Below are 48,193 nucleotides of genomic sequence, written 5' to 3'. Positions count from 1 at the left end.
GGTTGACCTAATAATACGAAACGCCGCATTGCTGGTCATTGACGTTCAAGAAGCCATGTTTGACGAAGCATACCCCGTCTATAACGGCGATGCCCTGCTGGAGCGAATCGGAACGCTGATTGCCAAAGCTCGCGCCGGAGGTGTCCCTGTAATCTACATTCAGCATAACGAAGGGCCGGGAGAGCCGCTGGAAACCGGAACGTTCGGTTGGCAAATCCATTCGGCCATCGCTCCGAGCGAAGGGGATATCGTCATTCGGAAGAGCACTCCGGACTCGTTTCATCGCACCCATCTTCAAGAAGAATTGAAGAAGCTGGAAATCGAAAAGCTTGTATTGGCCGGAATGCAGACCGACTTGTGCGTCGACACGACCTGCCGCCGGGCATTCAGTTTGGGCTATGATATTGTTCTCGCCACGGATGCGCACAGCACGTGGAATTGCGGTTCTCTGACGGCGGAGCAGATCATAGAGCATCACAACAATGTTCTGAGATGGTTTGCGCAAACGGCGGATTCTGCGGATATTGCTTTTTAAGGAGGAGACTCGGTGAATCCGATTTTGCTCGATTTTCCAAATCGGCTGACGACCGAACGATTGCGGATTCGATCGCCGAGGCCAGGAGATGGGAAGGCCGTCTATGAAGCGATGGCGGCTTCTCGCAACGAGCTCAAACAATGGCTGCCTTTCGCGCAGCAAGAACCGGTCGAACAAGAAGTAGAAGCCAATCTGAGAGAAGCTCATGCCCGTTTTTTAAGAAGAGAGGATCTCCGGCTTCTGATCTTCAACAAGGAAACAGGCGAATTCATCGGGTCTTCGGGCCTCCATCGTCCGGATTGGGACGTACGTAAATTCGAGATCGGATACTGGATCGACACCCGGCATAGCGGAAAGGGATATATGACGGAAGCCGTTCGCGGCATAACGGAGTTTGCGTTTCGCGAATTAGCGGCAAGAAGGGTCTTCATTCACTGCGACCGGTTGAACGTTCGGAGCCGGGCGGTGGCGGAGCGATCGGGCTTCAAGCTCGAAGGGACTTTGGTTCACGATGGTCTATCGGCGGATGGAAGCCGGATACGAGATACGTGCGTGTATGCGATGACGGAATGGAGCAACGGATGATCATAGTGAGAACGGAAGTGGAGATTGATGCTCCGATCAGGGTCTGCTTCGATTGTGCCCGGGATATCGGTCTTCATACCCGCACGGTCTGGAAGCACACGAAGGAGAGTGCGGTTGGCGGAGTAACGGACGGCCCGATCGGACTCGGGGAGACGGTGACGTTTGAGGCGACTCACTTCCTGGTGCGGCAACGATTGACTTCCCAAATCACGGAATACCGGGAACCCTGCTGGTTCGTCGACGAGATGCGGCGGGGCGCATTCAAAAGCTTGCGGCATGAGCACGAATTCCAGGAAGCGAAGGAGAGAACCCTCATGACGGACACGCTGCTATTCGAAGCTCCGTTCGGCGTGATCGGGACTGTGACGGAAAGATTGGTGCTGGGGCGATATATGCGAAAGTTTCTGGAGCACCGAAACCTGGAGTTGAAGCGGGTGATCGAGCATGGGGAGTACCGGGTGGTTTGAGGACCAATCCCTCTCCGGACGCGCGCCAACGGATGGCGTTAACGATAAAAATCATCGTACGAAGAGACGGATCGAAGACGGCGAGCCTGCGTTGCGATGCAAAACATCGTAAACGCAGGCTCCATTTATTTTACGAGGATATAAAGCGCCGCATGCGGTACAAAACATCGTATGGTGACGCATCCGAACCTGCGCAAGTGCCCGATACGATGAAAAAGATCTTATGACAAGGCGGTGCGCCTATCCAAAGCTATCGATCCGAAAGCGGAGGATCCTGTTCCAGCCTATTCCATTCGTTGTTCCCGACGAACAGGCTGACGGCTTGGTTATAGGTAATGCCGGGGGCGCGGAAGTCGAGCATCATCTGGGCAAACGACGTGCATTTCTCGTACGTCGGATTCTGCAGCAGATCAAGGGCGGTCTCCACGAACCGGTCCGGCTTCTCGGGCGCGTTTTCCACGGCGGACATCATCGACTTATGGCAGGGGAACGTATTCCGGCTGTTGTTCCCGAACTCGATCCGGCTTCGAAGCCTTTGGTCGACCCCTTCCATTTGCTCCCCCACCGTCTTTTCCATAATTGGTCCTATTATACTATCTTTCGTATATTTGTCGTTTGTTTCGATGGCGGTTCCGGCAGAAAAAAGATAGACGAGAGGTGCAAACCCTGCTATTCTTAACCTCGTTAAATAAAGAATATTTTGGAAGAGGTGGATCGTCTGAAACGAAATTTGATCGCCGCGCTTATTCTGAGCCTGGTACTGGCGGCGGGGTTGACGCCGGCAGCCGGAGCCCGGGCCGCTGCCGCATCGTCCGCTAACCAAGCTCCCCATATTCTCTCCGTATTGAGCGACGGTACGATGCTGGCCGACAACGGCACGCTCTGGCGGCCGAACGACGGCAACGGACTGATTCAATCGCGGCCGCTTGCGGTTCGCTCCGTTTCGGGGACGTCGGCTAAAGGCATCGGCGTTCTTCCCGACGGTTCGATAACCGGCTGGACATGGGACAAGGATTACGGCAAAATCGCAAGCGCCTCCGAGGTCAAGCAGGTGTTCGGAAGCTGCTGGCTCAAGCCGGACGGCACCGTATGGACGTACAGCCTGCAGACAGGGAAGCCGGAACAGGTGCCGGATTTAGCCGACGTCGCGGTGCTGGATATCCGCGGCAGTAATATGGGAATGGTGAAGTCGAACGGAGAAATCGTCTATCAATCCGCCGGAACACAGCCTGTTGTGTGGGGGAAGGTACCGAATGCGGAAGAGGTGTCCGCCGTTCAGGTAAGCGGCGAATCGATCGCGACGCTGCTGAGGGACGGCCGAGTCGTTATCTACAACATCAATGATTTCGGAACGAATGAGGGCGATTCGAATTACTTGAAGCCGATTCCGGTCACGGTCGCTTCCGACGCAGCGGATATCGCGCTCGTCGATGGCGAAACCTTGCTGATCAAGCACAAGGACGGTTCGGTATCGCTCAACCATCCGGAGCAAACGCGAAGCGACAATGTGTCGACAACCGAGCTTGAGGGAATCTCGGGCGTCGATCGGATCGTGCCTTCCTCCGGCAGTGTTCTCATGTACGCCAGAATGGATGACGGCAGCTGGGTCGCTTACGGGGAAGACGGCAAGATGAGCACGCTGTCGATCCCGTATTTGCAAGAGCTCGCGGTGATGTCGATGGAGAAGACGAAGCTCCAGGCGGGAGAGAGCATAAAACCGCTGTTCGCGCTGAAATACAGCAACGGCGGCAAGACGGTTCTGACCGCCAAGGATGCGCGAATCGCCATCGCCAAGCCGTATTTGCTGAAACAGTTGGAGGACGGTTCTTGGAAGGCGCTCGCGGTGGGCGAAACGACCGTAACGATATCCGCAGCCGGATTATCGAAGACGGTCACCCTTTCCATCTCCCGGAGCAAGTTCCTTCAAGGCGGCAAAACGGTTGGCGGCGTGACGATGCTTCCGATGAAGACCGTATTTCAGACGCTGGGCGGAACGGTCGCGGCGGATGCGGGCGCGAAGCGTTACACGATCACGGTCGGCAAAACCCAAATCAAGCTGACGGCGGGCAGCAAGGCGGCGACGATAAACGGCAAGAACGCGACCCTGAAAGCCGCAGTGCGAACCGAACAGGGCCAAACGTATGTTCCGGCCGACTTGCTGAGCGCAGCGCTTGGCGCCAAACTCTCCTGGCAAGCGGCGACACAAACGCTGAGCATTGCGCTCGGACAGGCGACGATGAGCGTAAGCACGTATCAGCCCGGTCAGACGACGAAGACGGTAAGCGGCCTTTACACCGTTCCCGGCAAAGGTCAATATGCCGGCTATCTGCTGCTGAAGGGGCATCCATACGAAAGTACGACGGCTATCTACTTCCAATACAACGGAGAGATGATCCACACCGTTCTCGTCGACTTGCGCAAAGTCGACCTGAATCGCAAGGTCACGTGGACCGACGATTATGGCTATAAACATACCAACACGGTTGGGCAACTGCGGAAACTCTTCGCGGCTTTCAGCAATCAATACACGGACGATTGGCTGCTGGCAACGTTCGGGGACGTCTACATGGATTACTTGACTCCCAGCATACCGTCCGACCGGCTGATCGACCAATACTTGCGGGAAACCGGACAAACCCAATAAACTGCACGAAAGCCACCCTGTCAAGGGTGGTTTTTTTTACGGCACGCCGATTTCCTCCAAAAAAAATAGCGCTTTCAGAGCCATGGCATTCTGCCTTACAATAATAGAATACATGAACAAGCGGCCGGACTCCTTCTTCCAAGGCCGCTTTCCTTTTCGATAAGGGAGGGTTCCGATGGCCGGCCGAATCCGATTCCGCAAGCTGATCAGCCGATTCCGTTTCCGCAAAGTGCGCAGCCGCTTTTTCGCCGCGATGATCCTGCTCTCCCTGCCGCCGCTGTTCCTGCTCGGGTACGTGTCGTTCAATATCGCCCGGGATACGCTCATGGACAACAACACGAAGACGAACAACGACCACCTGCAAACGTCCAGCGAAGTCGCGGATCTGCTGCTTCGAAGCATCGTCAACTTGAACCGGTTCATCGTCCTGAACGACGAGATCCGCAACGACCTGCGAGAGAGCGAGATCAAGACCAGCGAGGAACGAAGCGAGATGAACAGGCTCACGATCAACCGGCTGCAGCGGATCATCAACAGCAACTCGTTCGATACGCGCTACATGGATTCCTTGTGCGTCTTCGACCTGCACTATCAGACCTATTGCTGGGGGAGGTCGGACGACGCCGGAAAGTACGAGATCCCGAACAAGAAGGAAGCGGTCGAGCAGTCCGACTGGTACCGGCAAGCGGTCGAGGCGCAAGGCCGGGTCGTGTTTTTCCCGTATAACGTGCTGGGGGACAACGCCGACTCCTTCTCTGCCGTCAAGCTGTTTCGCGATTCGGAGAGCCCGGAGGGGAAGCCGATCGGACTGCTCGTGACGAACTTGTCCAAGTCGATGTTCGGAAGCGTCTTTAACGGAAGCGAGGACAACGGATCGTTCCTGGCCATCGATTCATCGTCCGACCCGGCGCGGATTGTTTACCCCGAACCCAACCGGACGAGCCCGCCCATCGCCGCCGGAAGCCTGCAGCAGATGATCGGGAACCTCGAGAAGCAAGGGTACCTGATCAGCGAATTCCGCAATCAAACCACGCAGTGGACGTTCGTCCACCTGATTCGGAAAAGCCGGCTGCTCCAGCAATCGAGCCGGATCGGAACGGCGACCGCTTGGATCGCCTCCGCGCTCGCCCTCGTCGCGCTCGCCATTTCCTTCGTCGTGTCCGGAAGCATCACGCGCCCCTTGCTGCAGCTGAAAAAAATGATGATCGAATGGAACAAAGGCTCGCGCGAGATCGGCGGCACCTTCCAGGAGGACGAGGTCGGCGCGATCGGCGAGACGTTCAAGCGGATGGCGCTGGAAAATCAGGAACTGGACGCCCGCCTGTTCCATTCGGAGCTGAAGGAGCGGGAGGCCGAGCTCCGCGCGCTGCAGGCGCAGATCAAGCCGCACTTTCTGTACAACACGCTGGACTCGATCTATTTGATGGCCAGGCTGCATAGAACGGAAGAAGCGGCGGCGATGGCGCTCGCCTTGTCCGAGAGCTTCAAGCTCAGCCTGAACAAAGGGCGGGAGACGATTCCGGTGTTCAAGGAATTAAAGCATATCGAGCATTACATGACGATTCAGAACATCCGCTATAACGGGCGTTTCCGTTACGAGGCCGATGTCGATCCCGGCGTTCTCGGATTCGAGATGCTCAAGCTCGTCCTTCAGCCGTTGGTCGAGAATGCCATCTATCATGGATTGGAGCCGAAAGTCGGGGAGGGGAGCGTCCGGATCGAGGGGCGCAGAGACGGCGACTTCCTGTTTTTCGCCGTGGAAGACGACGGCGTCGGCATGGATGACGTCCTTCAAACGGAGCAGGGATACGGTCTTCGCAACGTCCGCGAGCGGCTGACATTGTATTACGGGCCTTCGAGCTCGTTCCTCGTGAGCAGCCGGCCGGGACGGGGCACCCGCATCGAAATTCGCATCAAACCGTTCGCGGAAGAGGTGAGGAAGAATGCTTAAGGCGGTTCTGTTCGACGACGAGTACATCGTGCTGGAGGCTCTTGGCGCTTTGGTCGATTGGCGAGGACTAGGGATCGAGCTGGCCGGCACGGCCGGAGACGGCTTGTCGGCGCTGGCGACGTTCCGGGAGAAGCGGCCGGACATCGTGCTGACCGATATTCGCATGCCGGGAAAAGACGGTCTGCAGCTGATCGAGGAGATTCTGGAGGAAGCCCCGGACACGTGCTGCATCGTATTCAGCGGATTTAACGAATTCGAATACGTCAAGCGAGCCATTCAGCTCGGGGTCGCCGATTACGTGGAGAAGCCGATCACGGAGATCGGCATCGAGCGGGCGCTTCGCCAGGCGCTGGGACGGATCGGCAAGCGGGAGCACTTGCGGGAGCTGGAGCGCAAGTGGTCGGACAGCCGACAAGAGCTGCTCGAGAAGGCCGTCTGGGAGCTGGCGATGCACGGCGGGGAAGCGGAAGCCAAGTGGCGGGACTGCTTCGGACCGGAAGCGGACCTCGTAATCGGCGTCACGGCGATGGCCGCGGCGGAAGCGTTCGGCTTGCCGGAGCATCCCGCCTATCGCGTCGTTCCGGTCGCAGGCGACTTCGAGAAGCTGGCCGTCGTCTTTCACTTGATGGAATTGCCCCATGCGTATTGGGACGACGTCGCCGGCGATCTTGAGACCGCGGGTATAGCCGTAGGCGTCGGCGGTACGTACCGCGAGGCGGGGGATGCGCCGCGCAGCTTGAACGAAGCGCGCCGGGCGCTGAAGTCGGCCCTGTTCCTGCGGGTCAAGGGAGTCGTTCGATTCGGCGAGCTGGGCGAGCGGTTCGCGTCGCCGGACGCCTTGTCGGAGCGCGAGGAAGCGATCGTCCTGAGCATGCGGTCGGGCAACAAGACGCTGCTCCTGGACCAGGTCGACCTCTTCCTGGATTACATCCGTTCGGCGAAGATGAATCCCGAGCTGGCCGAGCGCGAGATGCTGAGGCTGATCTATCTGACGGCGGAAGCCGCCAAGGAGCATGGGGAGCCGTCCGTTCCGGCTTCGCGCGACCTCTCCATGCCTCACGTCGAGATCCGGGAGGCGGCGGCGCGAGGCGTCCTGCCGGACTGGTTCCGGGCGCAGATCGAAGCGATCGCGGAACAGGCGCTTAAGGAGCGCGAGCGGAACAAGCACGCGGCGGTGGAACAGGCTCGGCTTTACATTGAACGGAACGTAACGCGGGACGTTTCCCTGCAGGAGGCGGCCGACCATGTCGGCCTCAACGCGACGTATTTGAGCGTGCTGTTCAAGGAAGTGATGGGCGAGACGTATATCAAGTATTTGACACGGTATCGGATGGAGATGGCGAAGACGCTGCTTCGCAAAGGGCTCAAGGTATGCGAGGTCAGCGAGAAGGTGGGCTATTTGACGCACCGCCATTTTACGGAAGTGTTCAAGAAGCATACGGGACGGACGCCCGGCCAATTCAAAAACTCGGATTAGCCGCGGTCCGCGCATCCAAAAAAAACGGAACCGGCATCAAAAGAATGTGGCGCTTCCGGTGAATGCGCTTTCCGATAAAATGAAGGCGTAGGGTACCCGGGCCCTTTCCTCTCTCCAATCCGAAAATCAGGGGGACCAACCGAATGAGCCAACCGAACAAAGCTTTGGCCGTGCTGTCCGGCGTCGCGCTTCTCTCCGGCCTGCTCGCGGCCTGCGGAAGCGGGTCTTCGAACAACGCAGGGAACGCTTCGTCAACTTCATCCGCTTCATCCGCTCCATCGTCCGCTAGCGCGAGCCAGCCGGCTTCCGGCAGCGCATCTCCTTCTTCCGGCGCCTCCGCATCCGAGGAGCCGAAAGAGAAAGTGACCATTTCGCTTCTGTCAGACAACTCTCAAGATGGGGTGGCGACCGCCAAAGCGCTGATCGATGCGTTCGAAGCTAAATACCCGAACATCAAAGTCGAACAAGAGACTCGCCCGCAGGGCAGCGAAGGGGATAACTTCGTGAAAACGCGCCTGGCCACCGGGGACATGAACGACGTCTTCTTCTACAACTCCGGCTCGCTCATGCAGGCGTTGAACCCGGAGCAAAATTTGCTGGACATGACAAACGAACCGTTCCAGGCGAACGTTCTCGATTCGTTCAAATCGACCGTCACGCTCAACGGCAAAGTATATGGCGCCCCGGTCGGGTCCACGATGGGCGGCGGCTGGTTTTACAACAAGAAGATCTACGCCCAGCTCGGTCTGTCGGTGCCCAAAACGTGGGCGGAGCTGATGGACAACAACAAAAAAATCAAGGACGCGGGCATGACGGCGATGATCGGCACCTACAAGGACACGTGGACTTCCCAGCTGATCGTACTGGCCGATTACTTCAACGTGCAGGCTCAGGACCCGACTTTCGCCGCCGACTACACGGCGAACAAGGCGAAGTACGCCACGACGCCGGCCGCCCTCCGCAGCTTCCAGAAGCAGGAAGAGACCGTCGGCTATTATAACAAAGATTATCTGGCGGCGACTTACGACGCCGGCCTCAAGATGCTGGCCGAAGGTAAGGGAGCGCACTATCCGATGCTGTCGAACGCCGTATCGGCCCTCCTTCAGAACAATCCCGACCAGATCGGAGATATCGGCTTCTTCGCGCAGCCGGGCGACAGCCCGGACCAGAACGGACTGACGGTCTGGATGCCGGGCGCCGCCTACATTTACAAGAACAGCCCGCATCTCGAGGAGGCGAAGAAGTTCGTCGATTTCGTCGCTTCGACGGAAGGTACGGCCGTCATGGCCAAGGTGTCCCAACCGTCCGGTCCTTACGTGATCAAGGGAGCGACGCTGCCGGATGACACCCCTCAGGTCATCAAAGACATGCTTCCGTACTTCGAGACGTCCGGCATGACGGCGCCCGCGCTGGAATTCCTGTCTCCGGTCAAAGGCCCGAGCCTCGAGCAGATCACGGTCGAGGTCGGCTCCGGCAAGCGGAAGGCGGCGGACGCTGCCGCCCTGTACGACCAGGACGTCAAGAAGCAAGCGCAGCAGCTCGGACTTGCAGGCTGGTAAACGGAAGAACGGCCCTGCCGAACCCGCGCAGGGCCGTCCGCTTCGCCGCGAATCGGGAGGGATCGGAATGACCAAAGTGTTCAAACGGATTTACACCTACAAATTTCTGCTGCCCGCGGCCATCGTCTACATCGTCATTTTCATCGTGCCGACCGTCATGTCCTTCTTCTTCAGCCTGACCCGATGGACGCTGCAGGATTGGGATTTTATCGGGCTGCAGAACTTCCGCACCTTTTTCGAGGAGCCGTCCTTGACCATCGGCTTCAAAAACACGCTCATCTACGCGGCCGTCACCAGTTCCATGAAAGTGGTCTTCGGCCTGCTGCTCGGCGTGTTCCTGACGGGCAAGATCCGGACCAAGAGCTATCTTCGCTCCGTCGTTTTCTTCCCGACGCTCGTCAGCACGATCGCCGTCGGCATCGCCTTCAGCATGATGATGCATCCGACCATGGGGCTGCTCAACCAGGCTCTGGCGCAGCTCGGAATTGAAGGACCGGACTGGCTCGGGGACACGCGGATCGCGCTGCTGTCGGTGGCGTTCGTAGACATATGGAAAGGCGTCGGCCTGGCCACCGTCATTTTTATCGCCGGCATTATGGCCATTCCCGAGGAATATCACGAAGCGCTTCAGATCGACGGAGGGAACGCCTGGAACAAGTTCTGGAACATCATCGTCCCTCTGAGCCGCCCGGCCACGAACGCGGTCATCATCCTCTCGTTCATCGGCGGGCTGCGGTCGTTCGACCTCATCTGGTCGATGACCAAGGGCGGCCCGGGCTTCGCGACCGACGTGATCGCCTCGATCATTTATAAGCAGTATCAAGGCGGCTTTTACGGGCTCGCGACGGCGGGCAACGTCATTCTGTTCCTGTTCGTCACCGCCATCGTTTACCCGCTGTCCCGTTATTTGACGCGTACGGAGGTGGACCTATGAGCCGCCGTCTGCGTAAGGTCGGGATCGAAGCGGCCGCCGTGCTGGCGAGCGCCGTCCTCTTCTGGGTTCCGCTGTACTTCGTGCTGGTGACCGCGATGAAGAGCGCCAAGGAAGCGTCCGATATGAGCTTGAAATGGCCCGCGAAAATCCAGCTGTGGCAAAACATCAAGGACGTCGTCGCCTTCCGCGACCACATGCTGCTGCGAGCTTTCTGGAACAGCTCCGCGCTCACGGTGCTGTCGCTGGCGGCGATGGTCGTCGTCTGCTCGATGGCCGCCTTCGTCATGCAGCGCCGTAAGGACAAAGCGACTCCATGGATCAGCTTCTTCGTGCTCGCCGGCCTGATCATTCCTCCGGCGATCGTGCCGACGATCTGGGTGCTCGACGAGATCCATCTGTTCAAAACGATGACCGGTCTCGTGCTGGTCGAGGTCGCGCTCGGATTTCCGTTCTGCGTCATGCTCTACCGCGGCTTCATGGCCGCGATCCCTCGCGATATCGACGAAGCGGCGGTCGTGGACGGCTACGGCGGCTACCGGCTGTTCTTCACGATCATCTTCCCGCTGCTGAAGCCGGTGACCGCGACGATCATCGTCACGCAGGCGGTGGCCATCTTCAACGACTTTACCAACCCGCTGTACTTTTTTCCCGGCTCCAAGAACGTCACCGTGCAGTTGACGCTGTACAACTTCACAAGCCAATTCATCTCGCAGTGGAATCTGCTGTTCACCGACATTTTGCTGATTACGATTCCGCCGCTGGTATTGTTTATTTTTTTCAATAAAAAAATCGTGGCCGGCATGACGACCGGTTCGGTCAAAGGCTGAACCGGCTTGCGTCATCATGAGGAGGAGAATGGGATGAACGAATTCAGAGTGGCCGACGTCGCCTGCGAATACCGCACGAATCCCCTGGGGCTCGGGACCGCAGCGCCCCGTTTCGGCTGGCGGCTCGTTTCGGACCGGCGCGGTACGCTGCAGCAGGCCTATCGGATCGTCGTGGCCGGAGCGGACGGACGTTTCGAGTCGCCGGTGTGGGATTCCGGCGTGCGAGAGAGCGATACGTCCATTCAAGTCGAATATGCCGGACCCGCGCTTCAGTCGCGTACCCGTTATACGTTCCGGGTAAAAGCATGGGATACGGCGGGGCGCGAGTCCGATTGGAGCGATGCCGCCTCGTTCGAGACGGCGATGTTGGGCGCGGGAGAATGGCAGGCGTCCTGGATCACGCCGAACGCGGCGGGAATCGATCCGCAGGCGGAAGCCGCGTTCCTGCTGCGCAAACGGTTCGAGCTGAAGGATGGGATCGTGTCCGCCCGCGTATATGCAACTGCGGCGGGGGCATACGAGCTGTACGCGAACGGCAGGCGGGTATCGGAGGACGTGCTCGCTCCCGGTTGGACCAGTTATCAGTATCGCATTCAATATCAGACGTACGACGTGACGGATTTCTTGCAGGCCGGCGCCAATGCGCTCGGCGTTCATCTCGGGGACGGCTGGTACCGCGGCGGCATGGGATTCGAGGGCCGGAACTTCCGGTATGGGGAACGAAGAGCGGCGCTGATTCAGCTTCACGTGCGTTACGATGACGGGACGGAGGAGATCGTCGTCTCCGACCCCTCTTGGCGCTGCCGGACGAGTCCGGTCTTGTACGCGTCTATCTATCACGGGGAATCGTACGACGCCCGCCTGGAGTGCGGCGGCTGGAGCGAGGGCGGGTTCGAGGACGCAGATTGGACCGCCGCCGAAGCGCTGGATTTGCCGATGAACGTGCTCGTGCCGCAGGAAAACGTGCCGACGCGCGTGACGGAAACGATCCGCCCGGTGTCCGCCTTCGTGACGCCGGCCGGCGATCACGTGCTCGACATGGGGCAGAACATGGTGGGGCGCGTGCGGATGACCGTGCAGGCTGCGGCCGGCACGAGAATCGAGCTGCGTCACGCCGAGGTGCTGGACCGGGACGGCAATATTTACTTCGGCAACCTGCGTCCGGCGAAGCAGACCGCGGTTTATACGGCCAGAGGCGAAGGGACGGAGACGTATGCGCCCCGCTTTACGTTCATGGGCTTCCGTTACGTGAAAGTGGAAGGGTATCCCGGGGGCGCTCCGCCGCTGGACGCGTTCGTCGGGGAAGTGATTCATTCGGATATGGAACCGACCGGCTCGTTCGTAACGTCGGATGAACGCGTCAATCGGCTGCAGAGCAACATCCTGTGGGGGCAGCGGGGCAACTTCGTGGACGTGCCGACCGACTGCCCGCAGCGCGACGAGCGGCTCGGCTGGACCGGAGACGCGCAGGTGTTCATCAGCACGGCTTTGTTCAATTTTCACGGCGGGCCGTTCTTTACGAAGTGGCTTCGCGATCTGCGGGCGGAGCAGCATCCGGACGGCGGCGTGCCGTTCGTCGTTCCCGACGTGGCCGGAGGAGCGAGCTCGGCCGCATGGGGAGACGCCGCGGTCGTTTGCCCATGGACCGTGTACCAATATTACGGCGACCGGCGGTTGCTCGCGGAGCAGTACGGCAGCATGAAAGCGTGGGTGGACTATATCCGCGCCCAAGGGGACGACGAGTTTTTGTGGAACACCGGCTTTCATTTTGGGGATTGGCTCGGCCTCGACGCCAAGGAGGACAGCTACGTCGGCGCGACGCCGCGCGAGCTGATCGCAACGGCCTATTACGCTTACTCGTCCCGGCTCGTTCGGGATGCGGCAAAAGCGCTTGGTCATCGGGAGGACGAAGAAAAGTACGGAGAGCTGCACCGGCAGGTCGTTCGGGCGTTCCGCGAAGAGTTCCTTACGGCGACGGGAAGGGTCGCGGCCCCGACGCAGACCGCGCATGTGCTGACGCTCATGTTCGAGCTGGCAGACGAGAGCGTGCGTCCTCGCGTGGCGAAGGATCTGAACGACTTGATCGTGGAGAACGGCTACCACCTGACGACCGGCTTCGTCGGTACGCCGTACTTGTGCTTCGTGCTGTCGAACCACGGCTACCACGACACCGCAGTCCGGCTGCTCCTGCAGGATAGCTATCCGGGTTGGCTGTATTCGGTGTCCAAGGGAGCGACGACGATCTGGGAGCACTGGGACAGCATCAAGCCGGACGGCTCTTTCTGGAGCGACGACATGAACTCGTTCAACCATTACGCGTACGGGGCGATCGGCGACTGGTTGTATCGCAAGGTAGCGGGGCTCGACATGGACCCCGCGGTACCCGCGTTCAAACGCGTCCGGATCGCGCCGCAGTTCGGGACGAAGTCGCTCTCGTTCGCGTCGGCGGCGCACTTGTCTCCCTACGGAAGGATCGAATCCGGCTGGAAGGTAGACGGCCCCCGCATCGAGGTGATGGTGACGATTCCGCCGAACGCGGCCGCGGACATCGAGCTGAAGGGGGCGACGCTCTCCGAATTGTCGGAAGGCGGCCGGTCGTGGGACGCCGCAGAGGGAATCTATTCCGCGGCAGAGCATGCGGGGGGCGTCTCGCTGACCGTCGGTTCGGGAAGTTACTCGTTCCGTTACGAGAATGCAGATTTGTTCCGGGTCGTTTATTCGGAACAATCCGTGCTGTGCGACGTTCTGAACGACGAAGCGGCGGCGGAAGTGCTGCGAAAGCATCTGCCTCACCTGTTCGAAGGGCCGATGCTGAAGTTCATGGGCACGTCCACCTTGAAGCAGATCGCGGAAAATGGCTTGACACGCGTGTCATCCGGAGTCATGGATGCCGTACTGGCGGAGTTGGCGGCTCTTTAACGGCGCGGTGAACTATGGCTCATCTGGGTCTGGCGGCGTTACGCAGGCAGTCACCGAAGAGCGAGCGTGAGCGCTAACGAATTCCAGCGGCGCTATTTCGGCGAAAAACAGGAGGGGCCGAACGTAACGAAACGAGAAGACCTTATGAAGGCGGAGGATGGCCGTTTGCCGGATGAAACGGACAAATAAGCTTCCTCCGATTTGTTAGTACGCAAACCTCTCTCTTTTTCGCCGAATAAGATCGCTAAAATTCGTTAGCGAGAGAGCGACGACGGGAGCACGCTCGCATGCTTGAACGGCACGAATGTGCCGCAAAGCCGGCAGGGCAGCCATTTGCCGAGACAGCAAATGCCGCATCGACGATGGCCGCTCCCTTGCGCAGCTTTGACGGGGAGATAGCCGGAAAAATCGTCTGCCGTGGGCTTGTGGCGGGCCGAACAGGTGGAGATAGCCGAGAAAATCGGCTATCGCAGCCTCGCGATGGGCTGAACTGGTGGAGATAGCCGAGAAAATCGGTTATCGCAGCCGTACGATGAGCCGAAATGGTGGAGATAGCCGAGAAAATCGGTTATCGCAGCCGTGCGATGGGCCGAACTGGTGGAGATAGCCGAGAAAATCGGCTATTGCTGGCTCGCGGTGAGCAATATTGCGCGAATATGAGTTTCACGATAGAGCTGCGACTGGCAAGCGATCATGTCGACAAGACCGGCGAAGGCCGGTCTTTTTCCGTGCCGCCTTCCCTACAAAGGTAACGGGCGCCGGCTCTTGCATAAAAAAAGAGGGAGGCTCGTTCAAAAAAAGAGGGAGTCGAAATATGGAAAATTTGATCGAAAGAGGGATAGAATGTCGAATGAAATCATGGTAAGTTGATCGTGCATTTATACCAGGAGAAGGAGTGTTGAATGATGAGTCAAAATTTGTCGGTCAGAGCCGCGAATCCCGCGGAGCAAGCCAAGCTGTTGATGGGGCAAGCCGCACCGCAGCAGACGGCGGATCCGAGCATCTCCTACAACGTAAGTCTGGGGGTGAATGACGGAGATTTTGTGCTGAACTGGACCGTCACTCCGAAGGTATACGGAAGATGGGATTGGGTGGGCGTTTTCAAATCCCCCGAAGACGCTCAGTCGAATCCGGACGGCAATTATATGTTCGGCGGCTGGCAGTGGGCCGAAGACGGGAGCCCCTATCAAACAAGAATTTCCGTCAACAGCGGCTATGTCGTCGCGTACGTCGTATGGAATTATGGCGCCGACGAGTATCAGGCCGTAGCAATCTCCAATCCGTATTAAGCGCGAGGCGGCAGACGAGCATGCGTTAGAGGTTGCCAATCCGCAGCATCCTTCCCGCGCTTCCGTTATCATGTTCACAAGGGACCGGCTTTAGGACGATCGAGTCCATAGCCGGTCCTTCCTTGTGCAAATCAGAACCATTCAATGGGGTCCGCGTACTCGTTCAACGTTACTCCGGCATCCTGCATCGTTGCGACGCGCTTTCCGTTGACGCGTATGTTCTCGAAGCGGATGTCTTGCCGACGGCGCGAATAGAGGCGTGAACGACGGCGCCGGCTGCGAGATAGACGGCTTGATTGTCGTGCATATCGATGATTCCGGGTGAGTGAACGCCCGGCCCGAAGGATAACGTGTTTGGATCCGCGGGATCAACGCCGCCGCGCTCCGGCGGGTTCACGAACAGATGCAGCGCCTGGTGCAAGCCGTCCAATTCCCCGGGTTCGCGTAGATGACGCCGCCGCTCGAGAAGCCGGTCTGATAGTGATAGACGCCGCCGCCGAGATCGTCGAATTCGGCGTTCGTCACTTCATGCGCCGCTGCATGGATATCCGTGACAGTGGCGTCGAAAGTAAAGCCGCGTTTGAATTCCGGGAGTAGATAGGCCGTCGGAATCTCGATTTCCGCGTTGGTCAATCCGGACGGCGTATACAAGATCGTCTCGTAACGCGCGACTTGAATGTTCAGATAAGTAAAGCCTGCTCCGAGGTTCAACGAGGAATCGTCGAGAATGATGTTTTTGCCGAGCTGCCAGTCCTTGTAGACGACCGGAACGTCGCTGAGACCTCCGTTGAAGCTCGTAAAATTCCATTCCAGCGGAATGGCGCGCGTGCTTTGGATTTTTCGGACCGATGTGCCGGAGTTCGCGTAACTTGCGATCGGCTAGCCGTGCATCCAGTTCGGATCGCTGCTTGCCGTGAAATCTCCGCCCTCGGTCGGCAGCGCATCGGAGTCCGTGAACGCGAGCGAAGACTGCATCTCCCGTCCGTAATCGGTATGGTCGATGAGCTGCTTGCCGTTCCACCAATATTCCCATACCGTACCTCCGGCAGCCGGATTCGATTTGACCGTCAACCGGGATCCGGAAAGGGTCAGGAGGGAAGCGTTCCCGCCGAATCGCGGGGATAGGCGTACCGGTCGGACAAGCTCTCGTCGCCGTACCCGCCGAACGTCAAGGAATCGGACATGAGCGCATGATCGCCGGAGGAAGAGTCATATCCGCGGATCATCCGAGTCGATCCCGACGGTTTGGATGCCGCTTTCCACGGGTTGGCGAGAATTCCTTCCAGCGAATAACCTCCTTCGGACGAGGACGTCGAGTCCATGTGATCGCTTGACGTGGCCAAGCGGTAGAGGGGATTTCGCGTGCTGTCCGAATAACGCGGCGCATAGTATACCTGACCGTTCGTCGGGAATAAGGCAGCTTCGCTTCGGCTTGCCGTGCTCATCTTGTCGCTTGCGGACGGAGACACCTCCCAAATGATGTTCAAGCCGGTCTGCCGGGCCCTCAGATCGGCATGGGACGTCGCAAACGCGGCAGGGGAAAAGCCGGCGGTGCAGCAGATCGGCACAAGCAGCGAAGCGGTCGTTTTTCCGAAAGGCATTTTTCGGAGTCCCAAGAAAGCAAATAAACTTGTTTATATTTAAGTATACTATGACAAATTTATGATTGAAATAAGAATACCTAGGAGTTATATTATAGGCGAGTTCCACCTTAAAAACGTAGAGGAGGATATTTATGCTTCGAAAGCGAATGCGCAAGGTGTCGGCTGCAATAACGGCAGTTTTGCTTCTCCAGCTGCTGCTGGCGGCCGTTGCCGCGGCGGGGCCGTACGACCCCGATCTTCACCAGTCGGATAACGTGACGATCGGCCAGGATCTGTTCCCGGGCCAAATCATCGACGGCTTCAACACTGCGGACGATGTGGCGAGATGGAAAGCCGGGACGAACACGCAATCGGTCCAATTCGCCACCAGCATGCTGAACGGACCGAACGGGCCGTACGAAGGCGCCGGCATGCTCGAAGAAGTGCCGAGCGTCGTGAAAGTGTACGAATGGCGATCGATTTACCGCGAGTTCGACGAGCCGCTCGACCTTTCGAATTTCCGTTACCTGGCGTTCGCGGCGGACAGCTACGGCTGGCAGGCGGCCGATTATGCGATGAAGATCACGCTTTTCAGCGGCGACGATCAATTTGAAAACGTTGCCATGATCGCGCACGACAGCTGGAGCCGCGTATTCGTCGATCTGAGCGGCTGGGCGGGACGAAGCTCCATCTCCAAGATCGAAATTTCGTTTATGCAAAATTTCGATCTGGCCGGCATCGAGCCGGGAGCGCCCGGCTACGATTCCTGGAACGGCCGCTTCCAGATCGATTCGCTGGCGGCGACGAACGCGCTCGACCTCACGTTCACGGGGGAAGGCGCCACCGAAGGATTCACGGCTACCGGAGGCGGCTCGGTGGAGGCGACCGGCGGCCAGCTGGTTTACTCGATCGGCGGCGAAGGTGATGCGCTGGAATCGCCGGTGCTGGCCATTGACGCCGGCAAGCGCAACGGTCTGGCGGTCACGATGACGAACGAGATCGGCGCGAGCCAGCTTACCGTGCAATGGAAGACGGAAGGCGGCGACTGGAACGACGCCGACTCCAAGACGTTCGACATCCCGGCCGAAGGCACGTTCACCCAGGACCTCAACTTCTCCGACCAGGCGGCTTGGACCGGTACGATCGCGGCCTTCCGGTTTCTCGTTCCGGCATCGTCGGGAACGCTGAAGATCGACCAAATCCGGCCGAAGTGGGTGCCTCCGCTGCCAACGTCTTATCAAGGGACTGCGCAAGCGCGAATCGTCGCGGACGGGCAGATCGAAATGGAAGGCACGCTGCCGCAATCGTACGCGGATGCTCACCCGAACGAACGTCTCTATCTGTTCGAATTGGCCACGTACGAAGATCCGGAGACGGCGCTCGCCGCGGCCGCGCCATTGGCCGATACGGAACTGACGGCGTCGTTCCGGTTCGAGACCGGAGTGAACGACGGGCAGAGAAGCCGGCTTTATTCGAAATTCGTCGTGGCCTCCCGTTCCGGCGACGGAACTTACGCGCCGGTTGCCGCGCCTCAATACGTCGTCAATCCGGAAGCGGCAGCGGCGAACACGGAACCGTATCCGACGGCGAAGAGCATCAAGGGGCTGCAGGTGCAGATGACGGGCGACGCCCAGGAGCTGGGCATCAGCCATGCCGCCCTGAACGTCGCGTACAATCAGCTGACCTACAAAACGAACAACCATCCGGACAACACGATCCCTTACGAGGTCGAAGGCAAAACGTACTATTTTCGCAAGAACCAGATCGAGCAGTTGGACCGGCAGATCAAGAGCTTGTCCGACAACGGCATCATCGTCACCCTCATCCTGATCATGTACGACACGAAGGACCCCGACTCGGCGAACGAATATTTGCTTCATCCGGACGCGCAGCCGGGCGGCACGGTGTACGCCCTCAACACGTCCAATGCGATCGGCGTCGAGTACGTGAAGGCGGTGACCAAGTTCCTGGCCGACCGCTACTCCATGCCGAACGAACCCTACGGCCGCGCGGTTAACTACATCGTCGGCAACGAAGTCGGCCAGAACCAGGTGTGGAACAACATGGGGCCGAAGACCGTCGACGCTTACGTTCGGCAGTATGCGCAGACGCTGCGCCTCGTCGATACGATCGTCAAGTCGGCCTATGCGAACGCAAGAACGTACATTTCGCTGGACCACTTCTGGGACGAGAACCTCGGCGGCGACTCGATGTGGAAATACGACAACAAAGTCATCGTCGACCAGCTGACGCAGCTGACGAAGTCGGAAGGGGACTTCGGCTGGAACATCGCGTTCCACCCGTATCCGGAAGACCTGTTCAACCCGCGCTTCTGGAACGACGCGGACGCGGCGGAGTCGCCGGACACGAAGCTCATTACGTTCAAGAACCTGGACGTTCTCGTGAATTACATGAAGCAGCAAAACAACTTGTACGACGGGGCGATGCGGCGCATTATTTTGTCGGAGCAGGGCTTCCACAGCCTGGCCAACACGCCGGACGACCAGAAGCTGCAGGCGGCGGCTTACGCTTACGCCTACTATAAAGTCAAATTCCTGGACGGCATCGACGCCTTCATCCTGCACCGGCATGTCGACCACGGCCAGGAAGGCGGCCTGAACCTGGGGCTGTGGACGCACGAGCCGGGCTCGGTCGTCACCCCTTACCAGCACAAAACGATTTACGACGTGTTCAAGTATATCGATACGAGCCGTTCCGCGGAGGTGACCGACTTCGCCAAATCCGTCATCGGAATCGGCGATTGGAAGGACGTCATTCCGAACTTCGACCCGGGCAAGCTGGCCGACCGGCCGATTCCCGCGGCGAACGGTCTGGATTTTATTAAGAAAAACAACCAAGCGGACGCGGACGGCAGCTTCGAAAACGGAACCGACGGATTCGCGGCTTCGGACGAAGTCACGGCCGTCCGGCGCGATGCGGGAGACGCTTTCGAGGGCGACGGTTATTTGACGGCGCTCGTGAACAGCGCGTATTCGCTGAACTGGGCCGGGGTGCAGAAGAAGTTCGCGCAGCCGGTCGACGCGCGGAAGACGCCTTACTTCACGGCGGCGCTGGCCATTCCGAACGCAAAGCCGAACAAGAGCTACTATGCGAAAATCATCGCGTACAGCGGCAACGACAGCGTGGAGGGAACCGCGAAGCTGGATCCGGCCCAAGGCTGGCAGCAGCTCGCGCTGCCGCTCGGGAAATGGGAAGGCGCCAAGTCGATCGACCGCGTCAAAATCTGGGTCCGCTCCGAAGGCGGCGAGCCGTGGTCGGGCCAAATCCGCATCGACGATGCGACGTTCGCCAAATCCGTAACCGCCGATCCGAAATACGCGAACATGGAGGTCGAAGCCAGGCTTGTCTCCCCGAAGCTGGAAGCAGGTTCGCAAATGGAAGTAACGGTGACGAATCACGGATCGGCTGAGCTTAACGGCGTGCTGGACGTCCAGTCGTCCGGCGGACTGACCGTCCAGCCGGCAGGGGTCCCTTCGCCGGAGTCGTTGGCTCCCGGAATTAGCGTGCCGATCCCGCTGCACGGCATCGGCACGGATGAAAGCGCGACCTTCACCCTTCAAGCGGTGAATTACACGCCGCAGGACGGCGCCGAGCCTACGCTTACGCTGAGTTACAAAGGCCGTCCGTTCCCGTTCGTTCTGGCGGCGGACGATCCGGGAACTCCGGCCGACGGTTCTTCCTACGGCTTTGAAGGCAGCGTGCAAGGATGGACGGCGGGCGACAACGTGGCGTCCGTGGATGCGGTGCAATCGTTCGCGAACGGACCGGGCTCTCCGAGCGAAGGACAGTATGCGCTTGCCGCGCATTCCCAACCCGCGGCCGCGACAGCCTGGCGGACCGTGAAGGTTGCGCCGGGCACGCCCCTCGATCTAAGCGCGGCGAAGGCGTTCGCTTACGATATCGATTCCTACGGCGGAGTGCCGGGCGCGACCTACGAGACGCGCATCACGCTGCGCAGCGACAGCGGCGACCCGTTCACCTATACGACCGCCATGTCGCCGGATAAGTGGAACCGGATTACCGCCGATATTTCGGGCTGGGCGGGGCGATCCGCCGTAACGTCCGTTGAGATCTCGTTCCATGCCGTCGGCAACGACATGGCTTGGACCTCGGACTTCCAATTGGACAGTGTCGGCCCGGTTCAACCGTAACGCAGCAGTCATCGTGCTGCGAATCCGCCTGCCTGGCAACGGGCGGGCGGATTTTTTAGTTGTCATCAACGACAATAAAGTATATTATAATTTTATAAAGAATACTTTGTTCAATAAAAATGTGAAAAGGAGGGTGCGCTGATGCGGGACGAAGATACGACGGTACGAGTCGATCAATGGGGCGGCATCGACGGTCTCGGCAGACGGCTGCCTTCATGGGAGGAAGCCGGTCCGCTTCGGCCCGGCCGTTACGTCGGCCTGTTTTATTTTCTGTGGCTGGGCCAGCACGGGACGGACGGTCCCTACGACAATACGGAGATTCTGTCGAGATGGCCGGAAGCGGCCCGCGATGCGGACCATCCGGCTTGGGGGCCGCTCCGCAGCTTCCATTTCTGGGGGGAACCGCTGTACGGCTATTACTTGAACGACGACGAATGGGTGCTGCGCCGCCACGTGCAGCTGCTTACCGCGGCGGGCGTCGATTTTCTCGTTTTCGACACGACGAACAATTCCATTTATAAGAATGTATACGACAAGCTGTTCCGCATAATGGACGAGATAGCGGGACAGGGCTTCAAGGTGCCGCAGTTCGTCTTCTATACGAATACGGATACGGGACTCCGAGTGGCCGAAATCTATCGCGACATATACAAGCCCGCCCGCTATTCTCGCTTGTGGTTTCATTGGAAGGGCAAACCGCTCATCATCGGAGATCCGGACGAGTGCGGAGAAGAGGAGCGGGCGTTCTTCACGTTCCGGCTCAACCAGTGGCCGAACGAGCCGGCGAAGACGAACGGCTTCCCGTGGATCGAATTCCAGCGCCCGCAGCGGGTGTTCTACGACGACGAAGGCGCGAAGGAGACGATTAGCGTATCGGTCGCGCAGCATCCGAGCGTGGCGATGAGCGATACCCCTTTCTACGGGTATGGGGACAATTGGGGCCGAGGCTATCATGCCGGGGCGGCGGAAGGGGCCGCAGACGGCGAGGAAGCGATCAACCGGGGGGCCAACTTGGCGGAGCAATGGGAATTCGCGCTTGCGGAAGATCCGCAGATCGTCTTCGTCACGGGCTGGAACGAATGGATCGCGATGCGGTTCAAGGGGCCGAAGGAGCGCCCGGTCCTGTTCGTCGATCAGGCGACGCTGAACTTCAGCCGCGATATCGAGCCGATGAAGGGCGGTTACGGCGACAACTACTATATGCAGCTCATCGGCTATATTCGCCGCTTCAAGGGCGTGTCCGCGCCGGAGGCCGCCGGCTTCCGGCTGGAGAAGCCGGTCGCGATCGGTCCGGACTTCGGGATCTGGGAGCAAGCCGGCTGCGAGTACAGAGACTTCGCCGGCGATACGCAGCGGCGCCATCATCCGGGATACGGCGAGCTTCGCTATTTGAACGCAACGGGGCGGAACGAAATACTCACGCTCAAGGCGGCTCATACCGACGACGAGGTTCTCTTTTACGCCAGAACGCGAGAGCCGCTGTCGCCCCATACCGACAGGCACTGGATGATGCTGCTCCTTCGCGTCGAAGGGCGGTCCGAGGAAGGCTGGGAAGGCTATCCTTTTATCGTGAACCGTACGGTCCGAAGCGATTCGGTCAGCTTGCTGGAGCGAAGCGTCGGGGGCTGGAACTGGACGTCCGCGGGGGAAGTGCGCTATGCGGCGAAAGGGAATGAGCTGCAGCTATCCGTTCCCCGCGCGCTGCTGGGCATTCCGAAGTCGCGGCAGGAACTGCGTCTCGGCTTCAAGTGGGCGGACCACATGCAGAGCGAAGGCGATCCGATGGATTTCTACCAGTATGGCGATACCGCGCCCGAGGGACGGCTGTACTATACGTATACGATCAGCGCGGAGGCATGAACCGCGGCAATGGGGGACTTGGATATGAACGCAGCAAAATGGCAAGCGCAATGGATATGGGCCGCGGGCACGGCGGAGGACAACAACGTCTATGCGGAAGCGAGAACGACGTTCGAAGCGGAGGAGCCGGCCGGACGGGCCGTCCTCCGGATCTCGGCCAACCAATCGTATAAACTCTTCCTGAACGGAGAGGAAGTCGGCCGCGGGCCGGCCCCTGCCGATCTGGCGTGGATGTCGTACGATACGTACGAAGTGGCCGAACGCTTGCGCGCCGGAACGAACGTGCTGGCCGTCGTCGCCCATAATTTCGGCCGCGAGGACATCGTGACGCATCAGCTCCAGGGTCCCGGCGGCCTGATCTGCCAGCTGGACCTGTATGCGGAGGCGGGCGGCGCCGGCGGGGAGCCGCTGCGGACGATCGCAAGCGGACCGGATTGGAAATGCCGCCGGTCCCCGAGATGGAAGCCGAACGTCAGCCGGCTTCACCGCTGGGGCGGGTACCGCGAGATCGTGGATGCCGCGCGCGAGGACGGCTGGGAGGAGGCGGGCTACGACGATTCAGCCTGGCCTTCGGCCGTCGCGGTCGCGGCCGCAGAGGACGCCGGTTCGCCCTGGCCGCGCCTTCTGCCGCGGGAAATTCCTTTCCTTCGTCAGACGGCGGTAAAGCCGGCTGCCGTCGTCGCCGCCGAGTCTTATCTGGGCGCGGTGTCGTCGCCGGAGGCCATGCTGTCCGGCGACCGGCCGGGCGAAGCGGAGCTTGCGTTAACGCTGGACGCGTCCGTGCCGGGCTCGATTCCGCAAGTCGTCTACGATTTCGGAGCGGAGCGGGTCGGCTATCCCGAATTGGAAGTGTTCGCGGAGGAAGGCGGCGTTCTCCAGTTGTTCTACGGGGAATCGCTGGAGCTGTCGCTCATGGACACGTATCTGCTGCGCAAAGGGTTCAACCGGCTGTCGCCTTTCGGCAGACGGGCGTTCCGTTTCCTGAAGGTAGCGGCGATGGCGACGCCCGCGCCGATTGCCGTCCGCAGCCTGAGCGTCCGCTCCGTTCATTATCCTTACGCCGGAGACGGAACGTTCCGCTGCAGCGACGAGAAGCTGACCCGGATCTGGGAGACGGGAAGGTACACGACGATCGTCAACAGCCAGAACCATTTCGAGGATTGTCCGTACCGCGAAGCGGCGCTGTGGGTGGCCGATTCCGTCGTCATGGCCAAAGTCGTCTACCAGACGTTCGGCGATCCCGCCCTCGTGCGCAAATCTCTGCTCCAGGCGGCAAGGATTCAGAACGAGGACGGCTCGATTCCCGGCACCGGTCCGCAGCGCAACCCGTTTCTGCTGCCGGACTTTTGCGCCCACTGGCTGTTCGGCGTCTGGGAATATTACGCTTATTCCGGAGATCTGGCGTTTCTCGAGGAGATCTGGCCCTATGCGGTCCGGGTTGCGGAATGGTTCGAGAATCAGGAAGACGATGCGGGGCTGTTCGCCCGAGCGGATCGCGAAGGCTGGTGGTGCTTCATTGACTGGTCGGACGACATCGAGCGGAAAGACCGTGTCGCCGCCATCTCCTGCTTCTACTACAAATTCCTGACGACGGCTGCCCGCATCGCGGAAACGCTGCGGGAACCGGAGCGAGCGGCCGATCTGCGAGGCAAGGCGTCAAAGCTGCGGCACTCCGTTCGCTCGCTGCTTCGGGTGCCCGGCACCGTCGTCTACGCCGACTGCCTGACGGCAAGCGGATTGTCGGCCAGCGTCACCGCACAGACGAATTTCGCGGCAGCCTGGTCCGGCATCATGGACGACGCGGAGGTCGCGGCCTTCGTGCGGGAAGGCTATTTGTCCGGCAAGCTGCCGCCGATTCGCGGCGCGTTCTTCTACCATATCGTGCTGGAGACGCTGTTCCGGCATGGCTGGGCGGGAGAGGCGGTCAAGCTGATCCGGGATTACTGGGGCGCGATGCTCGACCGGGGCGCGACCACCTGGTGGGAGACGTTCGACCCGTCCCTCCCGTTCCCGACGACGCCGAGCCCATACCTGGGACACACGCCGACGTACCTGGAGGATGAGATTCCGGTCAGCCTCTCGCACGGTTGGGGAGCATCGCCCACCTGCTTGCTGACCCGCGAGGTTCTCGGGGTGAACGTATCCGACGCCGGAATCGGCGACGTATCGCTGCAGCCGTCTGCCGTCCCCGGCGTCGAATGGGCGGAAGGGACCGTTCCGACGAAGCTGGGCGACATTCGCGCCGAATGGAGAAGGGAGAAAGACGGAACGGCCCATTTCACGGCGGAACTGCCGGACGGACTGAGCTGGACGGCGCCCGGACTGGAAGGGGTGACCATATCCGAAGCGGCCGGTCTCCTTCGCATAACCGGCATCGTGCCGGCTCGGGCTCGGGAACACGCCGTTTGAACCCGTTGGTCCTTTCGGGCCGTGAAGCGCGCCGCCGCTTGCTTGCGAAATCATTCATCCTAAAGTATACTTAACCCATCTTGGGAGGAGTGGTTTCGCGTGGAAACGGAAAAATTGGATAAAACGCCGATGTACCAATATATCATGAACGACATCAAGCGCAGGATCGAGTCGGGAGAATTGAATCCGCACGATCCGCTTCCGACGCAGATCGAACTGGCCAAGGAGTACGGCACGAGCGAGATCACGTCCCGCCGCGCGCTCTCCGATCTCGTTCAGGAAGGTTACGTCTATCGAATCCGGGGCAAGGGAAGCTTCATTCAGGAGAAAGCGCCCGCCGGCGGCCCGAAGCCGATCCGCACCGTGTTTTTCGCGCATAAGAATCATGAGATCGGCGCGTTCAGCCATCCGTTCTTCAGCGATATGTTCGTCGGGATCAAGGAGGTGTGCGAGGAGAACGGAATCGGGTTCCATATGTGGGATATCGGCGAGGACTACCGGCTTCCCGACGATCCGCATGCGGGCATCGTCCTGCTGACCACGACGGCCCACAATTCGTTCGATCTCGCGCGGCTTACGGAATGGCAGCGCGAAGGACGCCGCATCGTCACCGTTCATTTCTACTATCCGCATCTGGGCATACCGTACGTGATCGTGGACAATCTGACGGGCGGGTATCTGGCGACGCAGCATCTTCTTTCGCTCGGCCACCGCCGCATCGGGGTCATTCTGACGGGGCGGTCGATCATGGAAGTGAACCAGGAGTTCTCGCTTCGGCTGCAAGGATACCGGCTGGCGCTCTCCCAGCATCAGCTTCCGTTCGATCCCGAGCTTGTCGCCTTCATGGATGCGGAGCACGAGAGCGTGGAGATGGGGTCGGCCGGATTCCGGCAGCTGATGGCGCTGGCGGATCCGCCGACGGCGATCTTCGCGACGAGCGATTACAAGGCGATCGGGGCGATGAACGCGGCCCGGGAAATGGGGCTTCGCGTGCCGGACGAGATCAGCATTCTGGGCTACGACGATGTGGAAGTCAGCGAATTGATGTACCCTTCCTTGTCGACCGTCAATCAGAATACCAAAAAGCTGGGCGAGCGCGCGGCCGAAATTCTGCTGTTCGAGCTCAAGGACGATGGCGGAGGCGGGTTGATCAAGGACGAGATCGTGCCGACGCTCGTGCCGCGGGACAGCACGGGACCGGCGCCCGATCGGCAGACGGAAGGATAAACGAAATAGGCGGGGAATGCGGGATGAGCTGTCGGAACGATTACGTTTGCGGCAGCTTTTCTTTTAGCCGAAAAAACGTCGGAACCCTTCGTTTCGTAAGCGTTTTCGAGCGCGCCGCGGCGGAGAAAAGGATTGCGCAATTCCGTTTTTTAGAGTATACTTTGATTATTAAAGTATACAAATTCATAAATCGTATACTTTTCCTCTATGAAAGGGTGTTTTTTTAACGGAACGTTCGTAAGCGCTTTTAAACCAAAAATTGCAGAACGAGGGGAGATCCACATGGTTCAAAGAAAAGGGCCTGCAGCGCTTCTCGGCGTGCTGATGGCGGCATCCTTGCTGGCGGCATGCAGCGGCAACGACGATTCCTCGAATTCCAGCCCGTCAAGTTCGGGCGCGAGTTCCGCGCCTCCGGAATCCAGCGCCGCGTCCCCGTCGCCCGGCGCATCGGACGCAAGCCCGTCCGCAGAGGCTTCGGATCTGAAGGGAACGATCAACATCTCCTTGTCGAACGCCTCGTCCTCCGTTTGGAACGCCGTCGCGCAGGCGTACATGCAGAAAAACCCGGGCGTGAAGGTGACGGTGGACAACAAGCCGGCGGACGGCTACAAGGAATGGCTGACGGCGCAGTTCGCGGCGGGAACGCCTCAGGCGGACCTCGTCGTCAACAACGAAGTCGGCGGACTCATGGCGGACAAAAAGTTCGTCGATTATTACCCGTATTTCGATCAGACGAATCCTTACACGGGCAAGCCGTGGCAAGACTCGTTCGACCTCTCCGCCATGGGAATCAACCTGGACGCCGTCAGCGCGGACGACCACCTGTACAACCTGAATTTCGAATCGGTACAAATTCTTTGGACGTACAACAAGGAAATTTTCCAGAAGGTCGGCATTTCCGGCGTCCCGAAGACGTTCGATGAATTGACCGCCGATTTCGACAAGATCAAGGCGGCCGGCTACGTGCCGCTGGCGCTCGGCGGAGACGCGAATTCGATGTGGAGCGGCCAGGCCGGCTGGCTGGTGCGGATCTATGCCGATCAATATTTGCGCGATTATATCAACGTCGACCGGTCCCAGCCGCAGGATTACACCTATCTCCCCGATATCGACGACAAGTGGAAATACGATTTGTCGGATCCTTACAACGATTCGAACAGCAACGTGACCAAGAACGAGCTTCGCTTCTGGAAAGCGGTCAAAGACAAGACCGGTCCGTATAAGATTGCGGGCAACCCTTCGTGGAAAGCGTATGCCGACAATCTCAAAAAATTGTTCTCCTACACGGAAGACGGCTTCTTCGGCGTGAAGGAAGATCAGGCTTATCAGCTGTTCCTGACGGGCAAAGCGGCTACGATGATGTCCACGCCCGCCTCTTACTGGCAGCTGCCGAAGGACTTCGCGGACGAGAAGAAGACGGGGGCCAAGGGCGGCGTCAAGGCGTTCGATTACGGATTTTTCAACATGCCGTCGATGGAAGGACCCGGGGTGCTGGCACCGGCGCGCACGATTCAAATTCCGATCGGCTTCTACGGCTTCGTCAGCAAGGACGCGGAGCAGAATGCGCTCGACATGAACTTCATGATGTATTTGACCAGCCCGGAAGGCTATAAAGTATACGCCGAAGCAATCCAGAAGAGCGACGACGCATCGCTGTCGGGAGCGCCGGCGTTGAAGGACATTACCCTGCCGGACGAGATGACGAAGGCGTTCGCCGATTTCACTCCGATCGGCAACACGGAAGGCATCCAGTCTCCGGGGAACGCGCTGGCCCGCGGCATCGACAACTATCAGCCCTCGGTTCAAGACTGGGTCGGCAGCGTGCAGCGGTTCTTCGCCGGCCAGATCACGACGGATCAATATTTGAACGAGCTGCAGGCCAACGTCGACAAATATCTCGAGCCGAATCTCAAGCAGGGCAAGAAGGAACTGTCCGACCTCGATACGCCGGAGAAGCGGCCTCCGGAACGCAACTGATCCGCGCCATGACCTTGACCTGCACAGGCCGCCGTCGGCCTGTGCAGGTCCGTATCGGCGAAGGTCGCGGAACCCGGCCGAACATTTCACAGACAGGAAGGTAAGGAGGGGCCTATGAGAAGAACCCCATGGATCGGTCTGGCGCTCTTGCTGCTGCTGGGTCTCGTTCCGAAGTATACATCGGCCGAGCAGATGTGGTCCGTCGAAGGAGCGGGCGATATCACGTCCATCTCGGCCATTGAAGACGGGCGGGTCGCGATCGGCAGTCACGGCTCCAAGGCGGTCGTCTTCGACCAGGACGGCCGCGAGCAGTTCGGGAAAGAAGCGAACAACGTCGTCAACGCCGTCGATCTGCTGGAGGACGGCTTGCTGCTCGTCGCGTCGGACGATCGTCATCTGTACGCTTACGACGGCAGCGGCAAGACGCTGTGGGACATCGACATGAAGCGGCAGGTCAAGAGCGTATCCGCATCGGACGACGGCTCCGTTATCGCGGTCACCGTCCAGCGAAACAACGATCTGCTGTTCATAAACAAGGAGAACGGCGAACAAAGCGGTTCGGTTCCGATCGGCACGTCGATGAAGACGGCGAAGGTGTCCGGCAACGGGCAATGGATCGTTGCGGCGACGGCCGACCAGTTCCTTCACCTGCTGGACAAGGACGGGAAGGAACTGCGCAAGTTCGGCGCCGGCGGGCAAATCCAGTCGGTCGCGCTCTCCGACGACGGGGATACGATCGTCGGCACCAGCGACGGCAAGATCGAATTGTACGATTCGGACGGCAAGCGCCTGCGGAGCTTCGGCGTTCGCACGACCGTCTCGGCCGTCGTCTTCTCTCGCGACGGAAAGAATATCGGCGCCGCGGACTTGGCCGGCAATTTTTATATCTTCGACCGCGGAGGCAAAGAGCTGTGGGAGACGAAGGACGGCCAGGCGGGCCGGGCGGTCGAATTTTCCCCGGACGGCAAGACGCTGTACGCGGGCACGGACGACGGGCGGATTCTCAAGCTGGACGTAAGCAGCGTCGTCGCCAAGGCGAAGAGCGAAGCCAGAACGAGAATTTTGCTGTGGGCGCTTGGAGTCGTTGTCGTCGCGGCAGTCGTGCTGCTCATCCTCCGATCGATGAAAAAGCGCGGCAAGCTGGGCGTCTTCCGGGACATTTGGCGGGCCAAATGGATCTATCTGGCGCTGGCCCCGAGCTTTGCCCTGATTTTCGCGTTTCTGTATTTCCCCGCTTTCTCGGGACTGTTCCACTCGCTGTACAAATGGCAGCCGGGCGGCAAGACGACGTTCATCGGCCTGGACAATTTCAAGCGCATGGTTCACGATCCTTACGTGACGAAGGGGCTCGGCAATCTGGTCATCCTGATCGTCACCGGACTTATCAAGTCGATCATTCCCCCGCTGATCGTCGCGGAACTGGTCTACCATCTCCGCAGCAAGAAGCTGCAGTACGGCTTCCGGACGGCGTTCACGGCCTCCATGGTCATTCCGGGCGTCGCGGGGTTGCTCATATGGCAGAACTTTTACGACCCGAACCTGGGGCTGTTCAACAACTTCCTTCAGCTGATCGGGCTGGGCTCATGGGCGCACGGCTGGCTCGGCGATCCGAAGACGGCGTTGTGGGCGCTGATCTTCATCGGCTTCCCGTTCGTCGGCATCCTGCAGCTGCTCGTTTTCTACGCGGGGCTGCTGTCGATTCCGGGCGAGCTGATCGAGTCGGCCCGCATGGACGGGGCGAGCCTGCCGCGGATTATCCGGTCGATCCATCTGCCGCTGCTCTCCGGGCAGTTCAAGTTCCTCATCATCCTCGGGCTCATCGGCATCATTCAGGATTTCAACGGCATTCTGATCGTGACCGCGGGCGGGCCGATGGATTCGACGTACGTGCCCGCGCTTCAGATGTACTACGCGGCGACGAAGTTCAACGATCTCGGCTACGCGTCGGCGCTCGGCGTCAGCATGTTCGCGGTCATTCTGGTCATCACCGTCATCAACCTGAAATTGATCAAATCGGCGGAAGAGTAGGAGGGAGCGGCCATGCATATTCTCAAATCGATCAACGTTCGCCAACTGGTGATCGTCCTGCTGCTGGCGCTGCTCGTCTTTCTGACGCTGGTGCCGATTCTGTTCATGGTCGTGAGCTCCCTGAAGAGCAACGCCCAGATCATAGGCAACTTCTGGGGGCTTCCGTCCCCGGCGAGATGGTCCAACTACGGGGAGGCGCTGCGTACGATTTGGCGCTACCTCGTCAACACGGTCGTATACGCGGTCGCCGGCAGCGTCTGCGTCATGGCGCTGTCATCGCTCACGGGCTATATTTTCGCGAAAAAGACGTTCCCGGGCAAAGACTTCCTGTTCCTCATGATGCTGGCCATCATGATGATCCCCGGGGTGCTGACGCTGATCCCGTCCTACGTGCTGTACAAGAACATCGGATTGACCGACACGCCGTGGGTCATCATCGTCTCCTGCGCGGCCGGGGGCCAAATCTTCGGCACGTTCCTGTGCCGGACGTTCATGTCGGGGCTGCCGAGCGAGCTGTTCGAAGCGGCCCGTATCGACGGCGCGACGGAGGCCCGGGTGTTCCTGCGCATCGTCGTGCCGCTGTCGCTGCCGATTCTGGCTACGCTGTTCATCATGCAGTCGGTCGGCGTGTACAATGATTATATCTGGCCGCTGCTCACGATCCAGGACAGCCATATGCAAGTCATCTCGGTCGGACTGACGATCTTCACGAAGCAGTTCGGCGTTACCGACAAAGGGACCCAATTCGCGGCATACGCGATTTCCTCCTTACCGCTGCTGCTGATCTTCTCCTTCGGCATGAAATATTACATTCAAGGCATGACGCAAGGCGCGTTGAAGCTGTAAAGGAGCGGCTGACCGATGGAAAAGGAAAGAGAGAGTCGCAAGATTCCCCAATGGATCTGGCATCGCGGCGGGGAGAAGGAGCCGGCGATCGTGCTGTCGCGAACGTTCCGGCTGGCAGAGCCTGCGGCGAACGCGGAATTTCGCTTGGCGCTGACGGGCGCCGCCGAAGTGGAGCTGGACGGGGCCGTCGTCGGCCGGTTGGACGAGAGCGCGGCGAACGTGTGCGCCTTCCGCCGAGTCGCCGCTTTTCCGAAGACGCTGGAAGCGGGCGAGCATACGCTGCGGCTGCGGATCGAATGCCGCGCCTTCATGCCGGTGGCGCCGATCAGCATTCATCTGCATAACCGGACGGCCGGCTGCATCGCATATTTGGAGGCAGAGGGCTTCTGGCTGGCCACGGACGCGGAATGGAGCGCGGGCGAAGAATTAGCGGCCGTCGTATGCCTGTTGGGCGAGGAGCCGTTCGGAGATCTGGAAAGCGGGCCGGACTGGTTTATCGTCGGCGGCTTCGGCGATATTCGGGCGACGCCGCTTTCCGGCGTCTCTGTCATCGCCGCCGGCGGGTCGTACGTACAATGGAGCGGGAGCACGTTGCGAATCGGCGGCACCGGCCGGGGAACGATCGAGCTGTCGGAGCCGGAGCGGCGCGGGCTGCATCTCTTCTATCATGTTCGCAAGCAGACGGAATGGCGGCAGATGAACGAGGCGCTGCGCGCGTCGGAGCTGTCCGATCTGCCGGTCTGTACAATGGACTTGGGGCGCGCATACAATGCGCGGTTCCGCTTGCGCAATCGGGCGGACGCGCCGGTGACCGTCGTCTGGAACGGGGCGGAATCGCTGCCGGAATTAGAGCATTACGCCGGTCTGATCACGGAGTTCGTACGGCTTGAAGCAGGGGAGGCGCACGTCACGCTGCCGCAGGGTCTTCGCTATTTCCGCTTGTACGCGCTGGCGGACGAAGGAAGTAGCTTCGATCTGGAATGGCAGGCCGACGAGGTCGGCGTTCCTCTGAAGCAGGCGGGGACGCTACGGACGGATTCCGAGCTGCTACGGGACATCTACGGCATCTCCGTCCATACGAACCGCATCTGCCACCAGATCGGGTTGTGGGACGGCATCAAGCGCGACCGGCTGAATTGGACGTACGATTTTTACATGGCGGCCAAGGCGGACTACGCGCTGTGGGACGACTTGGCCGTGCTGCGCCGGTCGATCGAGGAACTGGGTCGCGGCACGCCCGAAGGCTACTGGATGAACGACATTCCCGCTTATACGCTGTGGTGGCTGAACAACATTTGGGAGTATTTCTGGCACACGGGCGACAAGGCGTTCGTTCTGTCGCTGCAGTCCGAGATCGCCCGGCACTGCCGGCAAGTGGAGAGCCACTTCGATCCGTCCTCGGGCGAGCTTCGGAACGTGGAGCGGTCGCTGATCGAGTGGGTGCCAATGGATATGGAAGAGACAAGAGTGAACATGCAGGCGTTGTTCCGGCTGACGGGCGACAACCTGCGCAAGCTCGGCAGGCTCGTGCCTGAGCTGGCTTGCATACCCGGCTGGAGCTTTCCTTCGCTTGACGCATCGGCGTTCCTGCATGGGGAACAACTCATTACTCCGCTGCTCGGGATGATGGCGGGCTATGTCGGCGAGGAGGATGCGAAAGCGTTCCTGGCGTCTTATCGGGTCCAAGATCCGATTACGCCGTTGTCCGCCTACTGGCTGGCCGACTGCTGCTCTCGGTACGGCCTGCCGGACAAGGCATGGGAAGCGATATCCCTTGTATGGGGCAAAATGCTGCGCGAAGGCGCCACGACATGCTGGGAGAGCGTGACGCTTGCGCACGATCGGGACTTCCATGACTCGCTGACGACGTATACCGCTTACGATTCCTACCGGATCAGCCTCTGCCACAGCTGGGCGAGCACGCCGGTCCACTGGCTCGTCTCGCGCGTGCTCGGCGTGACGCCCGCGGAACCGGGCTACCGGTCGGTCGCGTTCCGCCCGCAGCCGATCGCCGGGATCGCGACTTGCGTCGGGACGATTCCGACACCGAACGGACCGATAACGGCAGGCTGGGACCGCGAACGTCCGGGCGAATTCATTCTCGAGCTTCCCGAGGGCGTTCGTCCGAAAGGATAAAAATCGGCCGTTGGAAGGATCAGGTCCGGGCAAGCTAGCTGCATGCGGCCGGAATCGCGCGAGACCTTTGGGACCGGCCGAGCCGGCCGTCAGAGATAACCGATAAAATCGGTTAACGGAGCCTCGCGATAGGCCGAACGGGCAGAGATAACCGATAAAATCGGTTAACGGGGTCTCGCGACAGGCCGTATGGGCAGAGATAACCGAAAAATTCGGTTAACGGGGACTCGCGACAGGCCGTATGGGCAGAGATAACCGATAAAATCGGTTAACGGGCTCCCATACAGCCAGGCCCTGGCCGAATCGCTCCTTATCACCCTTGGCGAATCCCTATCCTGCCGAATCCAATCGACAGCGCTGCTCTTCTAGCCGCGCCGTCTTTTTTTATGGCCATAATTCATATTAAGTTTGTTTATAAGAATGCCTTATATTTTATTGACGTCAGGCGGCGGTCGTGTTACGATGCAGGAAATTATAGTTATCAGGTAGGAATTATAGGGATGGAGGATGGAAAAATGGCCAAACAAGAGTTCGAGCTGGGCGAAGCGCTGAGCGAACAGACGCTGCAGTGGATTTTGCGCAATCTGGAAGGGCTGAAGTACGGAACGGTCCAGATTACCGTTCATCAAGGAAAAATCGTGCAGATCGACCGGACGGAGAAGATCCGCTTCGACAAGACGAATTCCTAGTCGCCGTTCCGACGATTTTCCCGGGAAAGAGGATTTCGCATGAATATCGAGAATATCGAGGCGTTCGTCTACGTCCTTCACTACGGCAGCTTCAACAAGGCCGCCGAAGCGCTGTTCCTGTCGCAGCCGTCGGTCACCGCGCGCATTCAATCGCTGGAGCGCGAATTGGATTGCGTCCTGTTCGACCGGGTCGGCAAGCAAGTTCATTTGACGGAGCAAGGCAAACGGTTCCGGCCTTACGCCCAGCAGCTGGTCGATACGTATCGCAAGGGCAAGCAGCAGCTGCGCCGGAATTCCCCGGACAAGGAGGAGCTGCGGATCGGCTGCACCGCCTCCGCCGCCCACTATATGCTGCCCGAGCTGATTCCGGCTTTGCGGGAGCGGTTCCCGGAGCTTCGGCTCAAACTGTTCACCGGCACTACGGACGAGGTGGCCGCCCGGGTGCTGGGGAAGGAGCTGGATCTCGGCTTCGTGCGCAAGACCAGCCATCCCGACCTCCAAACGGCCGCTCTCTATGAAGATCCGATACGCCTATACGTTCACGCCAATCATCCCTTCGCCACCGCGGAGCGGTTGCCGATCGAAGCTCTCGGCCGGGAACCGCTCTTTTTTTTCGAATGCGGCGCGCTTGACTGGATGCGAATTCACCGGGTATTCGAAAATATGGCGCCGCTGCCGAACCTGATTGTGCAGACGGACAACCTGGAGACGGCCAAGAAGCTGGTGCTTCGAAACGCCGGCATCTGCTTTCTGCCCGGCTTAAGCGTCAGGGAAGAGGAGGCGGGAGGGCTCGTGAAGGCGATCGACTTTCCGGAGACGTCGGGCATTGCGCTCAGCACCTCCTTGATCAGCCGGCACGGAGAGAACGCCGACATCTTCCGGGAGCTGCGGCGAATCTCGCTTGAGCGGCTGGGGCCATCGATCGGATAGATCGAAATCTTGCATCGATGGATAGAAAATGTTGATTATCCAACGTATTGACGCTCGGTCGTCTCAACGTGTACATTGTTGTCATTATAATTCTTACTATACAGGTATGAATTATTAGTATTAGGCCATCGACCCGACAACCGGAGATCGCCCGTACAGCTTTGGAATCGTGAAGATGGAGGGGTTCTCATGAAAAAAAGATCGTCGATCGCCGCGGCATTCGTCCTGCTCCTGGTCGTGTCGGGTTGCGGCAGCACCAACAATTCCAACGGAGGTGCGGCATCCTCGTCCGCGCCTGGCGGTTCGTCCCCGGCATCGCCGAACGCTTCGCCATCCGCGTCTACTCCGGCGCAAGTCAAGAAGATCGTCGTCGGCACGGGCACGCAGTTCCCGAAGGTATGCTTCATCGACGAGAACGGCCAACTGACCGGGTTCGACGTCGAGCTCGTCAAGGAGATCGACAAGCGCCTGCCGGAGTATGAATTCGAGCTGCAGACGATGGATTTTTCCAACCTGCTGCTGAGCCTGGACACGAAGAAGATCGATTTCGTCGCCCACGAGATGGAGAAAAATCCGGAGCGCGAAGCGAAGTATCTGTTCAACAAAGAAGCATATGCCCACTGGCGGAACAAGATCATCGTCGCCAAGGACAACACGACGATCCATTCGCTCGACGACCTGGCGGGCAAGAAGGTGCTGACGGGCGCGACCAGCGCGGAAGCTCAGATTCTGGAAAATTACAACAAATCCCACGACAAGAAGATCAACATCGTGTACCAGAGCGGAGCGGCGAACGACACGGTGTCGCAGGTAGCCAGCGGCCGCGTCGACGCGACGGTCGGAGCGGACTTTACGCTGTCGCTTATCGACCCCGAGGCGAAGCTGAAGACCGTCGGAGACGACCTGAGCGAAGCGGACATTCTGTTCGTGTTCCGCAAAGGCGATCCCGATTCCCGGCAGCTTGCGGACTCGGTCGACGGCGCGATCAAAGAAATCAAGGCGGACGGAACGCTCGGCGAACTGAGCAAGAAGTGGCTCGGGCAGGACTACACGTCCGATACCGCTCAATAGACCCATGAGGAAGGACGGTGAGTCAAGCGGATGAGCGCGCATTTCGACATCGCCTACGTCTTCGATTACTTCGTGAAGCTGCTGCCTTACCTTCGGATTACGGCAGTCATCGTCGCTTGTTCGCTCGCGATCGGACTGGGCGTCGGCCTGCTCGTCGCCCTTCCGCGGATGTACCGGGTCCCGGTCTTGCAGCGCTTTTCGCAAGTGTACGTGAGTTTTTTTCGGGGGACGCCGATCCTGATTCAGCTCTTCCTGTTCTATTACGGATTGCCGGAAGTTCTGAAGAGCGTCCATCTCGACGTCTCCAAGGTCCCGTCGCTCTACTTTGTCGTCTTCGTCTATTCGCTGCACACCGGGGCGTTCCTGTCCGAAGCGATTCGCGGCGCGGTGGGCGCGGTGGATCGGGGACAGGTCGAAGCCGCCTACGCGGTCGGCATGAAGGGCTATCAGGCGTTCGCCCGGATCGTGCTGCCGCAGGCGCTCGGGATCGCGATTCCCGTGTTCGCCAACCTGATCATAGCCGTGCTCAAAGACACGTCGCTCGCCTTCTCCCTCGGCACGATGGAGCTGACGGGGAAAGCGCAGACGCTGCCGACGATCTCGCAGCATTTTTTCGAAGCGTACCTGTCGCTGGCGCTCATCTACTTCCTCATCTGCTTCGCGCTGGAGAAGCTGCTGGCCGCCCTGGAGCGCCGAATGCTTCGCCATGAAGCCCGGCCTGCCGCGGAAACGAGAGCAGCCAGAGGGCGCAAGTGGCTGAACCGCCGGTTTCCGGCCGGACTTGATCTTCCGAAGGAAGGAGCGAGGTCATGAAGCTCGATCCGGCATTTATTTGGACCGCCTTCGTGCAGTTGCTGTCCGCTATTCCGACGACGCTGGAGATTACGGCCGTATCCGTCGCGTGCGGCTTCCTGATCGGGACGGCGGCCGCGCTGGTCCGCCTGTACCGCGTGCCTGTTCTTCAACCGCTGGCGTCGGCTTACGTTACGTTCATCCGGGGCACGCCGATGCTGACCCATCTGCTGCTCATCCTGTTCGGGCTGCCGATGCTGATCGATTCCGCCGCGGAAGGGCTCGGCCTTCCGTTCCGTTCCGTCTCGATTCCGATGATCGGCTTCGTCTACGTCTCCTTCTCGATTACGGCGGGGGCTTATATGTCGGAAGTCGTGCGGTCCGGCTTGATGGCCGTAAACCGCGGCCAGCTCGAAGCCGCCCTGTCCGTCGGGATGACGACGCCGCAGGCGCTGCGGCGGATCGTCTTTCCGCAGGCGTTCGCGGCCGCGCTTCCGAACTTGTCGAACTCGGCGATCGGCATGCTGCACGGCTCGACGCTCGCGTTCGCCGCGTCGGTCGTCGACATCAACGCCAAAGCGCAAATCGTCGCGTCTACGAACTGGAAGTTTTTCGAAGCCTACATTGCCGCGGCCTTGATCTTCTGGGGACTCACGATCGCGATCGAACGGCTGACCGCGCTGCTGGAGAAGCGCGTCAATTCTTACAACCGGGGAGGAGTGGCATGATCCGGCTCTCGCAAATCCGCAAATCGTTCGGACGCAACGAAGTGCTGAAAGGCATCGATCTCGCCGTAGAGAAAGGGGAGGTCGTCGCCATCCTCGGCCCGAGCGGTTCCGGCAAGACGACGCTGCTCCGCTGCATCAACTACTTGGAGCGGCCAAGCGACGGCGAGATCGCGATCGGCGATCTGCGCGTACCCTGCCGGCATCCGTCCAAGCAGGACATCCATCGGCTGCGGGGCAAAACGGCGATGGTGTTCCAGCAATACAATCTGTTCAAGCATAAGACCGCGCTCGAGAACGTGATGGAAGGGCTGGTCGTCGTCCAAAAGGTGCCGAAGGACGAGGCGCGCCGGCGCAGCGCCGAGCTGCTGGAGAAGGTCGGCCTCGGCCAGAAGCTGGACGCCTACCCGAGCCAGCTGTCGGGAGGCCAGCAGCAGCGGGTCGGGATCGCCAGGGCGCTGGCGCTGAACCCGGAGGTCATTCTGTTCGACGAACCGACGTCGGCGCTCGATCCGGAGCTCGTCGGCGAAGTGCTCGCCGTCATCCGCAAGATCGCGAAGGAAGGCATCACGATGATCATCGTGACTCATGAGATGGGGTTCGCCCAGGACGTGGCCAGCCGCGTCGTGTTCATGGACCAGGGAGCGATCGTGGAAGAGGGCAGCCCCAAGGAGCTGTTCCGGTCCCCCAAAGAAGAAAGAACCCGGCAATTCCTGCAGCGGATTACGCCGGAGAGCGTCTATTCGATCTGAAGCGAGAGGAGCGCTGCACCATGGCCTTAACATTCGGAATATTGGACCAGACGATCGTCTTCCCCGGCCAGACGCCGGCGGAAGCGTTCGGCAACACGATCAAGCTGGCGCAGCTCGCGGAGAAGCTCGGCTTCGAGCGGTTCTGGGTGTCGGAGCACCACGATTCCCCGCAGACGGCCGGCTCCTCCCCGGAGGTGCTGATCTCCCACCTGCTCGCGAAGACGGAGAAGATCCGCATCGGCTCGGGCGGCGTGATGCTGCAGCATTACAGCCCTTATAAAGTGGCGGAAAATTTCAACGTGCTGGCGACGCTGGCGCCGGGCCGGGTGGAGCTCGGCATCGGCCGGGCGCCTGGCGGTCTGCCGCGTTCGACCCAGGCGCTTCAGCGGGGCGTGACCGAATCGCCGGGGCTGACGGGGAAGCTGGACGAATTGGAGCGGTATCTTCATGGTCCTGCGGGAGAAGATCATCCGCTTGCCGGGTTGAAGGCCAATCCGCTGCCGGACGTCCCGGCCGACATCTATCTGCTCGGAACGAGCGAGTCCAGCGCCGAGCTGGCGGCGGAACGCGGATATCCGTATGCGTTCGCGCTGTTCATCAACAGCGATCCGGATACGGCCGCCCGCGCGTTCGAGACGTATCGCGATCGATTTAACTACGGATCGGGGCGTCGGCCGAAGCCGATGCTGGCGCTCTCGGTCATCGCGGCGGATACGGAGGAGGAAGCGGCCGAGCTGGCGGGCGCGTTCCAGAACGTCCGCGTGACGCTTGCGAGCGGCAAGACGGTGAACGTCGGCTCCCTCGAACAGGCGGCGGAGTTTGCCCGGCAGGCGGGAGAAGAGTATACCGCGGAAGTTCGGGACGCGGATATCACGAAGGGAACCAAGGACGCCGTGCGCAGGCGGCTGCTGGAGCTGGCCGGAACGTATGGCGTGGAGGATCTGATCTTTACGACCATTATCGGCGACTTCGCCAAGCGGGTCCGTTCGTTCGAGCTGCTTAAGGACGCGCTGGCGGAGGAGCCGGTCGGCTCCGAAGCGGGGAGGTAGACCATGAGCGCAACGGCCGCAGAACCGTTCGTCCGGCAATTGATCGACATTCGCCGGCAGCTTCACGCAAATCCCGAGCTGTCGGGAGAGGAATACGAGACGACGGCCGCGATTCGCGGCTGGCTGGCGGCGGAGAGCATCCGCATCGCGGCGTATCCGCTGCGGACCGGCGTCGTCGCCGAAGTCGGAACCGGCGGCGGTCCGGTCGTCGCCCTGCGGGCGGACATCGACGCGCTGCCGATCCAGGAGGAGACGGGGCTGCCGTTCGCATCCCAAAGGCCGGGGAAGATGCACGCTTGCGGGCACGACTTCCATACGGCGGCGGCGTTCGGGGCGGCGCTGCTCCTGAAGAAGCGGGAGCGCGAGCTCCAAGGGACCGTCCGGATCTTGTTCCAGCCGGCGGAGGAGAAGGCGAAGGGAGCGTCGCAGGTCATCGCCAGCGGCGCGCTGGAAGGCGTCGGCGCGATCTTCGGCCTGCACAACAAGCCGGACCTGCCGGTCGGAACGATCGGCATTCGCTCCGGCCCGATCATGGCCGCCGCCGACGGGTTCGCCGTCGAGGTCGCCGGCAAAGGCACGCATGCCGCCGTTCCCGAAGCCGGCTTGGATCCGATCCTGACCGCCGCGCACATGCTGACGGCGCTGCAATCGATCGTCAGCCGCAATGTCGGTCCGCTGGACAGCGCGGTCGTCAGCGTGACCCGGCTGCACAGCGGGACCGCCTGGAACGTCATTCCGGAGCAGGCCGTGTTCGACGGCACGCTCCGCACGTTCGACGAGCGGGTGCGGACGGACGTCCGCAGGCGCTTCGAGGAAGTCGTCGCCGGCGTGGCCGCCGCCTTCGGCACGACCGCGAAGACGAGCTGGATCGAAGGGCCGCCGGCCGTCGTGAACGACGCCGGATGGTCCGTCCTTGCCGCCCGCGCGGCCGAATCCGTCGGACTGACGGTGACGGAGCCGCCCCCTTCGCCGGCCGGCGAAGATTTCGCCTTCTATTTAAAGAAGACGCCGGGAGCATTCGTCTTTCTCGGGACGAACGGTCCGCAGGAATGGCATCATCCGTCATTCGACGTCGACGAGAGCGCGCTTCCCGGCGCCGCTTCGTATCTCGCCGCCGTCGCCGTTCAGGCGCTGGATGAATTGAACGCGAAGGCGAAAGGAGGCCGCGCGTGAGCGGCCGTACCGGCTACGACGTCATCGTGGTCGGAGCCGGCTCGATGGGGATGAGCGCAGGCTATTACTTGGCCAAACGAGGCGTCCGGACGCTGCTGATCGACGCGTTCGATCCCCCGCACTCGAATGGCAGCCACCATGGCGAGCCGCGGCTGATCCGTCACGCATACGAAGGCGGGCCGCAGTACGTTCGGCTGGCGTTGCGGGCGGACGTTTTATGGCAGGAGCTGGAGCAGGAGAGCGGCGTCAAGCTGCTGGAGCGGTCCGGCGTGATCAACATGGCGGATCCGTCCGTCCTCTCTCTCTCTCAACGCTTTCGCGATGCCGAGGAAGCGGGTATCCGCTGCGAGCGGCTGGACGGGGAAGAAGTCCGCCGCCGTTGGCAAGGACTTCGCATGCCGGACGGGTTCGAAGCGCTGTACGAACCGAATGCCGGGTACTTGTTCAGCGAGCGATGCGTGGCGGCTTACCGCAGGCTGGCGCTGGCGGCCGGAGCGGAGCTGCTTGTCAATACGACGGTCATCCGGGTCACGGCGACGAGGAGCCAGGTGACGGTCCGCACGACCAAAGGCGTCTATACGGCCGGCTGCGCGATCCTGAGCGCGGGGGCCTGGTTCCGTACGCTGGCCCCATTCGCCAACTTGCCGGTTCGCGCCGTCCGCAAGGTGGTCGGCTGGTTCGATGCCGAGTCCGAGACCGACGCGCCGCTGTTTCAAGCCGGGAACTTTCCCGGGTTTACGTTCGGAAGCACTCTCGGCGGGTATTACGGCTTCCCGAACATCGGCGGAGCCGGGATCAAGATCGGCCGCCACGACGGAGGCCAGCCTTGGAAGCCGGGGGATCCGTTCGAGCCGTTCGGAACGTATCTCGAGGACGAAGCGGATTTGCGCCGCGCGCTTGAAGCGTTCCTTCCCGCAGCCGCAGGGCGCCTGAGAAAAGGGCTGGCCTGCAAGTACGAGCTGTCGCCCGACGGTCATTTCATCGTCGATGCGCATGCCGATTACTCTAACGTGTTGATGGCCGGGGGATTCTCCGGACACGGCTTCAAATTCGCGAGCGCGGTGGGCGAAGCGCTATCCGACTGGCTGACGGCCGGAAAGCGGCCGGCGGACGTCGTTCCTTTCGCCCGTTCGCGCTTCGCCGAACCCGCACCGGTCCATACCCCCGAGGAGGCGATACGATGAGCTCATTCGCAAGAGAGATCGAGCCCTTTTTGCAGACTTACGATCTTTTGAAAAGCGCGGTACAAAATTTGACCGATGAGGAACTGCGCTGGAAGCCCGCGCCGGACAAGTGGAGCGCGACCGAGGTGCTGGCCCACGTCACCGACCATTTGATCGTCGTCTCTTTCCGCATCCGCGAGATTCTGTCCGGTTCCCAGGTGCGGCTTCCCGCTTTTAACCAGGACGCGTGGGTGGCGGGCCAGCAGGCGAATCGGGCGAAGGCGGAGGACGTGCTGGAGGCGTTCCGGTCGCTGTCCGTCTATAATGCGCTGCTGCTTCGTTTGCTGCCGGACGCCGACTGGGAGAAGAACGCGGTCAACTTCAAAGGGGAGACGGTATCCCTGCTGACCGTCGTGCGCGGCTTCGTCGCCCATGCGCAACGTCATGCGGAGCAGATCGACCGGATCAAACGGGCCGCCGCGGAAGCGGGCGTCTTCGGCATCCGGAGCGAACCGGCGACCCGCGAAGGGAGACCGTGACATGGGAGCCGAAGTAACGATCCGGGACGCAGAGGATACCGACCGCGAGAGGATCCGGGAAGTGCTGCTCGCCGCTTACGAGCAATACAGCCGCGAGCTGCCCGAGGAGCGTTGGCGCGAATATCGCGACAACATCGCCCGTTCCGTCGACACGTCAGGCGCCACAGGGTGGCTTGTCGCCGAGCGGGAAGGAAGGATCGTCGGCAGCGCCACCCTGTTCTCTTCCTCGATTGTCGCCTACGGGCACGACATGGAAATCGAGTCGCCGATTATTCGCCTGCTCGCGGTCTCTCCCGAGGCCCGAGGGCAAGGAGTGGCGACGGCGCTGCTGCGCGAAGCGGCCAGGAGGGCCAAGGAAGCGGGAGCGGAAACGCTCCATTTGCACACGTCCGACATGATGGCATCCGCCGTCCGGCTGTACGAACGGCTCGGCTTCGTGCGGGCGACGGACAAAGACATCTGGAACGGAAGCGTGCTGGTCAAAAGCTACAAGCTGCTCGTGCAGGAGGCGGAGCTGCTGAAGGCGTAGCCGATGCGGGGCGCTGCACAGGGGCGTAGCCCATTCCAAAAGGAGGAGAGAAAACATGGCAACGCGGAAAAAATTGAAGTTCGGCGCCATCATTCACGGAGTCGGAGGGAATATCTCGGCTTGGCGGCATCCGGACATCCCGTCCGACGCGAGCGTCAGCTTTCCGTTCTATGTCCGGGCCGCGCAGAAGGCGGAGGAAGGCTTGTTCGATCTGGCGTTCATCGCGGACGGCTTGTATATCAACGAGAAGTCGATCCCGCACTTTCTGAACCGGTTCGAGCCGATTACGATTTTATCGGCGCTGGCGGCGGCCACGACCAAGATCGGCCTGGTCGGCACGCTGTCGACCTCGTACAGCGAACCGTTCACGGTCGCCCGGCAATTCGGCTCGCTCGACATGATCAGCGGCGGCCGGGCGGGCTGGAACGTCGTCACTTCCCCGCTTGAGGGCTCGGCGCGCAATTACGGCAGAACGGAGCATCCGAGCCACGACGAGCGCTATCGGATCGCCGAGGAATATTTGAAGGTGACCAAGGGGCTGTGGGATTCGTGGGAGGACGACGCGTTCGTGCGCGACAAGGAGTCCGGCGTCTTTTTCGACCCGGCCAAGATGCACCGGCTGAACCATAAAGGCACCTATTTCTCCGTGGAAGGACCGCTCAACATCGCCAGATCGAAGCAAGGGCAGCCGGTTATCTTCCAGGCGGGCTCCTCCGAGAGCGGCAAAAATCTCGCGGCGAAGGAAGCGGACGCCGTGTTCACCGGGCACGAGTCGATCGAGGAGGCCAAAGCGTTCTACAGCGACGTGAAAAACCGCACGGTCGCCTACGGCCGCTCCCGCGACGATATCGTCATCCTGCCGGGGATCGGGCCGATTATCGGCAGCACGGAAGAGGAGGCGGAACGGAAGTACGAGGAGATCGCGAATCTCGTGTCCATCGACAAGGCGCTCGACTATCTCGGCCGCTTTTTCGAGCATCACGACTTCTCGCAATATCCGCTCGACGAGCCGTTTCCGGACATTGGCGATCTGGGCAGCAACAGCTTCCGGAGCGGCACCGACAAGATCAAGCGGACGGCGAAGGAGCAGGGGCTGACGCTCCGCCAGGTCGCGCTTCGTTCGGCGACGCCGCGCGGACCGTTCGTCGGCACGCCCGAGAAGATTGCGGACCTGATCCAGCGCTGGCACGAAGAGGAGGCGGCCGACGGCTTTATCGTTCATTCGGCGTTCCCGCGCGGGCTGGACGATTTCGTGGAGCAGGTCGTGCCGATCCTGCAGCGCCGCGGCATCTATCGGACCGAATACGAGTCCGATACGTTGAGAGGAAATCTCGGCGTGCCGATTCCGCCCAATCGCTACGCGGAAGAGCGCAGCCGGCAAGCGGCGCGCTGAGAGCTTTATCGTTTTTCAAACGCGCGCAAGCCCCCGCAAACCGCATTTCGCGGCTTCGGGGGCTTGCTTGCGCGGAGATCCGCGATATGGCTTGGGTTATACCAGGCTGGCTTCGCCGGAATGGCGCTCCATCCATTGCTTGACGATCTGCTGCTTGCGCTTGGAGATCGGCAGCCGCTTGGAACCGCCTGACGCATCGTCGAAATAAAGGCAGTCGTCCGATAAGCCCGCGATCTTGCGCAGATTAACGTAGCAGTCGGAAGAAACGCGGAAAAAGGAAGGGTCCTCCATCAGTGCCGTTCTCTGCTCCGCGGACCATCTCTTCTTTATGTTGTAGTTGGGTCCATGGAAGCTGATCAGCCCGTGAGCGCCGACTTTGAAAAACAACGTGTCCGTCCGAGGCTCAATGTTGGCGTAATCCTTCAGAGCTACGTTCATCTTTCTTATCCCCCTCCAGAAAGTTTACTTGGTAGCGCTTACATTATAACACGGGCAAACCGTTTTTTTAAGCCCTTTTTTGTGACTTTGCCCAAAAAATTTTTGAGACTTGTCCAAAGGAAGATAGGTAAAAAATAATGCTGTTGACAAATCCTTCATGGCGAATGTAATGTAGGTTTGAAAAATTGCAAGCGTTTGCGAAAAGGTTCATCTTGAACGGAACATGCGGCATGGGACGATTCTGGGCATAAACCGGAGGATGAATATGAAGGAGAGCCGGAGAAGCGGCGAAGAAACGGCCCGTCCGGGTGCGCCGCCCCGGTCGGCGGAGATCGGCATCAAGCAGATCGCGGAACGGCTCGGGCTGTCCGCGAGCACCGTGTCGCGCGCCCTGAACGACGTTTCCGGCGTGCGCGCGGAGACGCGAAGGCTCGTCCTGGAGACGGCCCGGAAGCTCGGGTACGTGCCGAATTTGGGGGCGAAGCAGCTGGCCGGCAAGGGAAGCGGCCTGGTCGGCGTCTTTTTCCCGGAATTCGAATCCGAGGCCAGCTTGGGGTTTATCCATCTGTTCTCCCGCATTCAGAAAGCGTTTCAATCCGCGGGGAAAGACGTGCTGTTCTTCTCGGTGCCCTTCGAGAAGTACCGCAGCCATTGGCTGGCCGAATGCTGCTACTCCCGCCATCTGGAAGGCGCGGTCGTGTTCTCGCCATTCGACCGTTCTCATCCTTTCGTCATGGAAGCGCTTGAACTCGGCCTTCCGTTCGTCAACTTCGAAGGGACGATAGGTCCCCGCTGCTCGTCGCTTCTGTCCGACGATGCGGAGGGAGGGCGACTGGCGGGCGAGGTGCTGGCGGAGAACGGACACCGCGTGATCGGCTACGTCGACGGGCCGTCGACTCTCCGGATATGCCGGGAGCGTTATTCGGGCTTTTGCGCAGCTTTGGAGAAGCGCGGCATCCGGCATGACGCCGGCTTGACGGCAGAGGGCGATTTCTCGGGAGCGAGCGGCGCGGCGGCCGCGGAGGAGCTGCTTCGGCGGCACCCGTCGCTGACGGCGATCGCTTGCGCGAACGATCTGATGGCAATGGGCGCGATCATGGCGCTGAACCGGATGGGGATCCGGGTGCCGGAACGCGTCTCGGTCGTCGGTTACGACAACGAGAAGTTCGGGGCGTATACGTCTCCCCCTTTGACGACGATTCGGCACTCGAACGACGAGATGGCGCCGCTGGCGGTTCGGCTGATGCTGGAGCTGCTCGGCGGCCGGCACGGCCGGCTGGAGATGCAGCTTCCGACGCTCGTGAAGAGAGCATCGGTCGCCGCGCCGTTCGATAAGCCATAAGTGGAAAGGAGGCTGCAAGCGAAGTGCCAACGACGGAAGAGTACATTATTCGGGCAAGCGGCATCAAGCGCACGTTCGGACGGGGGACCGGAGCGGTTACGGTACTGAAGGGCGTCGACCTGGCCGTTCCGGCCGGCCGGCTGATCGCCTTCAAAGGACGGTCCGGCTCGGGGAAGACGACGCTGATCAACCTGCTCGGCGCGCTCGACCGCCCGACGGAAGGGACGCTGCGGTTCGGAGACCGGACGCTGTCGGATCTGTCCGACCGCGAGCGGGACGAGGTCAGACGCACCCAGATGGGGCTGATCTTCCAATCGTTCGCGCTGTTTCCGCTGATGTCGGCGTACGAGAACGTGGAGTTCGTGCTGCGCATCGGCGGCTTTCCGGCCAAGGACCGGAAGGAGGCGGCCATTCGGGCGCTGGAAGAAGTGGGGCTCAAAGCCCGGATGAACCATCGGCCGTTCGAGCTGTCGGGGGGCGAGCAGCAGCGGACCGCGATCGCCCGGGCCATCGCGCACCGCCCGAAGCTGCTGCTGGCGGACGAACCGACGGCGGAGCTGGACAGCAAGACCGGCCTGCACATCATCAAGCTGTTCCGGGACCTCGTCTCCCATCACGGCATTTCCGTCATTCTGACGACGCACGATCCGGCGATCATGGAGATCGTCGATCAAGTCTACGAACTGGAGGATGGACAAATTGTCGCTTCAAATTAAGCGAACCGCGATTTTTGCGCTGGCGTTCGCGGCGGCGGCCGCGCTGTCTGGCTGCTCCCTGCTGCCTAAGGAAGAGGCGGCGCTCGCTCCGCCGCTCGTCAAGCCCGCGAAGGAGAACTACCAGACCGTCAAAGCGGAGAAGGGAGACGTCGTGGTCACGATCTCCGGGTCGGCTTACTTCGAATCCGTCCATACGGACGTCGCGCAGTTCACCGGTTCCGGCGGCCGCATCGAGAAGGTGCTGGTCGGCGCGGGCGACAAGGTGAAGAAGGGCGACGTGCTCATGCAGCTGACGATGGACGATCTGGACCTTCAGGTCAAGGAGCAGGAGCTCGCGCTGACCAAAGCGAAGTACGCGCTCAAGCAGGTGCGCCTCAATCACGACAGCGACGAAGAGACGGTGAACATGGCCGCGCTTCAGGTGCAGATCGAGCAGCTCAAGTACGATCGGCTTCAGGAACAGTACGGCAACAAGCTGCTGAAGGCGGATATGGACGGAGAAGTCGTCTTCGTCGAAGACGTCAAGCCCGGGGACCTGGTCGATACGTACCAGACGCTGGCGATCGTCGCCGATCCGAACCAACTGAGGCTGACGCTCAGCGTCGACGGCTCCGACGCGATCAAGGACGTCAGCGTCGGCTTTCCGGCGGAAGTGAGCGTGAACGCGGACGGCAAGAACGAGACGTACAAGGGAACCGTCGTGCAGACGCCGTCCTCCGCGCCCGAGACGATGAACAAGGATCTGCTGGAGAAGTACAGCAAGACGCTGTACATCCAGGTGAAGGATTTGCCGCCGGGCAGCGTCGATATCGGCAAGATGGCCGACGTGAAGATTACGACGAAGGAGCGGGACGGCGTCGTCAAAATTCCGCGCAGCGGCTTGCGCAATTATTTGGGCCGCACGTTCGTTCGCACGCTGGAAGACGGGGACAAGGTGCGCGAGACCGATGTGGAGACCGGGCTGACGTCGCAGACGGAAGTCGAGATCGTCAAAGGACTCGAAGCGGGCGACGAAGTCATCCTTCAATAATCGTCCCCGCAAAGTACCTGAATAGGCTTCAAAGCAAAGCCCCGTTTAGTGGGGTTATCTTAGGAGGCTTCCGAAGTGGCCTTATTCGTCATGATTATCCGCAAGATGATCAAGAACAAGTGGCTAATGTTCAGCCTGCTGCTCGGCATGATCATCAGCGTCGCGCTGGTCAGTACGATGCCCATCTACTCCGAAGCGATCCTCTCTCGCATGCTGGTCAAGGATCTGGAGACGATGCAGCAGAACCGCGGCGTTTATCCCGGGTCGTTCTATGCGAAAGTGTCGTTCGGCGAGGAGACGGCGGAGCAGCGCAAGCAGGTGCTGTCCGACATCGACCGTTTCATGAGCGGGGAAGGGTCGGAAGGGTATACGCTTCCGCTTATCGAGACGGTGGTCCAGCGGAACACCAAGTCGGTGGAGGCGGTGCCGGAAGTCGG

General features: G+C 60.4%; 40 protein-coding genes (1 of these 40 cut by a window edge). 35 read left to right on the top strand and 5 right to left on the bottom strand.

Annotated elements, in window-relative coordinates; all coding sequences use genetic code 11:
- The 3 genes from H7C18_RS12305 to H7C18_RS12295 all read left to right on the top strand — a co-directional run.
- A partial coding sequence (locus tag H7C18_RS12305; RefSeq protein WP_337913389.1) for a cysteine hydrolase family protein occupies nt 1-535 on the top strand: 535 nt, incomplete at its 5' end.
- 12 nt (nt 536-547) lie between these two features.
- A complete protein-coding gene (locus H7C18_RS12300) occupies nt 548-1,120 on the top strand; it encodes a GNAT family N-acetyltransferase (protein WP_185129363.1) in 573 nt (190 codons plus the stop codon).
- Nucleotides 1,117-1,587 carry an SRPBCC family protein gene (locus H7C18_RS12295; protein ID WP_185129362.1) on the top strand — a complete coding sequence of 157 codons (471 nt, stop codon included), beginning with the start codon at nt 1,117-1,119 and terminating at the stop codon, nt 1,585-1,587. The genes H7C18_RS12300 and H7C18_RS12295 overlap by 4 nt, the downstream gene beginning before the upstream one ends.
- A gap of 250 nt (nt 1,588-1,837) precedes the next feature.
- Here the strand turns inward: H7C18_RS12295 and H7C18_RS12290 are convergent, their stop codons facing one another.
- Nucleotides 1,838-2,140 (bottom strand): hypothetical protein, encoded by a 303-nt coding sequence (locus tag H7C18_RS12290; protein WP_185129361.1) that lies wholly within the window; start codon nt 2,138-2,140, stop codon nt 1,838-1,840.
- A 156-nt stretch (nt 2,141-2,296) separates the two neighbouring features.
- Between H7C18_RS12290 and H7C18_RS12285 the strand changes: the two genes are divergently transcribed.
- The 8 genes from H7C18_RS12285 (at nt 2,297) to H7C18_RS12250 (ending at nt 15,187) form a co-directional block, all read left to right on the top strand.
- Nucleotides 2,297-4,231 (top strand): stalk domain-containing protein, encoded by a 1,935-nt coding sequence (locus tag H7C18_RS12285; RefSeq protein WP_185129360.1) that lies wholly within the window; start codon nt 2,297-2,299, stop codon nt 4,229-4,231.
- 175 nt (nt 4,232-4,406) lie between these two features.
- Nucleotides 4,407-6,182 carry a cache domain-containing sensor histidine kinase gene (locus tag H7C18_RS12280; RefSeq protein ID WP_185129359.1) on the top strand — a complete coding sequence of 592 codons (1,776 nt, stop codon included), beginning with the start codon at nt 4,407-4,409 and terminating at the stop codon, nt 6,180-6,182.
- Complete coding sequence (locus tag H7C18_RS12275) at nt 6,175-7,659, top strand: response regulator (RefSeq protein WP_185129358.1); 1,485 nt, start codon at nt 6,175-6,177, stop codon at nt 7,657-7,659. The genes H7C18_RS12280 and H7C18_RS12275 overlap by 8 nt, the downstream gene beginning before the upstream one ends.
- Nucleotides 7,660-7,802: 143 nt before the next feature.
- A complete protein-coding gene (locus H7C18_RS12270; protein ID WP_185129357.1) occupies nt 7,803-9,218 on the top strand; it encodes an ABC transporter substrate-binding protein in 1,416 nt (471 codons plus the stop codon).
- A gap of 67 nt (nt 9,219-9,285) precedes the next feature.
- The gene (locus H7C18_RS12265; protein WP_185129356.1) at nt 9,286-10,152 is read left to right on the top strand and encodes a carbohydrate ABC transporter permease; all 867 of its coding nucleotides are present in this window, start codon (nt 9,286-9,288) and stop codon (nt 10,150-10,152) included.
- Nucleotides 10,149-10,979 carry a carbohydrate ABC transporter permease gene (locus H7C18_RS12260; protein ID WP_185129355.1) on the top strand — a complete coding sequence of 277 codons (831 nt, stop codon included), beginning with the start codon at nt 10,149-10,151 and terminating at the stop codon, nt 10,977-10,979. Before H7C18_RS12265 ends, H7C18_RS12260 begins: the two co-directional genes overlap by 4 nt.
- Before the next feature lie 33 nt (nt 10,980-11,012).
- Nucleotides 11,013-13,898, top strand: coding sequence for an alpha-L-rhamnosidase (locus H7C18_RS12255; RefSeq protein WP_185129354.1), 2,886 nt, complete (start codon nt 11,013-11,015; stop codon nt 13,896-13,898).
- Between the two features lie 905 nt (nt 13,899-14,803).
- Nucleotides 14,804-15,187 (top strand): hypothetical protein, encoded by a 384-nt coding sequence (locus H7C18_RS12250; protein WP_185129353.1) that lies wholly within the window; start codon nt 14,804-14,806, stop codon nt 15,185-15,187.
- 393 nt (nt 15,188-15,580) lie between these two features.
- On the opposite strand, the gene H7C18_RS12245 is transcribed toward H7C18_RS12250, so the two are convergent.
- From H7C18_RS12245 to H7C18_RS12235, 3 genes are all read right to left on the bottom strand, one after another.
- Nucleotides 15,581-15,898 (bottom strand): hypothetical protein, encoded by a 318-nt coding sequence (locus H7C18_RS12245; protein WP_185129352.1) that lies wholly within the window; start codon nt 15,896-15,898, stop codon nt 15,581-15,583.
- 168 nt (nt 15,899-16,066) lie between these two features.
- Entirely contained in the window at nt 16,067-16,258 is a 192-nt protein-coding gene (locus H7C18_RS12240; protein WP_185129351.1) for a hypothetical protein, read from the bottom strand.
- A 17-nt stretch (nt 16,259-16,275) separates the two neighbouring features.
- Nucleotides 16,276-16,788: a hypothetical protein gene (locus H7C18_RS12235; RefSeq protein WP_185129350.1), complete on the bottom strand. Its 513-nt coding sequence runs from the start codon at nt 16,786-16,788 to the stop codon at nt 16,276-16,278.
- A 134-nt stretch (nt 16,789-16,922) separates the two neighbouring features.
- Between H7C18_RS12235 and H7C18_RS12230 the strand changes: the two genes are divergently transcribed.
- From H7C18_RS12230 to H7C18_RS12135, 20 genes are all read left to right on the top strand, one after another.
- Entirely contained in the window at nt 16,923-20,942 is a 4,020-nt protein-coding gene (locus H7C18_RS12230) for a DUF5722 domain-containing protein (RefSeq protein WP_185129349.1), read from the top strand.
- Nucleotides 20,943-21,083: 141 nt separating this feature from the next.
- Nucleotides 21,084-22,802 (top strand): hypothetical protein, encoded by a 1,719-nt coding sequence (locus H7C18_RS12225; protein ID WP_185129348.1) that lies wholly within the window; start codon nt 21,084-21,086, stop codon nt 22,800-22,802.
- 24 nt (nt 22,803-22,826) lie between these two features.
- The gene (locus H7C18_RS12220) at nt 22,827-25,211 is read left to right on the top strand and encodes an alpha-L-rhamnosidase-related protein (RefSeq protein ID WP_185129347.1); all 2,385 of its coding nucleotides are present in this window, start codon (nt 22,827-22,829) and stop codon (nt 25,209-25,211) included.
- A gap of 99 nt (nt 25,212-25,310) precedes the next feature.
- A complete protein-coding gene (locus H7C18_RS12215; RefSeq protein WP_185129346.1) occupies nt 25,311-26,438 on the top strand; it encodes a substrate-binding domain-containing protein in 1,128 nt (375 codons plus the stop codon).
- 282 nt (nt 26,439-26,720) lie between these two features.
- The gene (locus H7C18_RS12210) at nt 26,721-28,415 is read left to right on the top strand and encodes an ABC transporter substrate-binding protein (RefSeq protein ID WP_238357659.1); all 1,695 of its coding nucleotides are present in this window, start codon (nt 26,721-26,723) and stop codon (nt 28,413-28,415) included.
- 114 nt (nt 28,416-28,529) lie between these two features.
- The gene (locus H7C18_RS12205) at nt 28,530-30,443 is read left to right on the top strand and encodes a DUF5711 family protein (RefSeq protein WP_185129345.1); all 1,914 of its coding nucleotides are present in this window, start codon (nt 28,530-28,532) and stop codon (nt 30,441-30,443) included.
- Between the two features lie 12 nt (nt 30,444-30,455).
- Nucleotides 30,456-31,289, top strand: coding sequence for a carbohydrate ABC transporter permease (locus H7C18_RS12200; RefSeq protein ID WP_185129344.1), 834 nt, complete (start codon nt 30,456-30,458; stop codon nt 31,287-31,289).
- A gap of 15 nt (nt 31,290-31,304) precedes the next feature.
- Complete coding sequence (locus H7C18_RS12195; protein WP_185129343.1) at nt 31,305-33,425, top strand: alpha-L-rhamnosidase C-terminal domain-containing protein; 2,121 nt, start codon at nt 31,305-31,307, stop codon at nt 33,423-33,425.
- 515 nt (nt 33,426-33,940) lie between these two features.
- A complete protein-coding gene (locus H7C18_RS12190) occupies nt 33,941-34,114 on the top strand; it encodes a YezD family protein (protein ID WP_185129342.1) in 174 nt (57 codons plus the stop codon).
- A gap of 39 nt (nt 34,115-34,153) precedes the next feature.
- Nucleotides 34,154-35,044 carry a LysR family transcriptional regulator gene (locus H7C18_RS12185; protein WP_185129341.1) on the top strand — a complete coding sequence of 297 codons (891 nt, stop codon included), beginning with the start codon at nt 34,154-34,156 and terminating at the stop codon, nt 35,042-35,044.
- A 189-nt stretch (nt 35,045-35,233) separates the two neighbouring features.
- Complete coding sequence (locus tag H7C18_RS12180; RefSeq protein ID WP_185129340.1) at nt 35,234-36,115, top strand: transporter substrate-binding domain-containing protein; 882 nt, start codon at nt 35,234-35,236, stop codon at nt 36,113-36,115.
- Between the two features lie 30 nt (nt 36,116-36,145).
- Nucleotides 36,146-36,928: an amino acid ABC transporter permease gene (locus H7C18_RS12175; RefSeq protein WP_185129339.1), complete on the top strand. Its 783-nt coding sequence runs from the start codon at nt 36,146-36,148 to the stop codon at nt 36,926-36,928.
- Nucleotides 36,925-37,635 carry an amino acid ABC transporter permease gene (locus H7C18_RS12170; RefSeq protein ID WP_185129338.1) on the top strand — a complete coding sequence of 237 codons (711 nt, stop codon included), beginning with the start codon at nt 36,925-36,927 and terminating at the stop codon, nt 37,633-37,635. The genes H7C18_RS12175 and H7C18_RS12170 overlap by 4 nt, the downstream gene beginning before the upstream one ends.
- Nucleotides 37,632-38,384: an amino acid ABC transporter ATP-binding protein gene (locus H7C18_RS12165; protein WP_185129337.1), complete on the top strand. Its 753-nt coding sequence runs from the start codon at nt 37,632-37,634 to the stop codon at nt 38,382-38,384. The genes H7C18_RS12170 and H7C18_RS12165 overlap by 4 nt, the downstream gene beginning before the upstream one ends.
- Nucleotides 38,385-38,404: 20 nt before the next feature.
- Nucleotides 38,405-39,433 carry an LLM class flavin-dependent oxidoreductase gene (locus H7C18_RS12160; RefSeq protein ID WP_185129336.1) on the top strand — a complete coding sequence of 343 codons (1,029 nt, stop codon included), beginning with the start codon at nt 38,405-38,407 and terminating at the stop codon, nt 39,431-39,433.
- Between the two features lie 3 nt (nt 39,434-39,436).
- Nucleotides 39,437-40,606: an amidohydrolase gene (locus H7C18_RS12155; protein WP_185129335.1), complete on the top strand. Its 1,170-nt coding sequence runs from the start codon at nt 39,437-39,439 to the stop codon at nt 40,604-40,606.
- A complete protein-coding gene (gene solA, locus H7C18_RS12150) occupies nt 40,603-41,790 on the top strand; it encodes an N-methyl-L-tryptophan oxidase (RefSeq protein WP_185129334.1) in 1,188 nt (395 codons plus the stop codon). The genes H7C18_RS12155 and solA overlap by 4 nt, the downstream gene beginning before the upstream one ends.
- The gene (locus H7C18_RS12145) at nt 41,787-42,308 is read left to right on the top strand and encodes a DinB family protein (protein ID WP_185129333.1); all 522 of its coding nucleotides are present in this window, start codon (nt 41,787-41,789) and stop codon (nt 42,306-42,308) included. Before solA ends, H7C18_RS12145 begins: the two co-directional genes overlap by 4 nt.
- Nucleotide 42,309: 1 nt before the next feature.
- Nucleotides 42,310-42,837 (top strand): GNAT family N-acetyltransferase, encoded by a 528-nt coding sequence (locus H7C18_RS12140; protein ID WP_185129332.1) that lies wholly within the window; start codon nt 42,310-42,312, stop codon nt 42,835-42,837.
- 55 nt (nt 42,838-42,892) lie between these two features.
- Complete coding sequence (locus tag H7C18_RS12135; RefSeq protein ID WP_185129331.1) at nt 42,893-44,230, top strand: LLM class flavin-dependent oxidoreductase; 1,338 nt, start codon at nt 42,893-42,895, stop codon at nt 44,228-44,230.
- 96 nt (nt 44,231-44,326) lie between these two features.
- On the opposite strand, the gene H7C18_RS12130 is transcribed toward H7C18_RS12135, so the two are convergent.
- Entirely contained in the window at nt 44,327-44,668 is a 342-nt protein-coding gene (locus tag H7C18_RS12130) for a LytTR family transcriptional regulator DNA-binding domain-containing protein (protein WP_185129330.1), read from the bottom strand.
- Nucleotides 44,669-44,933: 265 nt separating this feature from the next.
- Here H7C18_RS12130 and H7C18_RS12125 point away from each other — a divergent pair, with 265 nt between their 5' ends.
- From H7C18_RS12125 to H7C18_RS12110, 4 genes are all read left to right on the top strand, one after another.
- Entirely contained in the window at nt 44,934-46,010 is a 1,077-nt protein-coding gene (locus H7C18_RS12125; RefSeq protein ID WP_185129329.1) for a LacI family DNA-binding transcriptional regulator, read from the top strand.
- Between the two features lie 23 nt (nt 46,011-46,033).
- On the top strand, nt 46,034-46,726 hold the full coding sequence (locus H7C18_RS12120; protein WP_185129328.1) for an ATP-binding cassette domain-containing protein: 693 nt from the start codon (nt 46,034-46,036) through the stop codon (nt 46,724-46,726).
- Nucleotides 46,710-47,756 carry an efflux RND transporter periplasmic adaptor subunit gene (locus tag H7C18_RS12115; RefSeq protein WP_185129327.1) on the top strand — a complete coding sequence of 349 codons (1,047 nt, stop codon included), beginning with the start codon at nt 46,710-46,712 and terminating at the stop codon, nt 47,754-47,756. The genes H7C18_RS12120 and H7C18_RS12115 overlap by 17 nt, the downstream gene beginning before the upstream one ends.
- 75 nt (nt 47,757-47,831) lie before the next feature.
- On the top strand, nt 47,832-48,193 hold the start of the coding sequence (locus H7C18_RS12110) for an FtsX-like permease family protein (protein ID WP_185129326.1). Its footprint extends 2,524 nt past the window's final position; 362 of the gene's 2,886 nt are visible here — the first part of the coding sequence; it begins with the start codon at nt 47,832-47,834; its stop codon lies beyond the right edge, outside the window.

This window comes from Cohnella zeiphila, assembly GCF_014212055.1.
GTDB lineage: Bacteria > Bacillota > Bacilli > Paenibacillales > Paenibacillaceae > Cohnella > Cohnella zeiphila.
Note: the sequence above shows the minus strand (reverse complement) of the source record. Positions and strands in the feature narration are given on the sequence as shown.

Coding starts and splice junctions, on each gene's coding strand:
- H7C18_RS12175 (WP_185129339.1), top strand. CDS start 36,146: ATGAGCGCGCATTTCGACATCGCCTACGTCTTCGATTACTTCGTGAAG.
- H7C18_RS12140 (WP_185129332.1), top strand. CDS start 42,310: ATGGGAGCCGAAGTAACGATCCGGGACGCAGAGGATACCGACCGCGAG.
- H7C18_RS12160 (WP_185129336.1), top strand. CDS start 38,405: ATGGCCTTAACATTCGGAATATTGGACCAGACGATCGTCTTCCCCGGC.
- H7C18_RS12185 (WP_185129341.1), top strand. CDS start 34,154: ATGAATATCGAGAATATCGAGGCGTTCGTCTACGTCCTTCACTACGGC.
- H7C18_RS12270 (WP_185129357.1), top strand. CDS start 7,803: ATGAGCCAACCGAACAAAGCTTTGGCCGTGCTGTCCGGCGTCGCGCTT.
- H7C18_RS12235 (WP_185129350.1), bottom strand. CDS start 16,788: ATGCCTTTCGGAAAAACGACCGCTTCGCTGCTTGTGCCGATCTGCTGC.
- H7C18_RS12275 (WP_185129358.1), top strand. CDS start 6,175: ATGCTTAAGGCGGTTCTGTTCGACGACGAGTACATCGTGCTGGAGGCT.
- H7C18_RS12265 (WP_185129356.1), top strand. CDS start 9,286: ATGACCAAAGTGTTCAAACGGATTTACACCTACAAATTTCTGCTGCCC.
- H7C18_RS12205 (WP_185129345.1), top strand. CDS start 28,530: ATGAGAAGAACCCCATGGATCGGTCTGGCGCTCTTGCTGCTGCTGGGT.
- H7C18_RS12280 (WP_185129359.1), top strand. CDS start 4,407: ATGGCCGGCCGAATCCGATTCCGCAAGCTGATCAGCCGATTCCGTTTC.
- H7C18_RS12250 (WP_185129353.1), top strand. CDS start 14,804: ATGAGTCAAAATTTGTCGGTCAGAGCCGCGAATCCCGCGGAGCAAGCC.
- H7C18_RS12145 (WP_185129333.1), top strand. CDS start 41,787: ATGAGCTCATTCGCAAGAGAGATCGAGCCCTTTTTGCAGACTTACGAT.
- H7C18_RS12190 (WP_185129342.1), top strand. CDS start 33,941: ATGGCCAAACAAGAGTTCGAGCTGGGCGAAGCGCTGAGCGAACAGACG.
- H7C18_RS12135 (WP_185129331.1), top strand. CDS start 42,893: ATGGCAACGCGGAAAAAATTGAAGTTCGGCGCCATCATTCACGGAGTC.
- H7C18_RS12220 (WP_185129347.1), top strand. CDS start 22,827: ATGAACGCAGCAAAATGGCAAGCGCAATGGATATGGGCCGCGGGCACG.
- H7C18_RS12170 (WP_185129338.1), top strand. CDS start 36,925: ATGAAGCTCGATCCGGCATTTATTTGGACCGCCTTCGTGCAGTTGCTG.
- H7C18_RS12225 (WP_185129348.1), top strand. CDS start 21,084: ATGCGGGACGAAGATACGACGGTACGAGTCGATCAATGGGGCGGCATC.
- H7C18_RS12200 (WP_185129344.1), top strand. CDS start 30,456: ATGCATATTCTCAAATCGATCAACGTTCGCCAACTGGTGATCGTCCTG.
- H7C18_RS12230 (WP_185129349.1), top strand. CDS start 16,923: ATGCTTCGAAAGCGAATGCGCAAGGTGTCGGCTGCAATAACGGCAGTT.
- H7C18_RS12180 (WP_185129340.1), top strand. CDS start 35,234: ATGAAAAAAAGATCGTCGATCGCCGCGGCATTCGTCCTGCTCCTGGTC.
- H7C18_RS12125 (WP_185129329.1), top strand. CDS start 44,934: ATGAAGGAGAGCCGGAGAAGCGGCGAAGAAACGGCCCGTCCGGGTGCG.
- H7C18_RS12165 (WP_185129337.1), top strand. CDS start 37,632: ATGATCCGGCTCTCGCAAATCCGCAAATCGTTCGGACGCAACGAAGTG.
- H7C18_RS12260 (WP_185129355.1), top strand. CDS start 10,149: ATGAGCCGCCGTCTGCGTAAGGTCGGGATCGAAGCGGCCGCCGTGCTG.
- H7C18_RS12290 (WP_185129361.1), bottom strand. CDS start 2,140: ATGGAAGGGGTCGACCAAAGGCTTCGAAGCCGGATCGAGTTCGGGAAC.
- H7C18_RS12210 (WP_238357659.1), top strand. CDS start 26,721: ATGGTTCAAAGAAAAGGGCCTGCAGCGCTTCTCGGCGTGCTGATGGCG.
- H7C18_RS12195 (WP_185129343.1), top strand. CDS start 31,305: ATGGAAAAGGAAAGAGAGAGTCGCAAGATTCCCCAATGGATCTGGCAT.
- H7C18_RS12255 (WP_185129354.1), top strand. CDS start 11,013: ATGAACGAATTCAGAGTGGCCGACGTCGCCTGCGAATACCGCACGAAT.
- H7C18_RS12295 (WP_185129362.1), top strand. CDS start 1,117: ATGATCATAGTGAGAACGGAAGTGGAGATTGATGCTCCGATCAGGGTC.
- H7C18_RS12155 (WP_185129335.1), top strand. CDS start 39,437: ATGAGCGCAACGGCCGCAGAACCGTTCGTCCGGCAATTGATCGACATT.
- H7C18_RS12130 (WP_185129330.1), bottom strand. CDS start 44,668: ATGAACGTAGCTCTGAAGGATTACGCCAACATTGAGCCTCGGACGGAC.